At 38.1% G+C, this 57,671-nt stretch carries 56 protein-coding genes (1 of these 56 running past the window's edge); 20 read left to right on the top strand and 36 right to left on the bottom strand.

Annotation, left to right across the window (positions count from 1 at the left end):
- Window positions 1-20, bottom strand: partial view of a Cro/CI family transcriptional regulator gene (locus CBE70_RS01145; RefSeq protein ID WP_006537203.1) — the beginning only. The gene continues 187 nt to the left of window position 1, outside the view; the window shows 20 of its 207 coding nt (coding positions 1-20); its start codon is at window positions 18-20; its stop codon lies beyond the left edge, outside the window.
- A gap of 100 nt (window positions 21-120) precedes the next feature.
- Here CBE70_RS01145 and CBE70_RS01140 point away from each other — a divergent pair, with 100 nt between their 5' ends.
- The 4 genes from CBE70_RS01140 to CBE70_RS01125 all read left to right on the top strand — a co-directional run bounded on the left by CBE70_RS01140 (window position 121) and on the right by CBE70_RS01125 (window position 3,001).
- Window positions 121-753 carry a LexA family protein gene (locus CBE70_RS01140; protein WP_017628378.1) on the top strand — a complete coding sequence of 211 codons (633 nt, stop codon included), beginning with the start codon at window positions 121-123 and terminating at the stop codon, window positions 751-753.
- A gap of 278 nt (window positions 754-1,031) precedes the next feature.
- Entirely contained in the window at window positions 1,032-1,556 is a 525-nt protein-coding gene (locus tag CBE70_RS01135; protein ID WP_100157866.1) for a hypothetical protein, read from the top strand.
- A gap of 85 nt (window positions 1,557-1,641) precedes the next feature.
- The gene (locus CBE70_RS01130) at window positions 1,642-1,893 is read left to right on the top strand and encodes an excisionase (RefSeq protein WP_017628380.1); all 252 of its coding nucleotides are present in this window, start codon (window positions 1,642-1,644) and stop codon (window positions 1,891-1,893) included.
- A complete protein-coding gene (locus CBE70_RS01125; RefSeq protein ID WP_100157865.1) occupies window positions 1,868-3,001 on the top strand; it encodes a site-specific integrase in 1,134 nt (377 codons plus the stop codon). The genes CBE70_RS01130 and CBE70_RS01125 overlap by 26 nt, the downstream gene beginning before the upstream one ends.
- 109 nt (window positions 3,002-3,110) lie before the next feature.
- Here the strand turns inward: CBE70_RS01125 and icd are convergent, their stop codons facing one another.
- Window positions 3,111-4,364, bottom strand: a complete 1,254-nt coding sequence (gene icd, locus CBE70_RS01120; RefSeq protein ID WP_023582546.1) for an NADP-dependent isocitrate dehydrogenase — start codon at window positions 4,362-4,364, stop codon at window positions 3,111-3,113.
- A 138-nt stretch (window positions 4,365-4,502) separates the two neighbouring features.
- Between icd and rluE the strand changes: the two genes are divergently transcribed.
- From rluE to CBE70_RS01080, 8 genes are all read left to right on the top strand, one after another.
- Window positions 4,503-5,132, top strand: a complete 630-nt coding sequence (gene rluE, locus CBE70_RS01115; protein WP_100157864.1) for a 23S rRNA pseudouridine(2457) synthase RluE — start codon at window positions 4,503-4,505, stop codon at window positions 5,130-5,132.
- Complete coding sequence (locus CBE70_RS01110; RefSeq protein WP_100157863.1) at window positions 5,125-5,574, top strand: NUDIX hydrolase; 450 nt, start codon at window positions 5,125-5,127, stop codon at window positions 5,572-5,574. Before rluE ends, CBE70_RS01110 begins: the two co-directional genes overlap by 8 nt.
- Window positions 5,575-5,683: 109 nt before the next feature.
- Complete coding sequence (mnmA, locus tag CBE70_RS01105) at window positions 5,684-6,787, top strand: tRNA 2-thiouridine(34) synthase MnmA (protein WP_100157862.1); 1,104 nt, start codon at window positions 5,684-5,686, stop codon at window positions 6,785-6,787.
- Between the two features lie 2 nt (window positions 6,788-6,789).
- Window positions 6,790-7,419, top strand: a complete 630-nt coding sequence (hflD, locus tag CBE70_RS01100) for a high frequency lysogenization protein HflD (RefSeq protein ID WP_100157861.1) — start codon at window positions 6,790-6,792, stop codon at window positions 7,417-7,419.
- Window positions 7,420-7,450: 31 nt separating this feature from the next.
- Window positions 7,451-8,821, top strand: coding sequence for an adenylosuccinate lyase (gene purB / locus CBE70_RS01095; RefSeq protein WP_100157860.1), 1,371 nt, complete (start codon window positions 7,451-7,453; stop codon window positions 8,819-8,821).
- A gap of 213 nt (window positions 8,822-9,034) precedes the next feature.
- Window positions 9,035-9,709, top strand: a complete 675-nt coding sequence (phoP, locus tag CBE70_RS01090; RefSeq protein ID WP_100157859.1) for a two-component system response regulator PhoP — start codon at window positions 9,035-9,037, stop codon at window positions 9,707-9,709.
- Window position 9,710: 1 nt separating this feature from the next.
- Complete coding sequence (gene phoQ, locus CBE70_RS01085; RefSeq protein WP_100157858.1) at window positions 9,711-11,174, top strand: two-component system sensor histidine kinase PhoQ; 1,464 nt, start codon at window positions 9,711-9,713, stop codon at window positions 11,172-11,174.
- A gap of 179 nt (window positions 11,175-11,353) precedes the next feature.
- On the top strand, window positions 11,354-12,475 hold the full coding sequence (locus tag CBE70_RS01080; protein ID WP_100157857.1) for a ribosomal protein uL16 3-hydroxylase: 1,122 nt from the start codon (window positions 11,354-11,356) through the stop codon (window positions 12,473-12,475).
- A gap of 100 nt (window positions 12,476-12,575) precedes the next feature.
- On the opposite strand, the gene CBE70_RS01075 is transcribed toward CBE70_RS01080, so the two are convergent.
- Window positions 12,576-12,854 carry a hypothetical protein gene (locus CBE70_RS01075; RefSeq protein WP_100157856.1) on the bottom strand — a complete coding sequence of 93 codons (279 nt, stop codon included), beginning with the start codon at window positions 12,852-12,854 and terminating at the stop codon, window positions 12,576-12,578.
- 272 nt (window positions 12,855-13,126) lie between these two features.
- Here CBE70_RS01075 and CBE70_RS01070 point away from each other — a divergent pair, with 272 nt between their 5' ends.
- Window positions 13,127-13,849, top strand: a complete 723-nt coding sequence (locus CBE70_RS01070; protein ID WP_269800190.1) for a vWA domain-containing protein — start codon at window positions 13,127-13,129, stop codon at window positions 13,847-13,849.
- Between the two features lie 81 nt (window positions 13,850-13,930).
- Here CBE70_RS01070 and pepT read toward each other — a convergent pair whose 3' ends face one another.
- The 5 genes from pepT to lolC all read right to left on the bottom strand — a co-directional run bounded on the left by pepT (window position 13,931) and on the right by lolC (window position 19,371).
- Window positions 13,931-15,175, bottom strand: a complete 1,245-nt coding sequence (gene pepT / locus CBE70_RS01065; RefSeq protein ID WP_100157855.1) for a peptidase T — start codon at window positions 15,173-15,175, stop codon at window positions 13,931-13,933.
- A gap of 52 nt (window positions 15,176-15,227) precedes the next feature.
- The gene (gene cobB, locus CBE70_RS01060) at window positions 15,228-16,085 is read right to left on the bottom strand and encodes a Sir2 family NAD+-dependent deacetylase (RefSeq protein ID WP_100157854.1); all 858 of its coding nucleotides are present in this window, start codon (window positions 16,083-16,085) and stop codon (window positions 15,228-15,230) included.
- Between the two features lie 85 nt (window positions 16,086-16,170).
- Complete coding sequence (gene lolE, locus CBE70_RS01055) at window positions 16,171-17,418, bottom strand: lipoprotein-releasing ABC transporter permease subunit LolE (RefSeq protein ID WP_100157853.1); 1,248 nt, start codon at window positions 17,416-17,418, stop codon at window positions 16,171-16,173.
- The gene (gene lolD, locus CBE70_RS01050) at window positions 17,418-18,128 is read right to left on the bottom strand and encodes a lipoprotein-releasing ABC transporter ATP-binding protein LolD (RefSeq protein ID WP_408633989.1); all 711 of its coding nucleotides are present in this window, start codon (window positions 18,126-18,128) and stop codon (window positions 17,418-17,420) included. Before lolD ends, lolE begins: the two co-directional genes overlap by 1 nt.
- 40 nt (window positions 18,129-18,168) lie before the next feature.
- Entirely contained in the window at window positions 18,169-19,371 is a 1,203-nt protein-coding gene (gene lolC / locus CBE70_RS01045; RefSeq protein WP_100157852.1) for a lipoprotein-releasing ABC transporter permease subunit LolC, read from the bottom strand.
- 194 nt (window positions 19,372-19,565) lie between these two features.
- Between lolC and mfd the strand changes: the two genes are divergently transcribed.
- Window positions 19,566-23,009: a transcription-repair coupling factor gene (mfd, locus tag CBE70_RS01040; protein WP_100157851.1), complete on the top strand. Its 3,444-nt coding sequence runs from the start codon at window positions 19,566-19,568 to the stop codon at window positions 23,007-23,009.
- A gap of 101 nt (window positions 23,010-23,110) precedes the next feature.
- Here mfd and umoD read toward each other — a convergent pair whose 3' ends face one another.
- The 21 genes from umoD to yceD form a co-directional block, all read right to left on the bottom strand.
- Window positions 23,111-23,611: a flagellar biogenesis regulator UmoD gene (gene umoD, locus CBE70_RS01035; RefSeq protein WP_100157850.1), complete on the bottom strand. Its 501-nt coding sequence runs from the start codon at window positions 23,609-23,611 to the stop codon at window positions 23,111-23,113.
- Window positions 23,612-24,460: 849 nt separating this feature from the next.
- The gene (locus CBE70_RS01030; protein ID WP_100157849.1) at window positions 24,461-25,768 is read right to left on the bottom strand and encodes an NAD(P)/FAD-dependent oxidoreductase; all 1,308 of its coding nucleotides are present in this window, start codon (window positions 25,766-25,768) and stop codon (window positions 24,461-24,463) included.
- Between the two features lie 455 nt (window positions 25,769-26,223).
- A complete protein-coding gene (ycfP, locus tag CBE70_RS01025) occupies window positions 26,224-26,763 on the bottom strand; it encodes an alpha/beta hydrolase YcfP (RefSeq protein WP_100157848.1) in 540 nt (179 codons plus the stop codon).
- Complete coding sequence (gene nagZ / locus CBE70_RS01020) at window positions 26,760-27,779, bottom strand: beta-N-acetylhexosaminidase (protein ID WP_100157847.1); 1,020 nt, start codon at window positions 27,777-27,779, stop codon at window positions 26,760-26,762. The genes ycfP and nagZ overlap by 4 nt, the downstream gene beginning before the upstream one ends.
- 38 nt (window positions 27,780-27,817) lie before the next feature.
- Window positions 27,818-28,732: a phosphotransferase gene (locus CBE70_RS01015; protein WP_232797320.1), complete on the bottom strand. Its 915-nt coding sequence runs from the start codon at window positions 28,730-28,732 to the stop codon at window positions 27,818-27,820.
- On the bottom strand, window positions 28,695-29,285 hold the full coding sequence (locus tag CBE70_RS01010) for a penicillin-binding protein activator LpoB (RefSeq protein ID WP_100157845.1): 591 nt from the start codon (window positions 29,283-29,285) through the stop codon (window positions 28,695-28,697). Before CBE70_RS01010 ends, CBE70_RS01015 begins: the two co-directional genes overlap by 38 nt.
- 17 nt (window positions 29,286-29,302) lie before the next feature.
- On the bottom strand, window positions 29,303-29,704 hold the full coding sequence (locus tag CBE70_RS01005; RefSeq protein WP_100157844.1) for a YcfL family protein: 402 nt from the start codon (window positions 29,702-29,704) through the stop codon (window positions 29,303-29,305).
- A 39-nt stretch (window positions 29,705-29,743) separates the two neighbouring features.
- Complete coding sequence (gene hinT, locus CBE70_RS01000; protein ID WP_036913377.1) at window positions 29,744-30,094, bottom strand: purine nucleoside phosphoramidase; 351 nt, start codon at window positions 30,092-30,094, stop codon at window positions 29,744-29,746.
- 42 nt (window positions 30,095-30,136) lie between these two features.
- Window positions 30,137-30,922 (bottom strand): metal-dependent hydrolase, encoded by a 786-nt coding sequence (locus CBE70_RS00995; protein ID WP_088493184.1) that lies wholly within the window; start codon window positions 30,920-30,922, stop codon window positions 30,137-30,139.
- An 82-nt stretch (window positions 30,923-31,004) separates the two neighbouring features.
- Complete coding sequence (holB, locus tag CBE70_RS00990) at window positions 31,005-31,988, bottom strand: DNA polymerase III subunit delta' (protein ID WP_100157843.1); 984 nt, start codon at window positions 31,986-31,988, stop codon at window positions 31,005-31,007.
- Entirely contained in the window at window positions 31,985-32,632 is a 648-nt protein-coding gene (tmk, locus tag CBE70_RS00985) for a dTMP kinase (RefSeq protein ID WP_100157842.1), read from the bottom strand. The genes holB and tmk overlap by 4 nt, the downstream gene beginning before the upstream one ends.
- Window positions 32,633-32,634: 2 nt before the next feature.
- Window positions 32,635-33,657 (bottom strand): endolytic transglycosylase MltG, encoded by a 1,023-nt coding sequence (gene mltG / locus CBE70_RS00980; protein ID WP_100157841.1) that lies wholly within the window; start codon window positions 33,655-33,657, stop codon window positions 32,635-32,637.
- A gap of 17 nt (window positions 33,658-33,674) precedes the next feature.
- Complete coding sequence (gene pabC / locus CBE70_RS00975; protein WP_100157840.1) at window positions 33,675-34,502, bottom strand: aminodeoxychorismate lyase; 828 nt, start codon at window positions 34,500-34,502, stop codon at window positions 33,675-33,677.
- A gap of 134 nt (window positions 34,503-34,636) precedes the next feature.
- Window positions 34,637-35,878, bottom strand: coding sequence for a beta-ketoacyl-ACP synthase II (gene fabF / locus CBE70_RS00970; protein ID WP_100157839.1), 1,242 nt, complete (start codon window positions 35,876-35,878; stop codon window positions 34,637-34,639).
- Between the two features lie 74 nt (window positions 35,879-35,952).
- Window positions 35,953-36,189, bottom strand: a complete 237-nt coding sequence (acpP, locus tag CBE70_RS00965; protein ID WP_004247087.1) for an acyl carrier protein — start codon at window positions 36,187-36,189, stop codon at window positions 35,953-35,955.
- Window positions 36,190-36,346: 157 nt separating this feature from the next.
- The gene (gene fabG / locus CBE70_RS00960) at window positions 36,347-37,081 is read right to left on the bottom strand and encodes a 3-oxoacyl-ACP reductase FabG (protein WP_088493190.1); all 735 of its coding nucleotides are present in this window, start codon (window positions 37,079-37,081) and stop codon (window positions 36,347-36,349) included.
- An 8-nt stretch (window positions 37,082-37,089) separates the two neighbouring features.
- Window positions 37,090-38,022: an ACP S-malonyltransferase gene (gene fabD / locus CBE70_RS00955; RefSeq protein ID WP_100157838.1), complete on the bottom strand. Its 933-nt coding sequence runs from the start codon at window positions 38,020-38,022 to the stop codon at window positions 37,090-37,092.
- 19 nt (window positions 38,023-38,041) lie between these two features.
- On the bottom strand, window positions 38,042-38,995 hold the full coding sequence (locus CBE70_RS00950; protein WP_100157837.1) for a beta-ketoacyl-ACP synthase III: 954 nt from the start codon (window positions 38,993-38,995) through the stop codon (window positions 38,042-38,044).
- Window positions 38,996-38,999: 4 nt separating this feature from the next.
- Window positions 39,000-40,037, bottom strand: a complete 1,038-nt coding sequence (gene plsX, locus CBE70_RS00945; protein ID WP_099076190.1) for a phosphate acyltransferase PlsX — start codon at window positions 40,035-40,037, stop codon at window positions 39,000-39,002.
- Between the two features lie 24 nt (window positions 40,038-40,061).
- The gene (rpmF, locus tag CBE70_RS00940) at window positions 40,062-40,232 is read right to left on the bottom strand and encodes a 50S ribosomal protein L32 (RefSeq protein WP_006537252.1); all 171 of its coding nucleotides are present in this window, start codon (window positions 40,230-40,232) and stop codon (window positions 40,062-40,064) included.
- A gap of 5 nt (window positions 40,233-40,237) precedes the next feature.
- Window positions 40,238-40,771, bottom strand: coding sequence for a 23S rRNA accumulation protein YceD (gene yceD, locus CBE70_RS00935; protein WP_023582576.1), 534 nt, complete (start codon window positions 40,769-40,771; stop codon window positions 40,238-40,240).
- Window positions 40,772-40,912: 141 nt separating this feature from the next.
- Here yceD and CBE70_RS00930 point away from each other — a divergent pair, with 141 nt between their 5' ends.
- On the top strand, window positions 40,913-41,512 hold the full coding sequence (locus tag CBE70_RS00930) for a Maf family protein (protein ID WP_100157836.1): 600 nt from the start codon (window positions 40,913-40,915) through the stop codon (window positions 41,510-41,512).
- A 37-nt stretch (window positions 41,513-41,549) separates the two neighbouring features.
- Window positions 41,550-41,960, top strand: a complete 411-nt coding sequence (locus tag CBE70_RS00925; protein WP_232797319.1) for a hypothetical protein — start codon at window positions 41,550-41,552, stop codon at window positions 41,958-41,960.
- Window positions 41,961-42,063: 103 nt separating this feature from the next.
- Here the strand turns inward: CBE70_RS00925 and rluC are convergent, their stop codons facing one another.
- Window positions 42,064-43,017, bottom strand: coding sequence for a 23S rRNA pseudouridine(955/2504/2580) synthase RluC (gene rluC, locus CBE70_RS00920; RefSeq protein ID WP_100157835.1), 954 nt, complete (start codon window positions 43,015-43,017; stop codon window positions 42,064-42,066).
- A 531-nt stretch (window positions 43,018-43,548) separates the two neighbouring features.
- Between rluC and rne the strand changes: the two genes are divergently transcribed.
- Window positions 43,549-46,968: a ribonuclease E gene (gene rne, locus CBE70_RS00915; RefSeq protein WP_100157834.1), complete on the top strand. Its 3,420-nt coding sequence runs from the start codon at window positions 43,549-43,551 to the stop codon at window positions 46,966-46,968.
- Window positions 46,969-47,155: 187 nt separating this feature from the next.
- Here rne and tmaR read toward each other — a convergent pair whose 3' ends face one another.
- Both tmaR and CBE70_RS00905 read right to left on the bottom strand, forming a co-directional pair.
- Entirely contained in the window at window positions 47,156-47,494 is a 339-nt protein-coding gene (gene tmaR, locus CBE70_RS00910; protein WP_036937771.1) for a PTS system regulator TmaR, read from the bottom strand.
- A 256-nt stretch (window positions 47,495-47,750) separates the two neighbouring features.
- Complete coding sequence (locus CBE70_RS00905) at window positions 47,751-49,013, bottom strand: MFS transporter (protein ID WP_100157833.1); 1,263 nt, start codon at window positions 49,011-49,013, stop codon at window positions 47,751-47,753.
- Between the two features lie 254 nt (window positions 49,014-49,267).
- On the opposite strand from CBE70_RS00905, the gene CBE70_RS00900 reads away from it, so the two are divergent.
- Window positions 49,268-49,468, top strand: coding sequence for a VOC family protein (locus CBE70_RS00900; RefSeq protein WP_100157832.1), 201 nt, complete (start codon window positions 49,268-49,270; stop codon window positions 49,466-49,468).
- Between the two features lie 180 nt (window positions 49,469-49,648).
- Window positions 49,649-51,079: an exodeoxyribonuclease I gene (sbcB, locus tag CBE70_RS00895; RefSeq protein ID WP_100157831.1), complete on the top strand. Its 1,431-nt coding sequence runs from the start codon at window positions 49,649-49,651 to the stop codon at window positions 51,077-51,079.
- A 58-nt stretch (window positions 51,080-51,137) separates the two neighbouring features.
- Here sbcB and dld read toward each other — a convergent pair whose 3' ends face one another.
- Entirely contained in the window at window positions 51,138-52,907 is a 1,770-nt protein-coding gene (gene dld / locus CBE70_RS00890; protein ID WP_100157830.1) for a D-lactate dehydrogenase, read from the bottom strand.
- Window positions 52,908-53,140: 233 nt separating this feature from the next.
- Window positions 53,141-54,028: a LysR family transcriptional regulator gene (locus tag CBE70_RS00885; RefSeq protein ID WP_100157829.1), complete on the bottom strand. Its 888-nt coding sequence runs from the start codon at window positions 54,026-54,028 to the stop codon at window positions 53,141-53,143.
- 148 nt (window positions 54,029-54,176) lie between these two features.
- On the opposite strand from CBE70_RS00885, the gene CBE70_RS00880 reads away from it, so the two are divergent.
- On the top strand, window positions 54,177-55,826 hold the full coding sequence (locus CBE70_RS00880) for an alpha-keto acid decarboxylase family protein (RefSeq protein WP_100157828.1): 1,650 nt from the start codon (window positions 54,177-54,179) through the stop codon (window positions 55,824-55,826).
- A gap of 279 nt (window positions 55,827-56,105) precedes the next feature.
- On the opposite strand, the gene CBE70_RS00875 is transcribed toward CBE70_RS00880, so the two are convergent.
- Both CBE70_RS00875 and CBE70_RS00870 read right to left on the bottom strand, forming a co-directional pair.
- Complete coding sequence (locus CBE70_RS00875; RefSeq protein WP_100157827.1) at window positions 56,106-56,336, bottom strand: hypothetical protein; 231 nt, start codon at window positions 56,334-56,336, stop codon at window positions 56,106-56,108.
- A partial coding sequence (locus CBE70_RS00870; RefSeq protein ID WP_198585673.1) for a VENN motif pre-toxin domain-containing protein occupies window positions 56,333-57,671 on the bottom strand: 1,339 nt, incomplete at its 5' end. The genes CBE70_RS00870 and CBE70_RS00875, both read right to left, overlap by 4 nt.

Below are 57,671 nucleotides of genomic sequence, written 5' to 3'. Positions count from 1 at the left end.
TCAACTTCATTAGTTGTCATAAGCACCTCCAATATAAGTTTTATTAGATATTAAAATATAAGTTTTCTTTTATCAATAAAAACTAAGATAACTTAGTTAAAAACTAACCTTGGAATAAAAATGGATACTGTTGGAAGCAGAATAAAAAAGCTTCGTAAGACAACCAAGACGACACAAAATGAACTAGGGAAATACTGTGGCGTATCGGGCGTTGCGGTTGGCTATTGGGAAAAAGATCTTAATTTGCCAAATGGCGATGCCCTAATAAAGCTTGCTCAATTTTTTAATACAACTGAGTCTTACATCCTTTACGGCATATCATCGAAGGAAAATATTTCTGTGATTACAACAATGAGAAAACTTCCCGTTTTGTCATATGTACAAGCAGGTAAATTCACTGAATACCTAGCAACAGAGATTTATGATGAAACGTTGGAATATCTAGAAACTTCTTTAAAGGTATCACCTTCAAGCTTTGCCCTTACAGTAAGAGGTGATTCGATGACTAATCCTTCGGGTATGCCTTCTATTCCAGAAGGTGCGAAAGTTATTGTTGACCCAGCAGCAGAGGCAATTAGTGGCAAAATTGTAGTTGCTCGCCTTACAGGAAGTGACGAGGTAACAATAAAAAAATTAATTATTGATGGCCCTAATAAATACCTATCTCCACTCAATCCCCGCTATCCAAACATCCCGATCAATGGCAATTGTGAAATTGTTGGTGTTGTAAAGGGTGTTCAGTACGAATTGTAATCTCACTATCACACAAATCTAAATCTACTTAGATTTGTGTTGACATAAAATATAAGTTTTATTAGATTTAATTCTAACAAAACTTAGTATTAGATGAAGAGTCTTTCCCACTTCATAAAAAACAGTAGAAACCGCCACAACTTGAGGTAAGCAATAATCAAGTTCAATAATTGAAACATAAAAAATAAGTCTTTATTTACCATTAACCAACATCAGGGAAATTTAATCTCGATTAATTCGAGAGGGATCTTTATTACTTAAATTATGTGGAGAGAATAATGTCTTATATTGCAACTGCAACGAATAAGCACTTCTATTACCTCGATGTACGGATCGAGGATATAGATATTCAAGACATTGCGACGGGTTTAGCTAATGAATGTCGCTTTAATGGACAGATTGATAATTTCTACTCTGTTGCTCAACACTCAGTATATGTCAGCTATTTAGTTGCTCCAGAATATGCTTTAGAAGCCTTACTTCATGATGCCAGTGAGGCCTATGTAAAAGATCTGCCATCACCGCTTAAAAAGCTATTACCTGAATATAAGGAGATAGAAAAAAGAATTGATACTGTTATTCGTCAAAAATATAACTTGCCACCCGTTATGTCGGACGCTGTGCATTTAGCCGACTTAATGATGTTAGCAACTGAAAAACGAGATTTAGATATTGATGTGGGTAGCAATTGGCTAATGCTTGAAGGCATTCCTACAAGTGATTTTATTGTTAATCCATTAACCCCTCTACAAGCCAAAGTTTTATTTTTACGTAGATTTAATGAATTAAGTAAAAGGAGCTAAATAAACAGTTCTAAAAAGTTTAAATAAATACCACCAGCATAATTAACGTCTATTTAAACTGTATACGGCAGTATGGAGAGAAAATATGTCAAGAATGGTGACTCTTGAAGCGTGGGCAAGGTTGGAATTTGGAGATGCTTCTCCTTGCATGACGGTATTACAAAAATACGCAAAGAATAACCTTATTGCACCACCTGCAATGAAAGTTGGCCGCAAGTGGATGGTTGATAGAGAAGCTCGTTATGTGGGCTATCTGTCTCTCCCCCAAATTCCTACTAAATCAACGGAACGACTTAAGAGGATAATTACAGATGGCTGCCCGACCACGAACCCATAAAATTATCATTCCTAATCTATATCGAAAGCTAGATAAACGTAACGGCAAAATTTATTGGCAATATAAACATCCCATCACCGGTAAATTTCATAGCTTAGGCACCGACGAGCAGGAAGCGAGAGAAACTGCCATTCAGGCCAATACAATTATTGCAGAACAACATACTCGACAGTTATTAAGTATTAATGAACGGTTATCAAAAATTAAGACAAATAAGTCTGAAATATCTGTCGATATATGGATGGATAAATATTTAGATATTCAAAAAGAAAGATTAGATATCGGTGAATTAAAAATTAATTCTTATCGACAAAAAATGAAACCTATTAATTTATTCCGTCAGTATTGTGGTACGAAAATATTAAAAGAGATAACCGCTTTAGATATCGCTGAAATAATAGATTCCGTCAAAGTATTAGGACATTCAAGAATGGCTCAGGTCGTTCGCATGGTGCTTATTGATGTATTTAAAGAAGCTCAACATGCTGGCTATGTTCCTCCTGGTTACAATCCCGCGAAAGCAACTAAACAACCACGGAACAGAGTGAAAAGAGAACGCATGACATTGGAAGAATGGCGCACTATTTACCAGCAAGCTAAGAACCACCCTCCTTACTTGCAATGTGGCATGTTGCTGGCCTTAACCACAGGTCAGCGGATCGGTGATATCTGTAAAATGAAATTCTCTGATATTTGGGATGACATGTTACATATACAGCAAGAGAAGACGGGCAGTAAGTTAGCCATCCCTCTCTCGCTAAAATGTGAGGCTATCAATCTCTCCTTAAGGGAGGTTGTTGCTCAATGTCGTGATGCTGTTGTAAGTAAATATCTCGTGCATTATCGACATACCACCGCACAAGCGAAACGCGGTGAACAAGTCACGCCAAATACGTTAACCACAACATTTAAAAAAGCGCGAGATAAATGTGGGTTAACTTGGGAAAAAGGTACGGCACCTACTTTCCATGAACAACGATCTTTATCCGAGCGACTTTATCGTGAACAAGGAATTAATACACAAAAATTATTGGGTCATAAAACACAAAATATGACTGATAAATACCACGATGATAGAGGCAAAGAATGGCAAATTATTGCTGTTTAATTGAACAGTTTTGGGGAAGAGTTTTGGGGATATTTTGGGGAAGATTTTTATAGTACAAAAAATAAACGGGAACTAATAAGCTCCCGTTAACTATTTATCAAATCAACAATTACATATGTTTGATAATTGCGTCACCAAACTCGCTACATTTCAGTAGTTTAGCGCCTTCTAACTGACGTTCAAAATCATAAGTTACAGTCTTAGCGGCAATCGCGCCTTCCATACCTTTAATGATTAAGTCAGCGGCTTCTGTCCAACCCATGTGGCGTAGCATCATTTCTGCGGAAAGAATGATCGAACCTGGGTTAACTTTGTCTTGGCCTGCATATTTTGGTGCTGTGCCGTGTGTTGCTTCAAACAATGCACACTCATCACCAATATTTGCGCCTGGAGCGATACCAATACCACCCACTTGAGCAGCTAATGCATCAGAAATATAGTCACCATTTAGGTTCATACATGCGATAACATCGTACTCTGCTGGGCGTAACAGAATTTGTTGCAAGAAAGCATCGGCGATAACGTCTTTAACGATGATCTCTTTACCTGATTTTGGATTTTTGATTTTAACCCAAGGACCACCATCTAATAATTCACCACCGAACTCTTCACGAGCTAACTCATAACCCCAGTCTTTAAAGGCACCTTCGGTAAATTTCATAATATTACCTTTGTGTACCAATGTAACTGAATCACGGTCGTTATCGATAGCGTATTCAATTGCTGCACGAACTAAACGTTTAGTTCCTTCTTCTGAACAAGGTTTGATACCAATACCGCAATCTTGTGGGAAGCGGATTTTGGTAACACCCATTTCAGTTTGCAGGAATTTAATCACTTTATCTGCTTCTGCTGAGCCCGCTTTCCACTCAATACCTGCATAGATATCTTCGGAGTTTTCACGGAAGATAACCATATCAGTCAGTTCAGGTTGTTTAACTGGGCTTGGGGTGCCTTTGTAATAACGTACTGGACGTAGGCAAATATAGAGGTCAAGTTGTTGGCGTAATGCAACATTTAATGAACGGATACCACCACCAACTGGGGTAGTAAGAGGACCTTTAATAGAAACTCGATATTCACGGATAAGATCTAAGGTTTCTTCTGGTAACCAAACATCTTTACCATATACCTGCGTTGATTTTTCGCCGGTATAAACTTCCATCCACTCAATCTTACGTTCTTTGCCGTAAGCTTTCTCAACTGCTGCATCAACAACTTTTAACATTGCTGGCGTAACATCGATACCGATACCGTCCCCTTCGATATAAGGGATAACCGGATTATTTGGAACAACAAGCTTACCTTTAGCATCTAGTGTAATTTTAGCGCCATTAGCCGGAACAACTACTTTGCTTTCCATTTACCTCTCCTTTCATGTAAGCGCACGCTTTGTTAATTTTTTGTAAGAGACCTGTCAATACTACTTGATTATTCAGCTAACGCCAATCGCTTCTCTTTTAAGGTATAATCAATCTCCCATTTTTTACAAAAATTAACTATGGCAAATCAACTTAAAAATAGCGCTAAATCGAGAAAACATCACACTTCATTAGCACAAAGAAAACCCGTGCGCCCAAGAGGTGAGCGTAAAGTCGTTATCTTCAACAAGCCCTTCGATGTTCTTGTGCAATTTACTGACGAAAATGGCAGAAAAACACTAAAAGATTTTATTCCTATTCGTGATATTTATGCGGCAGGACGTTTAGATAGAGACAGTGAAGGACTGTTAGTCTTAACAAATGATGGGAAGCTACAAGCAAAATTAACACAGCCGGGTAAAAAAACAGGAAAAATCTACTATGCTCAGGTTGAAGGCATTCCAAGCGCTGTCTCATTACAACAATTTAGAGATGGATTAGAGCTTAAAGATGGCAAAACATTACCTGCACAAGTTGAAATAGTTGAACAACCCGAATGGCTATGGGAGAGAAATCCTCCTATTAGAGAACGTCAAACTATCCCGACAACGTGGTTAAAAATAACGTTATTTGAAGGTAAAAACCGTCAAGTGAGACGAATGACAGCCCATATTGGTTATCCAACATTGCGTTTAATCCGCTTTAGTATGGGAAATATTACATTGGATAATTTATTACCCGGTGAATGGAAGGAGATTGATTTTGTTTAAACCTAATGTGACTGTCGCGTGTATCGTTCATGCAAAAAATAAGTTTCTCGTTGTTGAAGAAACGGTCAATGGAAAAGCAACGTGGAATCAACCAGCTGGACACCTTGAAGCCAATGAAACACTTATTCAGGCTGTCCAACGTGAATTATGGGAAGAAACTGGATTAACGCTTCCCGTCCAACATTTTCTTAAATTACATCAATGGATTGCCCCAGATAAAACGCCTTTTTTACGTTTTCTTTTTCTTATTGAAGCGCAAGAACAATTTAAAACTCAACCTCAAGATAGTGATATTGATTGTTGTCACTGGGTTAGCGTCGATGAAATTATTCATAGCCAGCAATTACGCTCACCGTTGGTAAGAGAGAGTTTGTTATGTTATCAACAAGGCGAACGCTATCCCCTATCGATTTTAAGTAGCTTTGGAACACCTTTTAACTAAATAATAGAAAAGGGAAAAACAAAGCATCAAAAACAGAGTAAGACTTGATGCACCTGTGTCAGTGATATGGTAAAGTATGGCGCTTATTTTTCCGCAGTGAGATCCAGTCATGTCAGATAACAGCCAAAAAAAAGTCATCGTAGGAATGTCCGGTGGCGTAGATTCATCCGTCTCAGCCTATCTTCTTAAGGAACAGGGATATCAGGTCGTTGGTCTGTTTATGAAGAACTGGGAAGAAGACGACGATACAGAATATTGCTCAGCCTCTACCGATCTTGCCGATGCGCAAGCCGTGTGCGATAAACTTGGCATTGAGCTTTATACCATCAATTTTGCCGCTGAATACTGGGATAATGTTTTTGAACACTTTTTATCCGAATATAAAGCAGGCCGCACTCCAAACCCAGATATTCTGTGCAATAAAGAAATAAAATTTAAAGCATTTTTAGAATATGCAGCTGAAGATTTGGGTGCTGATTATATTGCAACAGGCCACTATGTTCGTCGTCGTGATATTGATGGCAAAAGCCAATTACTTCGCGGTGTTGATAATAACAAAGACCAAAGCTATTTCTTATATACGTTAAGTCACGAGCAAATTGCACAAAGCCTTTTCCCTGTAGGTGAAATGGAAAAACCTGAAGTGAGAAAAATTGCTGAAAAACTTGATTTAGCGACAGCAAAGAAAAAAGATTCAACAGGCATTTGTTTTATCGGTGAACGTAAATTTACCGATTTCTTATCGCGCTATTTACCTGCAAAACCCGGCGCTATCGTGACTGTTGATGGTGAAACTATCGGTGAACACCAAGGCCTGATGTATCACACATTAGGTCAGCGTAAAGGCTTAGGTATTGGTGGTACAAAAGATGGCGGAGACTCCCCTTGGTATGTGGTTGATAAAGATGTTGAGAACAACATTCTTGTTGTCGCTCAAGGCCATGAACATCCAAGATTAATGTCTGTTGGTCTAATTGCTCAGCAATTACATTGGGTATCAAGAGAACCTATTACTGAAGCTTTCCGCTGTACTGTTAAAACACGATATCGCCAACCTGATATTGCGTGTACAGTAACACCATTAGGTGAAGACAAAATTGAAGTCCGCTTTGATTATCCTGTTGCAGCAGTGACTCCGGGACAATCAGCCGTCTTTTATCAAGACGAAGTCTGTTTAGGTGGCGGTATCATTGAAACCCGTATTCAGGAGTAGATGTGGCTAAAGATTTTCGTGATATAACACTTGCATTGGCAGGCATCTGCCAAGCAAGTCGTCTTGTTCAACAAGTTGCTTACCAAGGTAATGCGAACGAGAATGATGTTGAAGTGATGGTTAACAGTGTTTTTAATCTCAATCCGACTTCAACACTTGATGTTTATGGTAATCAAATCAGTCATCTAAAATTAGGCTTTCAAACATTGAAAGCCATTCATCAGGCGGTAAGAAGAGAAAAATTAACGCTTGAATTAATGACTTACCAACAAGGTTTAATCAACCTAGAGCGTCTTATCAACAGAAATGATAATTACAGCTCACATTTATCACAAAAAATTTCTCAATTAGAGCGCCAAAAAAGTTATTTTGAACCAATGTCCGAAAGTGTATTTAATGCCCTTGCTGGCGTTTATGTTGATGCAGTTAGCCCGGTTGGCCCTCGCATTCAAGTTCATGGCTCGATTGATCTATTAAATACCCCTATTATTCAAGCTAAAGTTAGAGCGTTATTACTGACTGGCATTCGAAGTGCAGTGCTCTGGCGTCAAGTCGGTGGTCGTCGTTTTGATTTTTTACTACATCAAAAGACTATCCTGCGACAAGCTGATGATTTTCTCGCTCAATGTTAATACTTTAAATTCAACCTGGGAGTTGCCAACAATGGAATTATCTTCGCTGACAGCGATTTCACCGATTGACGGTCGTTACGGTAGTAAAACTTCGTCGTTACGTTCTATTTTTAGTGAATTCGGTCTTCTGAAATTCCGTGTACAGGTAGAAGTTCGCTGGCTACAAAAGCTGGCATCTTGCGCCGACATTAAAGAAGTTCCAGCCTTTGAAAAAAACGCAAACGATTACCTCGATGCGATTGTTGCTAACTTCAATGAAGAAGATGCAGCTCGTATTAAAACTATCGAACGCACCACTAACCATGATGTAAAAGCCGTAGAATATTTCTTAAAAGAAAAAGTGGCAAACATCCCTGCTTTACATCAGGTTTCTGAATTTATTCACTTTGCTTGTACTTCTGAAGATATTAATAACCTGTCTCATGCCATTATGCTGGAAACAGCACGTCAAGAGATCTTACTGCCTTCATGGCGTGAAATTATTGATACCATTAGCAAAATGGCTCAAGAATACCGTGATTTGCCATTACTTTCTCGTACTCACGGCCAACCTGCAACACCATCTACAATTGGCAAAGAGTTTGCTAACGTTGCCTACCGTATGGAGCGCCAATATCGTCAACTGACACAAGTTGAGATCTTAGGTAAAATCAATGGTGCAGTAGGTAACTACAATGCTCACTTAGCGGCATATCCTGAAGTAAACTGGCACCAATTTAGTGAAGAATTTGTAACTTCACTTGGTATTACATGGAACCCATACACAACCCAAATTGAACCACACGATTATATTGCGGAGCTTTTTGATTGTATTAGTCGCTTCAATACTATCTTGATCGATTTCGACCGTGATATTTGGGGTTACGTAGCCTTAAACCACTTTAAACAAAAAACTATTGCAGGTGAAATTGGCTCATCAACCATGCCTCATAAAGTCAATCCAATTGATTTTGAAAACTCTGAAGGAAACTTAGGGTTAGCAAATGCAGTTATGGGACATTTATCTAGCAAATTACCCGTTTCTCGCTGGCAACGTGACTTAACAGACTCAACTGTACTGCGTAATTTAGGTGTTGGAATGGGTTATGCGCTGATTGCTTATCAATCAACCATGAAAGGCCTTAATAAACTTGAAGTGAATGAAAAGCATCTTCGTGAAGAATTAGACTGCAACTGGGAAGTATTAGCAGAGCCAATTCAAACTGTAATGCGTCGTTATGGCATTGAAAAACCTTACGAAAAGCTAAAAGAACTTACTCGCGGTAAACGCATCACTGAACAAGATATGGCAGTTTTCATTGATGGTTTAGAACTACCAGAAGATGAAAAAATACGCTTAAAAGCAATGAAACCTGAAAGCTATATTGGTTTTGCCACTCAACTTGTTGATAAATTAAACTAATTTATCATTCTAAAAAGGCAGATAATCTCTGCCTTTTTTTATATCAAAAAATTAGAAAACTCTCTGTAACTTAAACACTTTACCCGCTACGGTATTTTTTAAGTGATAGATTGACTATGATAACGATATATTTTTTATCTTATGGAATGACACTCATTTCCTATATTTATTTTACAACAGTGGAATTTTGCTGATTGTACTCAAGGTGGAATAATGCGGATCTTAATTATTGAAGATAATATCCTACTTCGCCATCACTTATCTGTGCAATTTCGTGATGCTGGGCATCAGGTTGATGCAGCAGAAGATGCCAAAAAAGCAGATAATTTTATTGCAGAAGGTACACCTGATGTTGCCATTGTGGACTTAGGATTGCCGGATGAAGATGGCATTAGCCTTATTCGTAGATGGAGAGAGAATAATATTACCCTACCAATAATGGTCTTAACGGCACGAGAAAGTTGGCAAGAAAAAGTTTCAGCGTTAAATGCGGGTGCTGATGACTATGTGACAAAGCCCTTTCATTTTGAGGAAATTGTTGCACGTATTCAGGCATTAATGCGAAGAAACATGGGAATTGCATCGCAAACCCTCTCAATCGAACCTTTTGAATTGGATTTATCCCGTAAAGAGTTCATGATTTCAGGCGAACAAATCAAGTTAACAGCATTTGAATATACAATTTTAGAAACCTTAATGAGAAATCAAAATAAAGTTGTTAGCAAAGATGCATTAATGCGTCAGCTATACCCTGATGCTGAATTAAAAGAAAGTCACACTATTGATGTGCTAATGGGCCGACTACGTAAAAAAATCTTAGAAAAATATACTGATGACGTGGTGGTTACAGTACGCGGACAAGGCTACCGTTTTGATATGAAACCTTAATATGCAAAAAAAACAGCGCTCACCACTCTCATTACGAACACGCTTTTTACTTGCAACTAGTGCCATTATTTTGGCACTTACGCTCTCTTATGGGTTAGTTGCCATTGTCGGTTCGATTGTCAGTGTGGATAAAACCACTTTTATGCTGATGCGTAGTCAAAGCAATCTTTACTACAGCTTAGCACAGTGGGATAAGAGCAAGCTGAATATTGAGTTTCCAACAAATCTTAATAATAACAACACCTCGCTGGTGATCATTTTTGATGATAAAGGCGGTGTATTATGGACACCTCCCGATTTACCTAAAGCCATTGCGGATAGCATTAAGCATAAGTGGCGTCATGAGGAAGGCTTATTTGAGATCTCAGTCGATATCAAAACAACACGTTTAATGTTAAAGCAATTACCGCAATATCGTGTTTATCTCAAACGCCTTGAAGAATACACCAGTAATGAGTTTTTAACTCACTCCGTTGTGATTAATCATTATCCTGCCGCTGATAATATGCCTTCTATGGCGATCGCGGTTATCGATCCTATTCCTCAGCGTATGCAAAAAGCCAGTCAAGTTTGGGATTGGTTCTTATATATTATTCTCGCTAATTTATTCTTAGTTGTACCTTTAATTTGGTTAGCTGCACATTGGAGCTTACGACCTATAAAGCAAGTTATTGAACAAATTAGTGCATTAGAAAAAGGGACTCGAAATGATTTGGATGAAAATCCACCAACAGAGTTAAAAGGCTTAGTTCGAAACTTAAATGTGTTATTGCGTAATGAACGCAGTCGTTATAGTAAATATCGTACAAGTTTATCTGATCTTACCCACAGCTTAAAAACACCACTTGCTGTATTGCAATCAACATTACGCTCTTTACGCTCGGGCAAACAGATGACGATAGAGCAAGCTGAACCTATCATGCTCGATCAAATAGAACGCATTTCACAACAAGTCGGCTATTATCTTCACCGAGCATCAATCCATGGTGATCATGATATTACCACACGAAAACTCTATTCACTGTCAGGATTACTGGATAATCTTTGTAGTGCATTAAGTAAAGTTTATCAGTCAAAAGGTGTTGATTTAACACTCAATGTTTCACCTGAGATCATGTGGTTAGGTGAGAAAAATGATTTTATGGAAGTGATGGGTAATATTCTTGATAACGCCTGTAAATACTGCTTAGAATTTGTTGAAATCAATGTTAGCAATAATGAAAGCAGTGTAATGATTATTGTTGATGATGACGGTCCGGGCGTCAGCCCTGAAAAAAGAGAGGCTATTTTCCAACGAGGAACAAGAGCTGACACTCTGCGTCCTGGGCAAGGTTTAGGATTATCTATCGCGGTAGATATTATTGAACAATACAGTGGTGAAATTACGATTACTGATAGCCCTTTAGGTGGCGCTCGTATCACCGTAACCTTTGCGGAGCAACAACTGACTACTGAACGTGAATAATCATTATTGATAAGAAACTCTTTTTTTAATTACCGCTAAATATATGGCGTTATGCATGATATCTGTTCAGTTATTATCGTGTTACTCGCTATTACTCACATTGCTCAAAGGAATGTTTAGCAGGAAACTAGAATTCATTATACTATGACTTCAGGCTTCCCGAATTCAGGATATACACAATGGACTATAAACTTAATTTAGATTGGCAATCATTCCTCGAAAGCCATTGGCAAAAACGCCCTTTATTAATTAAAAACGGCTTCTCTCGTTTTGTTGATCCTTTATCTCCTGACGAACTTGCTGGTCTTGCAATGGAAGATGAAGTTGATAGCCGTCTTGTTAGCTGTCAAGACGGACAGTGGGGAGTCAAACACGGGCCTTTCGAGCACTTTGAAGGACTTGGTGATAAAGATTGGTCTTTACTTGTACAAGCCGTCGATCACTGGCACTTTCCTAGTGCGGCATTAATGAAGCCATTTCGTGTGTTACCCGATTGGCGTATTGATGATTTAATGATCTCTTATTCTGTTCCCGGTGGTGGTGTAGGCCCACATCTTGATCAATATGATGTCTTTATTATTCAGGGACAAGGTCGTCGTCGTTGGCGTGTGGGTGAAAAAATCCCAATGAAACAACACTGCCCTCACCCTGACTTGCTTCAAGTTGATCCTTTTGAAGCAATTATTGATGAAGAATTAGAACCGGGCGATATTCTTTATATCCCACCAGGATTTCCACATGAAGGCTATGCGATTGAAGAATCGCTAAACTACTCTGTTGGTTTCAGATCGCCTAATGCTCGTGAACTTTTCAGTGGTTTCGCTGACTATGTGTTAGCAAATGATTTAGGTAGCTATCGTTATAGCGATCCTGATCTAACTCCGCGTGAAAATCCTGCATTAATACAACATCAAGAGTTGAATAAGCTTCATGACATGATGGAAGATTTACTTGCTCAACCTGAAGTATTCCGTCACTGGTTTGGTGAATTTATTTCTCAATCTCGTCATGAACTTGATCTCGCTGTTCCAGAGCCTTTATATGAAAATGCAGAAATTCATGATTTGCTGCAACAAGGCGAGCAACTTCATCGTTTAAATGGTCTTCGTGCACTACGTGTTGGCGATAACTGTTTCGTAAATGGTGAATTGATGGATACTGATCATATAGAAGCTGTGGATGCACTTTGCCAATATGATTATATTGATAAACAACACTTAGGTGATGCGTTAACTGATCCGAAATTTGTACGTTTATTAACACATTTAGTTAACCAAGGTTATTGGTATTTTGAGGATTAATTATCACTAATTCTCGATATAGTTAACGTTAAAAGCCCTGCTATATTTATGGCAGGGCTTTTTATTATTAGGAAAATTAAAATATATATTATTTTAAAAACTAACGAATTAAATAATTTATTGATTCTTTTAAAAGCACTCTTGTATTATGAAAGAAAAAAGGAATAACAACAAAAAATGTACTTTGCAAGAAAAAAAGCAATAACGTATGTTTGCTATTTGTCGCATAAAGAGAAAATGAGATTAAATAAGTTATTAGAAAATAACTAAAAATAATAATAAATGATTGCTGTTCAGCTTTTTTAATCACTTCCTTTTTATGAGAGTCTAGTTTTTCTTCTATTACAGGCTTTAATAGTTTTCCTGTTATGGTTTCCATTCAATATCCTTATATTATATTTATTCATTCTCTTTAATTATAAGGGAATTTCAGGGTTCTCAATTTACTAAAGAGTTATTAATATTAAGCCTATATTAAAAGTTTAATAGTGAATAATATGTAAGCCCATTATTATAAAATCATTCTATTTTTAATTAAGTGGATTTTCTCATTAACATCTCGTTTATTTTTCAGCCATTTCTCCTATTTTATTTCATTAATTGCTCCTAAGATAAAATTAGATTTTTACTACTTTAATTCTTTTTTCGACAATGGAGTCGTCTATGAAAAAATTTATTGTTTTAATCGCTGCTTTTATTTTACCTACCATGGTATTTGCAAAAACAGTAGAAACAGCAAATATGAAGGCACCACCAGCACAAACGGATATCATTTTTGTGTTAGATAAAAGTGGTTCAATGCAAGGATATGAAAAAGATACTATTGGTGGATTTAATACTATTTTAGCGGAAAATAAAAATCGCCCAGAGAAAGTCTATATAACCACAATCTTATTTGATAGTCAGGCTAAGAAGTTACATAACCGCATTGATATTAATAAGATAACAAATTTAACTACTAACGATTATTTTGCATCAGGTAATACTGCACTGTTAGATGCTGTGGGAAATGCGATCACTGAAGGAAATAAGCCAAATTCCCCCTATAAAAATGTCATGATGGTGATCATCACCGATGGCGAAGAAAATAGTAGCCGTGAATATTCGCTAGAAAAAGTAAAATCATTAATTAACTCAGCAGAAAAAGAGAAAGGTTGGGAATTTATCTTTTTAGGTGCCAACATTGACGCAATAAGTGCAGCTGAAAGTATTGGCATTAAATCATCCAACTCAACTCAATATATCCAAGATGCTAAAGGCTACGAAAATGCTTATGAATCTGTGAATAAAGCCGTTCAATCTAAAATTGAAGGAAAAGAGCTAAATCAAGATTGGAAATCTTCTGTTGAACAAGATTACGAAAAGCGTAAATAAACAAATTTAAGATATTTTTTTACTAAAAAATAATAGCCGAAATATCGGCTATTATTTTTATTTTCGAAGCCCAATAAGTAATTAGTTAATTACTTTTGCCTTTTCTCTTTCAGCCGTTATTTCAGCAATGCGCATAATCACACTTACCGCCGCTTCCATGCCTTCTAAAGAGATAAATTCATGCTTACCATGGAAATTATAACCGCCTGTAAAAATATTAGGGCAAGGTAAACCACGGTAAGAAAGTTGAGCGCCGTCTGTACCACCACGAATAGGCTTAATATTTGGTTCAATATCACAATCAATCATGGCTTGTTTAGCAATTTCAATGATGTGAGGGAATTGAACAACTTTATCATGCATATTGTAATAGCTATCATCAATAGTTAGCTCGATATAGCAATCAGGATGCAGACCTTTACCCACTCTCTCTGCAATCGCAATCATATTCTGTTTGCGTTTTTCAAATAAGTTACGATTAAAATCACGGATAATATAATGCATTTCCGCTCTTTCTACCGAGCCTTTGATACTTTGCAAATGGTAAAAACCTTCATAACCGTCGGTATTTTCTGGTGTTTCATCAACAGGTAATTCTTGATGAATGCGTGTTGCTAATCCTAATGCGTTAACCATCACCCCTTTGGCACTACCTGGATGAACATTGTTACCTACAATTTTGATATTCACGGATGCGGCATTGAAGTTTTCATATTCCAGTTCGCCAACACCACCACCATCAACGGTATAAGCCCAGCTTGCGCCGAATGCTTTTAAATCTACATAATGCGCACCACGTCCAATTTCTTCATCAGGAGTGAAAGCAATACGAATATCCCCATGTGGTCGATTCGTTTCTTTTAAGCGCACCATCGCAGTAATAATTTCAGCAATACCAGCTTTGTCGTCCGCACCCAGTAATGTTTTGCCATCTGTAGTAATTAATGTTTTACCAATCATTGAATGTAAGATTGGAAACATAACCGGCGATAACACTTCATCACCAATACCTAAAGCAATATCACCACCACGATAATCTTCAAGCACTTGTGGTTTTACATGTTTTCCTGAAAAGTCAGGAGAAGTATCAAGATGCGAAATAAAGCCAATAACTGGCACTGGCCAAGATACATTGGATGGTAAACTTGCCATTACACATCCCTTATCACTGAGCATTACATCAGAAAAACCCAGTTTTTTTAATTCTTGAGCCAATGCCTTGGCAAGTTTTAATTGTCCATCACTGCTTGGTGACATTTTTGAAGATGGTTTTGATTGTGTATCAAAATTAATATATTCAAAAAAACGTTCTAATAATTTATCCATTTTGCCCCCTAAGATCTCTCTAAGAACAATAATAGGGAACTCTATAAAATAATTATTGCGTCAAATCAGCTTTAGGATCATTAATTAATTCAAACAATTTATGAACATATTCATCAACTACCTGACTTGCAGGGCCATAATGTTTCTCTTCAAACTGGCTTTCAACCAAACTTGGTTCAAGATTTAACTCAACGGTATGAGCGCCAGTTAATCGAGCTTCATGGACAAAACCGGCCGCTGGATAAACATTTCCAGATGTACCGATAGAGATAAAAATATCAGCCTCAGCCAGTGCGCGATAAATCTCTTCCATACCAATTGGCATTTCACCAAACCAGACAATATGCGGGCGCAACGGAGATGGGAATTGGCAACAATGACAACGATCGGTTGTTTCTAAGTCCCCTTTCCACTCAAATACTTGACGAGATTGAGGGCAACGCACTTTTAGCAATTCACCATGCATATGCAAAATATGTTTACTACCTGCTTTTTCATGCAAGTTATCAATATTTTGCGTAACGAGTAAAAAATTTTCTTTACCTAAACGTTGCTCTAGTTTTGCTAATGCATAATGCGCTTCATTAGGTTGAATAGAGGGTTGTTGCAATTGGCGGCGACGTTCATTATAAAACTGCTGAACTAATTCGGGATTGCGTTGATAACCTTCAGGTGTTGCAACATCTTCAACGCGATGTTCTTCCCACAATCCATCTTCTGATCGGAATGTTTTAATTCCTGATTCAGCCGAAATGCCAGCCCCTGTTAATACGACAACTTTGGGTAAATTCATTTCATGTTCCGTTTTATGGGTTAGATGAAAATAGCGACAACGTGAATGTTGTCTACGTAAATTTTTAATTTTACGAAACTTCCTAAGCCGACGATGACGAAGTTTAAGTTTCATCATTACAATCCTTGGTTTTCAAGTTTAAATATCGCGTTTCTTATCTTCACTAGTTTAAGCGTTTTTTCTTCTTTGTATGTCAATAAACTTATTGTCCACTTAAAATTCTTGCAGGATCTAGTTTAGTGGCTCGACGTGCAGGATACCAACTTGCAATCAGGCTTAAGATCACAGTGGTAATAAATACAGAGAAAACGTCAATTAAATGAACTTCTGAAGGTAGAAAATCAACGAAATAAACATCGCCAGACAACACACTGTGCCCCGTTAATGACTCAATAACAGACACTAATGGCGTTAAATTGTAAGCAACCAATACACCAAATATCACACCGGCGACACAACCAATCATGCCTGATAATAAGCCGTACCATAAAAAGATATTACGAATATGGCTATCTCGTGCACCTAACGTTCGTAAAATAGCAATATCACTGCTTTTATCTCTTACCGCCATAATCAGTGTTGAGACAATATTAAAACAAGCGACACCAATTACTAAGATCATCGATAAATACATAATGCTACGGATCATCTGAATATCGCTATACATATAGCCGTAGTCACTTATCCAACTTTTTGCATAAACATATTCTTTACTGTTTAAACCTGCATTATGAATAATTTCATTCGCAAAAAATGGATCTACCGTTTTCACTTCAATCCCTGTAATGCCTTGCCCGTAATCCATATATTGTTGAGCATCGGCTAAAGGAATTAAAGCTAATTGATGATCGAGCATTCCACTTAATTTAAAGATACCACTCACTTGTAAACGGATACGTTTAGGCTGTAAAAGCTTAGTAGGATCGTCATTATTAGGAATTAACACCGTCAGCCAATCACCTTGTTTTATTTTCAATGCATCGGCAACGCCTTGCCCTATAATAATTTGTTGTTTACCTGCCTTAAAATTTTGCCATGCATTGTTTTGTACATATCGAGGCAATAAGCTGATATCACCTTGTTTTTCAGGTGATACACCCATCACTTGCACTGCCTTTAACTCTGTTCCTTTTTCTAACAATCCAGTAAGTAAAATATAAGGAGCAGCAGCGACAACACCTTGGGTATTTTCAATACGAGGTAATGCTGATTGCCATTGTACAAATGGCTGTTCTACTGAATAAATTTGTCCGTGAGGCACAACTGATAAAATACGGTTTTTTAATTCACGTTCAAAGCCATTCATGGCGCTTAGGCCAATAATTAAGACAGCAACACCCAGCATAATGCCCAGTGTTGAAATAACTGAAATTAAAGAAACCATTCCCGCACGTTTTCGCCCTCTTGAAAAACGTAATGCGGTCACTAATGCAAGTGGCAATTGCGCCATTATTTCACTCCTGAAATTGCGTTTTGTGACTGTAGTTGACCATCTTTCATTTCAAGTTGGCGCTGAAAACGAGCAGCCAGTGACAAATCATGCGTTACGACCAAAAAAGCAGTTTGTTTTTCTTTGTTTAACTTAATCAACAATTCAAAAATCCCTTCTGCGTTTTTCTGGTCAAGATTACCAGTTGGTTCATCAGCAAGGACTAATGCAGGATCGTTCACTAATGCTCTCGCAATCGCAACGCGTTGTCTCTCACCACCAGAAAGCTCTGAAGGACGGTGATGAGCGCGATCTTTTAACCCAACAGCTTCAAGTAAAGACATCGCTTTTTCTTTCGCAACAGAAGCGCTCGTGCCACCAATCATCAGTGGCATAGCAACATTTTCAAGTGCAGTAAAATCAGGTAATAGATGATGAAATTGATAAATAAAACCTAATTGGCTATTACGTAGATCGGCCTTTTCCGAAGAGGATAATTTATTAAGTGATTGCCCTTTAAAAAAGACTTCACCTGATGTTGGAGAATCTAATCCACCCAGTAAATGTAATAAGGTACTTTTTCCTGAGCCAGAGCTTCCTACTATGGCAAGAAAATCGCCCTTATCCATTTTAAAAGAGACGGATTTCAGCACTTGTGTGGAAATAGAACCATCTTGGTATTGTTTACATAGGGCGTGGCAATCCAATAAACCATCTTTATTAATTTGCATTTGTTTTTCTGATGCCATTGGTTGTTTATTCAAAGAAGAATTACTCATAACGTAGCGCCTCTGCTGGCTGAATAGCCGCGGCCCGCCAAGACGGGTATAAAGTGGATAAAAGGGAAATGATAATAGCGGAGAAACCAATCATAAAGACGCGTCCCCAATCAAGTGTTGCGGGCAATTCCACACCTTGAGGGATAAGTCCTACCGCGGGCATAATGACGTTTAATTGGCTTGAGAGTAATGCACCTAGCAGACCACCCGCTACCGCGCCTAAAATACCTGCACCTGCACCTTGTAGCATAAAGATGGACATAATCTGAGCGCGTTTTAAGCCCATCGTTTGCAAAATAGCAACTTCACCTTGTTTTTCCATGACCAACAAAGAAAGTGAGGTAATAATATTAAAAGCTGCCACCGCTATAATTAAGCTTAATAATAATCCCATCATATTTTTTTCCATTTTAACCGCTTGGAAAAATTCACCTTTACGTTCGCGCCAATCTCTCCAACTTAGATTTTCATCTAAAGATTGTGCACTGTATTTTTCAATATTGAGAGGATCAGTAAAGAAAAGACGCCATCCTGTAATATTACCCGGCTGATAACGCATTAAACGTGCCGCATCTTGCTGGTTAACTAAGATTTGTGAGGCATCTGCATCGCCACCACTTTGAAAAATACCTTTAACCGTAAATAATCGTTGGCTAGGTAATCTTCCCATTGGCGTTAATTGGCTTACGCTTGGCACAATAAGGCGGATGTTATCCCCCTCTTTTGCTTTCAACTGTTTCGCGAGGCCACTTCCTAAAATCACACCATAATCACCCGCTTTTAGCATAGAAAAATCGCCATAGCGAATATGTTTCGTTAAAGGCTCATCTTGCTCTTTTTCTATACCCAGCATGACACCAACGCTGATATTGTCTTTACTTTGCAAAACAACATCGCCTTCTACTAAAGGGGTAACGTTTATGATACCTTCACGCGTCAGTAATCTTTCAGCTATATTTGAATCTCGGGATAATTGCCCGTTAGGTGATGTCACGATTGCTTGTGGAATGTAAGCAAGAATGCTTTCTTGCAATGAGCGTTCAAAGCCATTCATGACAGAAGTCACTGTGATCAGTGCCGCTACACCTAACATAATCCCTAAAGCGGATAGCCATGAGACGAAGCGACCGAATTTATCGACCGCACGACCCCGCATATAACGGAGCCCTATATAAAATGAGACAGAATTGTACATGAAATCTGTGCTGTTCCTGTTGCTAATGCGAAGTGTTCAGGGATAATAAAGGGTAGTCTTACTGAATGGAACCACTCTATTCCCAAACTGTGGTTTTTTCTTTTATCTTAACCTGCCCGCCAGTTTAAGCTTTAGCCATTAAGCTAAAGATGTGTTGGGAGTTAACTACAACAAAGAGTTCACATTACACGCTTATGTCCTCAGAATATCGTTATCAACTTCCTATAAAACAAGGGGATACTCGTCAGCTAGGTCAACTGACTGGTGCCGCTTGTGCTCTAGAATGTGCAGAGATCATCAAACGTCACTCTGGATTAGTTGTTCTTGTTACTCGTGATATGCAAAATGCATTGCGTTTACAAGATGAAATCCGTCAGTTTTGTGATTATCCAGTAGAGACATTATCGGATTGGGAAACGCTGCCATACGACAGTTTTTCACCTCACCAAGAAATCATCTCAAACCGCCTTTCTACGCTATACCGTATTCCATCACTTCTCAAGGGAATTTTAATCTTACCTGTCAATACGTTAATGCAGAAAGTCTGCCCTACGGATTATCTCGCAAGTCATGCGTTGGTAATGCAAAAAGGAGAGGTACTTTCTCGTGATAATTTGCGTAAAACATTAGATGAAGCGGGATATCGCCATGTCGAACAAGTATTAGAACATGGGGAATACGCAACGCGTGGTGCATTATTAGATTTATTTCCTATGGGAAGTGAATTTCCTTATCGTATTGATTTTTTCGATGACGAAATAGATAGCCTGCGTACTTTTGATGTCGATACACAGCGGACATTAGCTGAAGTTGATCAAATTAATTTACTGCCTGCACATGAATTCCCAACAGATGCAAATGCGATAGAGATTTTCCGTAGCCAATGGCGTGAACGATTTGATGTAAGACGCGATCCTGAACATATTTATCAGCAAGTAAGTAAACACATATTGCCAACAGGCATTGAATATTGGCAATCCCTGTTTTTTGAACAGCCTTTATCTAACTTATTTGCTTATTTCCCTAAAAACACATTGATAGTGACGCAAGATCTACAAGATTTTGCAGAAAAATTTTGGCAAGACATTAATCAACGTTTTGAAAGCCGTCGTGTTGATCCTATGCGACCCCTGTTACCACCTGATGATATTTGGCTGAATGTTGATAAATTTAATAAAGAGTTAAAACAGTGGCCTCGTATTCAACTTAAAACAGAAACGTTGCCTGAAAAAGCAGGACAGACCAATTTAGGCTATCAGCCTCTTCCTGATTTATCGATTAACGCTCAAAGCAAATCACCTTTAGATAACTTACGCCGATTCCAAGAACAATTTTCAGGTAGTGTTATTTTCTCTGTTGAAAGTGAAGGACGACGCGAAACCGTACAAGAGCTTTTATCGCGGATAAAAATAGCACCTAAGCAGATCATTGAACTATCTGATGCTCAAGAGAAAGGTTTTTACTTTATCATTGGTGCTGCTGAACATGGATTTATTGATAACCATCGTCAATTAGCCATGATCTGTGAAAGTGATATGTTAGGTGAGCGCGTTAATCGTCGTCGCCAAGACAATCGTCGCACTATCAATACAGATACTTTAATTCGCAACCTTGCTGAATTAAGCATAGGACAACCCGTTGTTCATCTTCAGCATGGTGTTGGTCGTTATCAAGGAATGACAACACTAGAAGCGGGTGGCGTTAAAGCTGAATACTTGATGTTAAGCTACGCGGGTAATGACAAACTTTATGTTCCTGTTTCATCACTGCACTTAATAAGTCGTTATTCTGGCGGTGCAGATGAAAATGCCCCACTACATAAATTGGGTGGCGATGCATGGGTAAGAGCGCGCCAAAAAGCCGCCGAAAAAGTGCGTGATGTCGCAGCAGAGTTATTAGATGTTTATGCTCAACGTGAAGTAAAAACAGGCTTTGCCTTTAAAATGGATAAAGAGCAGTACCAATCATTCCGCCAAAGTTTTCCTTTTGAAACAACACCTGATCAAGAAATGGCGATCAATGCTGTACTTAGCGATATGTGCCAAGCCATTTCAATGGATAGACTCGTCTGTGGCGATGTCGGATTTGGTAAAACAGAAGTGGCGATGCGTGCTGCATTTCTTGCCGTTAACAACAATAAACAAGTCGCTATTTTAGTACCAACCACCCTATTGGCTCAGCAACATTTTGATAATTTCCGTGATCGTTTTGCTAATTGGCCCGTTAACATTGAGATGATCTCGCGTTTTCGTAGCGCAAAAGAGCAACAACAAATCACAGAAAAACTGGCTGAAGGTACGGTTGATATTGTCATTGGTACACATAAATTGCTTCAACCGAATATTCAGTGGAAAGATTTAGGGCTATTAATTGTCGATGAAGAGCACCGCTTTGGTGTTCGCCATAAAGAGCGAATAAAAGCCATGCGTGCTAATGTTGATATTTTAACGCTAACAGCAACGCCTATTCCTCGTACATTGAATATGGCAATGAGTGGTATGCGTGATCTTTCCATTATTGCAACACCACCAGCACGTCGCTTATCAGTAAAAACCTTTGTGCGAGAATATGATGACTTAGTGGTGCGCGAAGCTATCTTGCGTGAAACGTTGCGTGGCGGACAAGTTTATTACTTGTATAACGATGTTGAAAATATCGAAAAAGCCCGTGAGAGACTGGCTACACTCGTTCCTGAAGCACGTATTGGTATTGGTCACGGACAAATGCGTGAACGCGAGCTTGAACGTGTGATGAATGATTTTCATCACCAACGTTTTAATGTGTTACTTTGCACCACAATTATTGAAACAGGTATTGATATACCAACCGCGAACACCATTATTATTGAACGAGCAGATCACTTTGGTTTAGCGCAATTGCATCAGTTACGTGGGCGTGTAGGTCGTTCTCATCATCAAGCTTATGCTTATTTGTTGACACCACATCCTAAAGCAATGACAAAGGATGCTCATAAACGTTTAGAGGCAATTGCTTCGCTGGAAGATTTGGGTGCAGGTTTTGCATTAGCGACTCATGATCTAGAAATTCGAGGCGCTGGTGAATTATTAGGTGAAGAACAAAGTGGTCAAATGAATACCGTTGGCTTCTCTCTTTATATGGAATTGCTAGAAAGTGCGGTAGAAGCACTTAAAGAAGGTAGAGAGCCATCACTTGAAGATCTCACCAATCAACAAACTGAAATTGAATTAAGAATGCCAGTCTTGTTACCTGATGATTACATTCCTGATGTAAATGTCAGACTTTCATTCTATAAACGAATTGCTAGTGCAATCGACTTAACAGAGCTTAATGATCTAAGAGCAGAGTTAATTGATAGATTTGGTAAGCTGCCTGATGCAGGGCGTTATCTACTGCGTAATGCCGCTATTCGCTTAAATGCCATGCGCTTGGGTATTACTCGAATTGAAGCCCATGATAAAGGCGGGTTTATTGAGTTTGGTGAAAAGAACAAGGTTGATCCGGGATATTTAATCAGTCTACTTCAAGAGCAACCTGCTATTTTCCGTTTAGATGGCCCATCAAAACTGAAATTTATTACAGATTTAACTGAGCGTGAGAAACGACTCACTTTTATTGATGATATGCTAAATGCATTTGATGAGCATAAAATTAAATAACCGCACTCTTGCGGTTATTTAATCAACAAAAAGGCGTAATTGAAGTAACTTTATTACGCCTTTCTTACACCTTCTTACGCCTTTCTTTTATATTGTTAGATTTACTCTTTACGGCAAGGTACTTTTTCATTCATAGAACAATAAGGTTCTTGTTCTAAAATCAGCCTACCATCAGAATCTAATGCGATAATTTCACCGGGTTTAAACGTGGTGCGTACTTTGCCCGGTGTTCCATCAATAGTATAAAGCACATCATAACCAACAATTCTACGCTCTTGACGATAAATCGGGATGCACTCTTTAAATTGAGGATAAGGGAAATTAGCAATATTGCTGTTATTGAGTGCTTCAATCATATAAAACACTCGGCACTCTTGCTCTGCGGGGTGAAATCGTGACAAATTCTCTGGTGTAAAAGGTGTAGGTAAGCCAATTCGATGACAATACTCTTCTGTCACAAAAACAGTCGATTTAATAGGTGTAGCCGAAACGACATGAGCGTATTGAGGCTGGGGAAATACCCACCTCCATGCAATAAATGAAAGAATAGCTAATACAATGATTAGTCCTATTAGTGTGTACTTTCTGACATTAACACCCACTTTTACCCCTTTTTATTTGTTTTATCCTTAATTGCTACAGATGCGTAATAAAAGCCATTATTTCACTCTAACTGGCTAATATATTTAGTATTCAATAAATGAATTCTCTAATCTGATAGCTTAATTCAACATCCATGCTGATTAACATAATAAGTAAACTACGTATTTATGACATGTTAAATACACCACTTATTTCTGTTTTAATTACTTAATTAAATACTAACTACATTCTTAAGACTTACACATTATATTAAGATAGATCTTAATTTATTAAGCTGAAAAAATAGAAATCGTTATGCTATTGCTAATATAGCATTATGATAACACCAAGTTAACAAATGTCGCCTAAAAATAGGAGATATTTTATATTTAACTCATATTATAAAATTTACTTTTAAGATTTGTAAGATTATTTTATCCACTTAAATACAAGTAAAAATAACAAGTTAAGCTTATTTCTAATAATTTTTACTTATTATCTTTCAAATACAAATCTACGAAACACCATAACATTTTATTTGATGAATTAATGAATTAAACATCATTTTTTATTTAAGAAAAGTCTTAAATAATTTAGTGTAATAAATAAAATAAACGCTATCTTTAATATTACAAGTTTAACCTTAATAATAAAATTATGTTTATCATTACTCTATTGAGTTTTAGAGTTATTGGTTATTTTTGATATGGGCAGACAAATCATCTAGTGTTTTATGCTGTGATTATTTATCTTATTTAGATATTCTCATTTAATTTTTTAATTTAAAAGAAAAAATAGATAAAAAACCCTCATATAATATAAGGGTTTAAAAAGGTAACTTTTGTCTTATCCGTAAAGCAAAAGATAAATTAATGAAGTTTTAGTTTAGGTCTAATCACTCGATTGATTGATCCGACTAACATCATAAGCCCAGTTTTGATATAACCATGCAAAGCTATTTGATGCATTCGATATAAAGAGATATAGACAATCCGCGCTATACGTCCTTCGATCATCATGTCCCCTTTCATCAAATTCCCCATCAAACTCCCTACGGTACTAAATTTAGAGAGTGAAACTAATGAGCCATGATCGGTAAACACATAATCTTTTAGCGGTTTGTCTTTTAACATTGCTAAAATATTGCTGTAACAACGACTTGCCATCTGATGTGCGGATTGTGCTCTTGGCGGAACAAAACCGCCTTCTTTTCTTGGACAAGAAGAACAATCACCAATCGCAAAAATAGATTCATCTAAGGTTGTTTGTAAGGTAGGTTTAACAACCAACTGATTAATACGGTTAGTTTCTAAACCAGCAATCTCTTTCATAAAATCAGGCGCTTTAATACCTGCCGCCCACACCATTAAGTCAGCATCAATATGCTCACCTTCTTTAGTGTTTAATCCACCTTCATCTGCGCTTGTGACCATGGTTTTAGTCATCACTCGCACACCTAATTTGGTTAATTCTTGATGTGCAGCACTAGAAATACGCACTGGTAATGCTGGTAAGATGCGTTCTCCAGCTTCAACCAAAGTGATATTTAATGCTGAAGGTGCTAATTTTTTTAATCCATAACTATTAAGCTGTCGTACTGCATTATGCAATTCAGCTGAAAGCTCAACACCCGTCGCACCACCACCTACAATCGCAATATTTACCTTACGATTTTCTTCTTGTGCATTGGTATCTGCTGAGTATTTTAAAAATAAATTTAACATTTCGTTATGGAAACGATGTGCTTGTTGAGGACTGTCCAAGAAAATACAGTTCTCTTTAATACCCGGTGTGCCAAAATCGTTTGATTTACTGCCTAACGCCATCACTAAAATATCGTAGTCTAATGTGCGTTCAGGTACGAGTAACTCTTGATCTTCATTATAAATAGCTGCCAGTGTGATATTTTTTTGCTCACGATCAAGCCCTGTTAATGAACCTAATTGGAAATTGAAATGATGGTTATAACCATGTGCTAGATAACTTAAAGCATCAACACCATCATCTAAAGAACCCGTTGCTACTTCATGTAAAAGGGGTTTCCATAGATGACTGTTGTTGCGATCCACTAAAGTGATCTCTGCTTTTTTGCTGCGTCCTAATTTATTGCCTAATTTGGTCGCCAGTTCTAAACCACCAGCGCCACCACCGACAATAACAATTTTTTTTAATGACATTTAACGTCACTCCATAAAGATATTTACTGTTGTTATTTAAATAGCCTTAGTGAAATCTACTTAAATAACGACAGTTAAATCGTTTCGGCTGTTATTTTTGTTCTTAAGCAAGTTAATTGGAAAGATGGTCATACCAAAGTTGATTTATATCAAAAATATTTGAACATTCATATCTATTTTTTGAAGAAAATAGTCGTTTTTTGCCTTTCAGTGATAAATAAATCACCATTTAAAACATAGGGATATTCGTTTTATCAATTAATACAATGAACTAGAAAAACAAGCATAAAGAGGACTGTTAAAATCAGTCGTGATCATTGAAGTGATAAAAATAAAGGATCGAAACAAATGTTGAAAAAGAGATAGGTAGAGAGGACGATATGAACGTTTTAGCTGCATTAGATAAAAAAATGGATGGAACCAACACCATCCATTTTAAACACCTTACTTTAGTCTTACTCTTTGCTATTAAACGCTTTAATTTTAAATAGATGCTCAGAGAGGCTCTTAAATTTATGCGTTTGCACTTCATCCCAAATTACAGAGTAATAAGGCGATAATTCATCAGCAGAACGCTGATTATCTAAAACCTCATCATTACGGGATAAAATCACTAAAGCGTTATCTTTATTTTTAGAACGAAAATCTTTAATACATTTCGTTGCAATATCTAAATATTCTTCAGGTCTGTCGATTTTGTCTGTCATGTTTTCGTAAGGAAAAAGATTAGGGTTAATCATTACCTGACGAATATTACATAAGAAACCAATACGCTCTGCCCAATATCCACCTAATCCTACGCCGCAAATTAATACTGGCTCTTTCGTGGATTTAATCACTTTATCCGTTTCTTTCAGTAAGTGTTGCATGTCATGACGAGGATGCAACGTACTGTAGCTTAAAAAGCGGACATCAGGATCAATAAACTGTAGCTGTAAAACTTTCTCATGATTTCCAGGACTTGTGGAATCAAAACCATGTAAATATATAATCATGCTCGCTCCTGCCATTGCTCCTGTAATTGGGTCAGCAACTGATTCGCTTTTTTCCAACGATCAGAGGTTTGTAGCTCACTCAATGTGTAACGACCTCGGTGATGGTACAATGTGGAAATGCGTTCTGCTTTGACAGAGGACAGGTTATCTAACACACTCACTGCCCCTTTTCGGTTATTACACACTAAAAGCATATCACAACCAGCATCTAGTGAACGTTGTGCTCTTTCTGCATAACTTCCCATAATAGCAGCACCTTCCATCGATAAATCATCAGAGAAAATAACGCCTTGGAAACCTAATTGTTCACGTAAAATAGATTTCAGCCAGTACGATGAGCCACTTGCTGGACGCTCATCAACCTGAGAATAAATAACATGAGCTGGCATAATGGCATCTAGTAACTGGCGTTGAATAAAATCTTTAAAAATAGACATATCGCGTTGGCGAATATCATTTAAAGAGCGATCATCACGAGGTGTTTCTTTATGAGAATCAGCCCTTACAGCGCCATGACCAGGGAAGTGTTTGCCTGTTGATTTCATACCCGCAGAGCGCATACCTTTAATAAAACTCTCTGCCATTGTCATAGCAATTTCAGGTGAATCATGGAAAGAACGCTCACCAATGGCAATACAGTTATGACCTAGGTCGAGCACAGGTGCAAAACTGATATCAATGTCCATGGCAATCATTTCTGATGCCATTAACCATCCAGCTTCTTGTGCTAAATGACTCGCTTGATAACCTTCATTTAATGCCGCATAAGATTGAGCAGCTGGTATGCGTGTAAAACCATCACGGAAGCGCTGCACTCGTCCCCCTTCTTGGTCTACTGCAATCACAAGACGCTCATGAGATGCATCACGAATTTGGCGAACTAATTCATTTAATTGTTCAGCATCGTGGAAGTTGCGGGTAAAAAGGATTAATCCACCGACAAGAGGATGCTTTAAAATTTCACGCTCTTCACTATCGAGTTCATATCCTTCAACATCAAGCATTACCGGACCCATAACATTCCTCTCTTTGTAATTGTGACAAGATAATGTCTTTAATTCGTCAGACTGAAATAGCGACGTAAAGGTTCAGACATTATTAAAAATGATCCATCTTTTGTTTGTTGCCAACGGACTTCATACCACATTAGCATCATATAAAAAATGAATGGCTCTCTTGATAAAATACGCTTTCTCAACTCCTTCACAGAATAAACATCCACCTTTTGGGATTGAGCATAATGACAATGATACGAATAATAATAATCCAAAAACGTATTTTGTTGCGCTTCATTGAGTTGATTTGTTGCAAAGAACGTCATCAATGAATCAGCTGTATCAATATCGGCTGCATATTCCCAATCAATAAATTTTATACCGGAATCACTAAGAAGAATATTCTCAACATGCAAATCCATGTGAGCAGGCGCGTATTTTATGAGATTGCATCGCGGTTGGCGTAAAAAATTTTGTTGTAAGCGTAACCATTTAGCGGATAAACGTTTTCTATCAATACCCTGCCAATAAATTAATAATTCATGATTTAAGTTAAGAGGAAAACCTAACGGTGTGTGTTGATGGAGTATTGCTATTTTTTCAGCCAACGGTTTTAAATAAGTACTAAAAAGTGATTGGTGAGTAAGATGTTCGCCCTGTAACCAATAAAGAAAAAACCACTCTTTATAACGTGTAGCGACTTTAGGTGATAAATTAGATCCTGATAGCTGTTTTAAAATGGCGTATTCTTTTCTTCCATGTACATAAAGCGCTTTTTTTTCATCGCCATAATAACGAGCAACCCAGTCAATATCTGTACATTGCACGCGAAAAACACCACCACCAGCGCCTTCTAATGCCGTAATTTTCCATTTACTTAATGCCGTTGCAGGAAAAAGCGCTTGCAAGGCATTAAGTAAACTTGAGTAATGCGGATCACTCAACCTTATGGCGTCCGTTCCAAAGAATTTCACCAGAAGAAACCGACATTAACTGCATACTGATCACACGGTTATCTTTTTTACCATCAACCGTTGAGAATAAAATATAATCAGCTTTCAAATAGCGAGCTAAACCAATTGCTGCACTACGAAGACCTAGGCTATCTTCACCAGATAAACCGAGGGCTTTTCGCGCTGACATCATTTGCGTATAAGGCACGGTTTGCAATGCACTAATACTATTAACCGATTCAATAATAGTATTAGTCGCATTTACTGCCTGGATATTCCCACCTGAATTATTTTTAACATTATCAACAACGATAAGCTTACCCGCGTCTAAATCACCAGTAACCGCCATTTCTCTAATTAAAGGAGTAACAGCAGCATTCCAATTAATACTCGTAATTTTAGGTGGTGTTGGCACAACTTCAATTGGTGGCTCTATCGGTTTAGGCGGCTCTACTGGCTCTGTAGGTGTAATTGGCCCAACAGGTTCAACAGGTGCTGGCGGTTGTTGTGGCAACATTGATGGACAACCTGCTAATAAAAACACAGACATCGCCACAAATAGAACTCTTTTCATGCTCGTGTTACCTTATCCTAAGTAAAGAGATAAACTCTGACATAACTAATGGTTTTATCTGGTATATCACCACTAATTGCGGCATCACCATCACCAAGAATAGTCACATCATTTACATTCCCAGCAGGGGAAACTTCAAGTCCTTGTTCGTTATACCAATAAAAACGATAGCGTATAGAGACAGGGTAAGATTGTGTATTTGATAACATGACTGTCGCTTTTGTGCCATTAGCATGGTGTTCAATGGTTGGCTGACCAGCAACAATGCCTACAACTAATACCGAAGGCTCCATAATAATAGCCTGCTGACGATTGAAATAGAGTTTATTATCTGAATGAGATGATAAACATCCTGAAAGCAATGTCGTCATAAACACAGCGATAAGTAATGAAAAAATGGCCTTACCTTGTCTTATCATGTATTACTTCCTGTTATCCTGCTGTTAGCATCACATCCATTACTGGCTTAATAATGGCCCTAATGGTTTTCCGCCAAGCAAATGCATATGAATATGGAAAACTTCTTGTCCACCATGTTTATTACAGTTCATCACTAAGCGATAACCGTCTTCAGCAATACCTTCCTGTTGTGCAATTTTTGCCGCAACTACAAAAAGGTGTCCTAATACTTGCTCATCCTCCGCAGTAACATCATTTACAGTAGGAATAAGTTTATTAGGAATAATTAAAATATGAGTGGGTGCTTGAGGTGAAATATCACGAAATGCAGTCACTGTATCATCTTGAAAAACGATATTGGCTGGAATTTCACCACGAATAATTTTACTGAAAATTGTTTCTTCTGCCATTTCCATCACCTTATTATTTATTTTAATTCCTGATTAATTCTATTAAGCAGGTAAGTTTTGAATATGAAAGAGCTTAGCAAAATTGCGTGTTGTTTGTTGCGCTAACTCTTCAACACTCACTCCTTTTAAGACAGCCATATACTCTGCAACATCACGGACATAAGCCGGTTGATTTTCTTTTCCTCGATGAGGAACTGGCGCTAAATAAGGGGAGTCTGTTTCAACTAAAATTCTATCAAGAGGAACAATACGAGCAGCTTCTCTAATTTGTTCAGCATTTCTAAATGTCACGATGCCAGAAAAAGAAATATACATTCCAAGATCAAGTAATGCTGTTGCAGTTTCTTTATCTTCAGTAAAACAATGCAGAACACCACCACAATCTTGAACTTTCTCTTCTTTTAAAATCGATAACGTATCTTCGCGAGCACTGCGTGTATGCACAATAACGGGTTTATTAACTTGGCGTCCAATACGAATATGCTCACGAAAAATTTCACGTTGCAGAGCAGCATTTTCTTGTTGGTAATAGTAATCTAGCCCTGTTTCACCTAAAGCCACAACATCAGGTGCAGCAGCTAAACGTGCTAATTCTTCAACATCATGGCCTTCATCTAAATTTAAAGGATGGATCCCACAAGAAAAGGCGATATTGTCACGTTTACCGATTAGCTCACGCATACTCTTAAAGCCCGGTAATGTGGTTGCCACTGCTAACATATATTGGACATCACGCTGCTGTGCTTTTTCGACAACATCATCAATATTTTCATGTAATTTTTCATAATCTAAACAGTCGAGATGGCAGTGTGAATCAACTAAAAACATAACTTACTCTCATTTATCTGGTATCTGGTACGACTTATAGGTGTTTTTTATTACAGCTAAATCATAATTAATATGTAGCTAATTAATTTTTTGTGGATAGCTGATTTTCCCAATCTAGTAGCTGTTCTACTAGTAATAACTCTCTATTTAATGCAGGAATGGTCATCAACTGATAACGACACTGTTTCCATCCATCAATAGTGGATAATAAAATATCCGAAGGCCATTGTGATAACGCCATAATCAATGCTTGCTGGTCTTGATTCACACAATACACTTGTGCATTAGTTTGATATTTTAATGCATCAAGCAGCAGTGATAATAACCAATACAAGCGGCGTTCTGCATTATCTTGATTTAATTGTGGTAAAAATGCATATAAATCACGTTGTTGTATGCTCGTATATAAAACTTGGCAAAAAGTCTCTCTTTCTTTCCACTCATCTTTCAATAATGAAAGCGCTAAAACCGGAGCGTTCTGAGATAAATTTAATGCCGTCACACTATTTGCATAAGGTATGTTTGGTAATTGTTGCTGTAACCAGTGCGTTGCGTGTTGAAGATCTGGCGTTGCTAAATGATAATAAAAACAACGACTACGCAAGGTCGCTAATAAAACCTCTGGTTGCTGACAATTCAGTAAAAAATAGGTATTTTTAGGCGGCTCTTCTAACGTTTTGAGCAATGCATTTGCTGCCGCTTCTGTTAACGCTTCAACGTCTTTTATCCAAACAACTCTAAAACCACTTTGCTGAGCATGATGCTCCAATTTTTCAGTGACTTTTCTTACAGCTTCAATACCAATCGAGGACTTTCCCTTTTCACTTTGCAAAACATGCCAATCAGGGTGTGTTTCAGCAAGCATCAAACGACAGCTATGGCATTCATTACAACTTTTTAATCCCTGTTTATTCTGGCACATTAACCAACGACTTAATCCATAAGAGAGAGCTTCTCCTCCCATGCCTTCTATCGCATGTAAAAGCAAGGCATGATGACCCCGCCCTTCTTGATACATGCTAATAAGTTGTCGATATGCCTGATTTAGCCAAGGATACCAATTCATAGTGATTTATTTTCCTGCTGAACTAGCCACGTTGTTAATGTGTGACGGATATCTGCTTGTACTTTTTCAATCGTTTGAGATGCATCTATCGTGATAATGGAGTCATCATCTTTAGCCAATGCTTGATAACGTTCACGAGTACGATAAAAGAAATCCATTGATTCTTTTTCAATCCGGTCTAATTCGCCTCGAGCACGCGCTCTGGCAAGACCAACAGCCGGATCTAAATCAAGATATAAGGTTAAATCAGGGCGAAAATCACCAAGAACAGTATTACGAAGTGACAACATAAGATCTTTATCTAAGCCGCGCCCACCGCCTTGGTAAGCTTGTGAAGAGAGATCATGTCTATCGCCAATCACCCATTTACCTTCCGCAAGCGCAGGTTTTATGACGTTCTCAACCAGCTGAACACGCGCTGCATATAGCATCAATAATTCGGCTTTATCCGTGACTTTTTCGCCGTCAATACCTTGTTTGATAAGCTCACGTAATTTTTCGGCAAGCGGTGTGCCACCCGGTTCACGAGTAAATGCCAGATTGGTGATACCTTTATCTTTAAGTGTATCGATAACTGTTTGGATCGCACTGGTTTTTCCAGCACCTTCAAGTCCTTCAATTACAATAAATTTGCTGTTGTTCATAATTATCTTTGTTGTAAGCGTCGATATTGTGCGACGGCTTTATTATGTTCATTGAGTGTGGTTGAAAATTTATGACCACCCGTTCCATCCGCAACAAAATAGAGATAACGCGTATCTGCTGGATGTGCAGCGGCTCTAATTGAAGCAACGCCCGGCATTGCTATTGGTGTTGGTGGTAAGCCATCAATTTGATACGTGTTATAAGGTGTATAGCCATTTAAATCACTACGATAAATTGTGCCTCTATATTTATCACCTAAACCATAGATGACCGTTGGATCAGTCTGTAATCGCATATTAGTTTTTAATCGATTGACAAAAACAGACGCAACCTTTGTTCTTTCAGCATCAATGCCTGTCTCTTTTTCAATAATTGATGCCATGATAAGCATTTCATAAGCCGATTTATACGGTAAGTCACTATCGCGTTTAATCCACTCTTCTTCTAATGTTTTTTCCATTTGCTGGTAGGCACGTTTTAAAATTGCGACGTCAGTCGTACCCGCCGTGTAATGGTATGTATCTGGTGCAAACCAACCTTCTAGATTAGTAATTTCAGGCTTTATTCCTATTTCTTGACGTAACTTATCGCTATCCATCGTGTGTGCGACAGCCGCCAGTTGAGGTGCTTGCTCAAAAATAGATTGCCAATCCTTTAAACGACTTCCTTCAATAAAACGGATAGAGAACTGAGCCTCTTTACCACTTTTGATTAGCAATAAAACATCATGCAATGTCATCCCTTTTGTTAAACGATAAGTACCAGCTTTAAATTGGCTTAGTTCTGGTTTGGCTTTTAATAAAACCTGAAAATAATCACCTTCTTTAAGCAGATTATTTTTTATTAATAGTTGCTCCATGGCAACACGCCCTGTTCCTGCTGGCACAGTCAGTAGCATTTCATCTTGTTTTACAACAATATTTTCTTCTAGGCCTCGAATATGTTGCATCATATACAATGCAACTGCGCCAAGGCTAATCAATAAGGCAAAAAAAACTATCCATACTATTTTTCTTATCTTCATTTATAACTCATTAAATTCTATTTAAGTGACAAACTGTGTTGTAAAACAACATGATAATAATCCCTATTAGGATATTGATAGTACTTATCATCTGAAAACGTGATTTGTGAAACGGGGATCACTGGCATCAACGCATTTGTTAACCATATTTCATCAGCTTGATAAAGTGTTTCAGGTTTTTCTCTCACAATATCAATTTCCCAATGATTTTTTTGAGCTAATTGAAAAATAGATTGACGCATAATGCCATTTACCCCTGAATTAGTCAGGTTTGGCGTAAAAAACCTATTTCCTTTACGCCAAAAAAGATTCGCCGCATTAGCTTCAACTAAATATCCTTCATTATCACACACTAAAACATCATCAAATTCTGTTTTTTCTAAATGATATTTGATAAGGACTTGTTCTAGACGATTGAGATGTTTGATCCCAGCCAACAAAGGGTTTTGCCCTAAGGTAACAGAACTTATACCAAGCGATACACCTTCACTTTGCTGGTGGAGATAATGGGTAGGATAAGATGACAGAGATATGATTACTGTCGGCGTTATAAATCCATGGGAGGAATATCCTCGTCCACCATAACCACGACTAATAATAATTTTAATCACACTTTTTGTTTTAGCCAGAGAAGCGGCTTCTATGATCTGCTCTTTAAGTTCAGACCAATTAGGATGAGGTAGAAAGAGAGCGTTACAGCCTTGTTTTAAGCGATTTATGTGTGCAGTTAATAAAATGGGATCACCCTGTTCAACAGCAAGTGTTGTGAAACAGCCATCCCCAAACTGTACCGCTCGATCACTGGCATCTACATTTTGTTGCTGTTGCCCATTTACCCAATACATCTAACACACCTTACATCTATGTTATTGATATCAATCTGCACATGATAAAACAACTGCCAGTAAAAGGACAAAATAAAAGACCCAGAATAATCCTGGGCCTTTAGGTATTTTTTCAACTTTCTACAAAAAACGGCTTATACGCGTTTAAAGAGAATTGAACCGTTAGTACCACCAAAGCCAAATGAGTTACACAGAGCATATTCCATGTTCTCAACTTTACGCGCTTTATGTGGAACAAAATCAAGATGACAATTTTCGTCTTGATTATCTAGGTTAATTGTTGGAGGTACGATTTGATCACGTAGTGAAAGGATAGTAAAGATAGACTCAATTGCACCCGCAGCACCTAATAAGTGACCTGTCATAGATTTTGTTGAGCTAACTAATACATCAGTACCTTTACCAAATACGTTTTCTACTGCCTGTGCTTCAGCAACGTCGCCTGCATTTGTTGATGTGCCGTGTGCATTGATATAACCCACGTCGGATGAGGCGATACCTGCATCCTTCAGTGCATTTGTCATTGCCAGCGCACCGCCTTCGCCATTTTCTGCCGGTGAAGTCATGTGATAAGCATCGCTGCTCATACCAAAACCAAACACTTCAGCATAAATTTTAGCGCCACGGTTTTTAGCGTGTTCATACTCTTCGAGAACAAGAACACCCGCACCATCACCTAATACAAAACCATCACGATCTTTATCCCATGGGCGGCTAGCCGCTTGAGGATTGTCGTTACGTGTTGATAATGCACGAACAGCACCAAAGCCACCCAAACCTAATGGTGTGGTTGCTTTTTCGGCACCGCCTGCCAGCATTGCGTCTGCATCACCATAAGCGATAATACGTGCAGCATGTCCAATATTATGAACACCTGAAGTACACGCTGTTGCGATAGAGATTGTAGGGCCACGAAGACCATACATAATGCTTAAATGCCCTGCAACCATGTTAATAATGGTTGAAGGTACAAAGAATGGGCTAATTTTACGAGGGCCACCACTCATCATAGATGTATGGTTTTCTTCGATAAGGCCTAAGCCACCAATACCAGAACCAATAGCAGCTCCGATACGACTTGCATTGGCTTCTGTTACTTCAAGACCTGAATCCGCAATGGCCTGCACACCTGCTGCAATACCATATTGAATGAAAAGATCCATCTTACGCGCGTCTTTACGCGAAAGATTATAATCTTCGTGATTGAAATCTTTTACCAATCCAGCGAATTTAGTCGCATGATGACTGGTGTCAAAATCTTCGATAAGGCCGATACCACTCTGTCCGGCACACACTGCTTCCCAAGAAGCTTCTGCGTTATTACCGACAGGAGATAACATGCCTAGTCCGGTCACAACTACACGACGCTTAGACACGCTTATCCTCCAAGGAGGGAAAAAGTTTAGGATTAAAAATATAGGCGGTCGAGTGACCGCCTAGATTAGCAAGCTTATTTACCTGCGTTTTCAACGTAATCAATAGCAGCTTGAACTGTAGTAATTTTTTCTGCTTCTTCGTCTGGGATTTCGATATCGAATTCTTCTTCCAGAGCCATTACCAGCTCAACTGTGTCAAGAGAATCAGCGCCTAAGTCATCAACAAATGAAGCTGAATTTACAACTTCTTCCTCTTTAACACCCAGTTGTTCAACAATGATTTTCTTAACGCGTTCGTCGATAGTGCTCATACTATTAAATTTCCTATCAAAACTCGCTTGCGCGATGATTTTCTTAGTTTATAAATACAGGAAAAGATCTAACCAATCCCGACTGTGTGGACTACTTTATTCGCTATATTTTGCATTATATTGTACGCAAAAAGCAAATATAAAGACGTCCCCATAATTAGATCATGTACATGCCACCATTGACATGCAATGTTTCACCCGTGATATAGCTTGCTTCATCAGAAGCTAAGAAAGCTACAGCACTGGCAATCTCTTTGGCATCACCTAAACGGTTAGCAGGGACTTGAGATAAAATACCTGCTCTTTGGTCGTCTGTTAATGCTCTAGTCATATCAGTTTCGATAAAGCCCGGAGCAACAACATTCACCGTAATGCCACGGGAAGCAACTTCGCGTGCTAATGATTTACTAAAACCAATCACACCCGCTTTTGCCGCCGCGTAGTTTGCCTGTCCTGCGTTACCCATGGTTCCAACAACAGAACCAATGGTAATTATACGACCATGACGTTTTTTCATCATAGCACGCATAACTGCTTTAGACAGACGGAAGACTGATGAAAGATTAGTGTCAATGATATCTTGCCACTCATCATCTTTCATGCGCATCAACAGGTTATCACGAGTAATACCTGCATTATTGACCAAAATATCAATTTCGCCAAATTCAGCACGCACATCTGCTAAAAATTTTTCGATAGAGTCGTTTTCTGTGACGTTTAACACAAAACCCTTACCCTTACCGTCTAAATATTCGCTGATAGCTTGCGCACCGTTTTCACTCGTTGCTGTACCAATTACTGTCGCACCGCGTGCAACTAAATCTTCTGCAATCGCACGGCCAATACCACGGCTTGCACCAGTAACTAGCGCTATTTTTCCGTCAAATCCCATGAGATCCCTCAGTCATTTCCTAATGCAACATCTAATGATGCAATATCATTAACTGCTGCAGCGTTCATTTCTTTAGAAATACGTTTTGTTAAGCCAGTTAATACTTTTCCTGGTCCGATTTCTAATAATTGTGTGATGCCTTTTTCAGCAATAAGTTCAACCGTTTCAGTCCAGCGAACCGGATTATAAAGCTGGCGAACTAACGCATCACGGATTGCATTTGCATCAGTTTGCGCTATCACATCAACGTTATTAATGACCTGAATTTCAGGTTGTTTAAATTCGATTTCTTGTAATGCAACCGCTAACTTATCAGCAGCAGGTTTCATTAAAGCACAGTGAGAAGGTACGCTTACCGCTAATGGTAAAGCACGTTTAGCACCCGCTTCTTTACATAACACACCAGCACGTTCTACGGCTTCTTTGTTACCCGCAATAACAACTTGACCCGGTGAGTTAAAGTTTACAGGTGAGACAACTTGTCCTTGCGCTGCTTCTTCACAGGCTTTTGCAATAGCGTCATTATCTAAACCGATAATCGCATACATTGCACCAGTACCCGCGGGTACGGCTTCTTGCATCAGTTGACCACGTAATTCTACTAACTTAATTGCCGCAGCGAAATCAATAACACCCGCACACACTAATGCAGAATACTCGCCAAGACTGTGACCTGCCATCATTTGTGGCATTTTGCCTTGTTTTTCTTGCCATACACGCCAAATAGCAACAGAAGCTGCTAATAATGCGGGTTGTGTTTTCCATGTTTTGTTTAGCTCTTCTTCTGGGCCATTTTGAACTAAGTCCCAAAGAGAGTAACCCAATACATCAGATGCTTGAGCAAATGTTTCAGTCACGATTGGATATTGCTCTGCAAGTTCTGCAAGCATTCCAACAGCTTGTGATCCCTGTCCGGGAAAAACCATTGCAAAATCAGTCATGTTTATTTTCCTGATAATATTAAAAACGGATAAGTGCAGAACCCCAAGTAAAACCGCCACCAAACGCTTCCAGTAAGATTAGCTGGCCACGTTGAATGCGATTATCTCTTACAGCTTCATCTAATGCTGTTGGGACTGATGCTGCTGATGTATTGCCGTGGCGATCTAATGTCACCACTACTTTATCCATTGTCATATCCAGCTTTTTCGCTGTCGCTGAAATAATTCTTAAATTTGCCTGATGAGGCACAAGCCAGTCCAGTTCAGATTTATCAATTTTGTTAGCTTCAAGTGTCTCATCCACAATGTGGGCAAGCTCACGAACTGCGACTTTAAAGACTTCATTTCCTGCCATAGTAACGTAAGCAGGTAAATCGTCGTTTTCTCTACTCTGATAAGGTAGTGCTAAGAGATCACCAAAACGTCCATCAGAATGTAAATGGGTAGAGATAATACCTTCTTCTTCTGATGCGCCAACAACCACAGCACCCGCCGCATCACCAAACAGGATAATCGTGCCACGATCTTCTGGATCTAAAGCGTGAGATAATCTGTCCGCACCAATAACCAGTGCTTTTTTAACAGAACCTGCTTTAATAAATTGATCCGCAATACTTAATGCATAAACAAAACCTGAACATGCCGCCGCAACATCAAAAGCAATACAGTCATTAATACCTAATGCATTTTGAATTTGGCAAGCCGCACTTGGGAATGCATGAGAGCCAGATGTAGTTGCAACAATAATCAATCCAATGTCTTGCTTATCAATACCTGACATTTCTAATGCTTTTTCGCCAGCACCCGCACCCATCACGGCAACAGTTTCTTCTTCTGCTGCAATTCGACGTTCATGAATACCCGTTCTGGTAACAATCCACTCGTCAGATGTTTCAACCATTCTTTCTAAATCGGCATTAGTTCGCACTTGTACAGGCAAGTAACTACCAGTACCTAAGATTTTTGTATACATTCTATCAATCGCTCTTGGGTAATACTGTTGTCAGTCGTGAAGCAATTCGCTCTGGAATTTTTCGCTCAACGGCATGAACAGCCTGTTCTATTGCTGCTGTAAACGCGCTTTCATTTGCGCCACCATGGCTTTTAATGACGATACCGCGTAATCCTAACAGAGAAGCACCGTTATACTGGTCGGGGTTCATATGTCCAAAACGCTTAATTAGCCGCTTTTGCAACCACTTCTTCAATATTTTCATCCACCACGACGTTTTTTTATTTTCGGTAGTAGAAGATTTAATCAATGAAAGGAAAACTCTGATAACCCCTTCCATCGTTTTAAGGGAGACATTACCTGCGAAGCCGTCACACACCAATACATCCGTTTTGCCTGTCAGTAACTCATTACCTTCAACATAACCAATATAATTAATATTCGGTGTCGATTTTAATACCGTAGCAGCTTCGCGGATATTATCTAATCCTTTACTCTCTTCTTCACCAATATTTAAAAGCGCCACTTTCGGTGAATCAATCTCTGCTATCTCTTCGGCCATAACTGCGCCCATTACCGCAAACTGCACCAGCATTTTGCTATCACAGTTAACGTTAGCGCCTAAATCCAGAACAACCGTCTTGCCTTTTTTCTGGTTAGGTAATACCGAAACCAGTGCAGGACGTTCAATTCCATCAATCGCATTAAGTCGAAGTTTTGCTAATCCCATCAATACGCCAGTATTCCCTGCACTTACACACGCCTGTGCATCCCCAGTTTTCACGAGATCAAGAGCCACTCGCATTGATGTACCCTTACTTGCTCTAATAGCTTGTGAAGGTTTGGCATCATTGGCGACAATATGTTCTGCGGGTATAACTTGTAAACGGGAGATTAGCTCAGCATTTTGATTTGCAAGCAGAGGAGAGATAGAGTCTGGTTGACCTACCAGCAATATTTTTAAATGAGGATTAGATGCCAGCGCCCGCAAACAAGCAGGCACTGTGATGCGAGGACCGAAGTCCCCGCCCATCGCATCTAACGCTATGGTTAGATTTGTCAAGGTATCAACGAGCTATAAAGCTAATTACTTGTTGATAACCTTGCGGCCACGGTAGTAACCGTCAGCAGTTACATGGTGACGCAGGTGAGTTTCACCAGAAGTTTTGTCAACAGAAACCTGAGTTACTGTCAGCGCGTCATGAGAGCGACGCATACCACGTTTAGAACGAGTTGGTTTGTTTTGTTGTACGGCCATTGACCTTACTCCTTAGTACTTTTCTTTAAACTGGCTAATACGGCAAATGGATTTGGTTTCTCTGATAATTCTTCAGGGAGTTCACCAAACACCATATCCGCGTCGGACACTTCACAGTGTTCAAAATCATGTACCGGAACTACCGGCAAGTTGAGGATTATTTCATCTTCAATCATCGCCAGCAAATCTATTTCACCAAATTCGTTTACATAAACTGGTTCATATTCTTCCGGTAATGTCTCGGCCCGTTCATCACTGACAACAGGGCTAAAACAATATGTTGCGTGAACATGATATGGAAAATGGCCACCACAACGTTGACATTCTAAAGTCACATCCACATCGGAATGCCCTTTAATCACGGCAAGACGTTGATGGTCAATATCAAATGATAAAGCCACATCAATATTACTGTCCACACTGACCACCGATTCAGCTAAGCGGCTTACTTGCTCTGGAGAATAATGACCGTCATAGTCTAAATTCTTTTGAGCTGCTCGCAGCGCATCAATGGTCAGGGGTAATTTTACCTTTTGCATAAGGCGCGCATATTATCTTTGTAATGGAATATAGTCAAAGAAAAAGGCGGGTTATCTACACCTTTCCACCAAAATTCGCTTTATCAGCGGCGCATAGTTTAGAATGTCAGGCATCATTTTGCTACGGATTTTAAAAAAAATATGTTGCCACTCGTTCTTGCGTCTACTTCACCCTTTCGGGCTCAGTTGCTGAAAAAGCTTGGAATGCCCTTTATACAGGCATCTCCAGAGATTGACGAAACCCCTATGCCCACAGAGTGCGCTCAAGATCTTGTCAGTCGCTTATCCTATGAAAAAGCCAGCGCTTTACAAGCAAAATTTCCACATCACCTTATAATTGGTTCTGATCAAGTTTGTGTGCTAAATAAAAAGATTACGGGGAAACCCCATAATTTTGATAATGCTTTTGCACAATTAAAACAAGCTTCTGGGCAATGTATCTCGTTCTATACCGGATTAACTGTATATAATAGCCTAACTTTAAAACATCAAACACATTGTGAATTATTCCAAGTTTACTTTCGCCATTTAACAGATGAAGAAATTATCAGTTATTTAAATAAAGAAATGCCTTTCAATTGTGCTGGAAGTTTTAAATCAGAAGGGTTAGGTATTACTCTGTTTGATAAACTTGTTGGCGACGATCCAAATTCTTTAATTGGTTTACCACTTATCCGATTGAATAAAATGTTACTCTCGCAAAGAATAAACCCATTATTTTTCTCTGATGATCAAAAATAAATCTGATCATCTTATTTTTTAATCTTATGTAGCGATAATGCGTATTATGAATAAATTAGCATCAGTCTTAACAGCTTTAGTGATGGCAACAACATTAGTGGGTTGTTCTGATGAAAAAGACACTGAAATTTCAACAACAAAAACAACTAATACTACAAATACTATCCAAGACAGTGTGATTTCAGACAAAAAAGATGACAACACATCCTTATTTAAAAAGAATTTTGTCAGTAGTTGCATATTAGGTTCTGGCATTACTGATGATGCGCTAATTCCTCAAATTGCCGAAGTGTGTGAATGCACTTACGACGGCATTATTAAAAATTACGGAATTACAGAGTTTATCCGTGTAGATATGGAAATGCGCAAAAACGGTTCAAAATCACTACCTAAAGAGTGGGATATTGATAAAATTGTTGAGCAATGCATGACAAAAGTGGAAGGTTAAATCCTGTTTTACATTCACTTTTTTAGTGGTTTAAAAAAGCAATACGCCCAGCTAACTGGGCGCATTGGGTATTCAGATTTTCTGTCGAAATAAAAATTTAGACTTAAGATTTTTGACTACGTAATACTTGCAAACAATGACGTAACTGGTTATCCATTGGCGCTTCAATTCGCATTTGTTCACCCGTTGAAGGATGAGTAAATGTCAAAGAACTTGCATGTAAAAATAAGCGATTAAGTTTTGTTCCTACCAATTGTGAATCAAAATCACGATCACCATAACGATCATCAAATGCAATAGGATGACCTGCATGTAATGTATGTACACGAATTTGGTGTGTTCTTCCTGTCACAGGGCTTGCTTTCACTAATGTGGCAAATTCAAAACGCTCTTCCACTTTAAAACGCGTTTCAGAAGGTTTTCCTTCATTGCTTACTTTAACTACTCGCTCACCACTTTGAAGAATATTTTTCAATAACGGTGCCTGAACAACTTTAGTGTGAGATTGCCATTGACCACGCACTAAGGCTAAATAATCTTTTTGCATCTGTTTTAAGCGTAATTGCTCATGCAAAGCACGTAATGCTGAACGTTTTTTTGCAATTAATAAAACACCCGATGTATCTCTATCAAGACGATGTACAAGCTCTAAAAAGCGAGCTTCTGGGCGCAATGCACGCAAGCCTTCAATCACACCAAAACTTAACCCACTTCCTCCATGTACTGCCGTACCAGAAGGTTTATTGATGAGCATTAAGTGGTCGTCTTCATATAAAATACAATTTGACAATACAGCGACTTTATCAAGCTTTGGTGATACCGCGACTTCTTCTTTTTCCGAGACTCGCACAGGAGGTATACGGATGCTGTCACCCGCATTGAGTTTGTATTCAGGTTTAATTCGCCCTTTGTTAACTCGAACTTCCCCTTTACGGATAATTCGGTAAATCATACTTTTTGGTACACCTTTCAAGCGTGCCAGTAAAAAATTATCGATACGCTGGCCTGCTTCATCGCCATCAATGGTGACGAACTGAACTTGATTAAATGATTTCATAGTGGCGATTCTTTGGCTCTCTTAAAATAAAAATAACAAACAACTTTGTGGTGTACAAAATAACATCAAATCTGTCGTCTATTTTAACCTGAATAATGGGAAAAAGACGAAACATTAGCTAATCTCTCATATTTATACAGAAAAAGTCACCAAAGCAGAAAAGTCATCTTGCTATAACCCTAACACCAATGGAATAATGCAGACTCTCCTGATTATGTTTATCAGGTATATTTATGAAAATTTTGTTTGTTTGATTTTCAAAATGCAGCAATGGCGTAAGACATAGTCGAAAATCAAACAATTTAGTATGCCATAAATACATCGCTTATTGAGTTGAAACATTGTGTTCAATTAAAGAGTGCTGAATTTTTAAACTAAAAATCAGACTCACCGACATATTGCACCTCTATACAATCGACAACCGTGAGGTTGACGCATTTGTAAAAGACACGAGGTCATCGGTTATCAATAGTGTAATTACGTATGTTAGTGGCACATTATAAAACGTGAAAATAACGAGTAAGTCACAATATGAAAAGAATGTTAATTAACGCAACTCAACAGGAAGAGTTGCGTGTTGCCCTTGTCGATGGGCAACGCTTGTACGATCTGGATATCGAAAGCCCCGGTCATGAACAGAAAAAAGCGAATATCTATAAAGGTAAAATTACTCGAATTGAACCCAGCTTAGAAGCCGCTTTTGTTGATTATGGTGCGGAACGCCACGGTTTCCTTCCTATCAAAGAAATAGCCCGCGAATACTTTCCTAGTAATTATCACTCCCATGGTCGTCCTAACATCAAAGATGTCTTAAAAGAAGGCCAGGAAGTTATTGTTCAAGTTGATAAAGAAGAGCGTGGTAATAAAGGTGCAGCATTAACCACTTTTATCAGCCTTGCAGGAAGTTATTTGGTATTAATGCCAAATAATCCTCGTGCAGGTGGTATTTCTCGCCGTATTGAAGGTGAAGACCGTACTGAACTCAAAGAAGCTTTATCAAGCCTTGAAATCCCAGATGGTATGGGTCTGATTGTACGTACAGCAGGTGTTGGTAAATCTGCCGAAGCGCTACAACAAGACTTAAGCTATCGTCTAAGACACTGGGATGCTATTAAGAAAGCGGCTGAGAATCGCCCCGCTCCATTCTTAATCCATCAGGAAAGTAACGTAATCGTTCGCGCATTCCGCGACTATTTACGTCCTGATATTGGCGAAATTTTAATTGATAACGCAAAAGTCGTTGAAATGGCGCGTAGCCATATTGAAGCGATTGGTCGTGGTGATTTTGCTAGCAAAATTCGCCATTACACAGGTGCAGTGCCTCTGTTTAGCCATTACCAGATTGAATCACAGATTGAATCAGCCTTTCAGCGTGAAGTTCGCCTTCCTTCTGGTGGCGCTTTAGTTATTGATACAACTGAAGCATTAACAGCGATTGATATCAACTCCTCACGCTCAACCCGTGGTGGTGATATCGAAGAAACTGCATTCAATACTAACTTAGAAGCGGCTGACGAAATTGCACGCCAATTACGTTTACGCGACTTGGGTGGTTTAATTGTTATCGACTTTATCGATATGACGCCTGTGCGCCATCAGCGTGAAGTTGAAAACAGAATGCGCGAAGCTGTTCGCCAAGATCGTGCTCGCATTCAAATTGGACGCATCTCTCGCTTTGGCTTATTAGAGATGTCTCGTCAACGTTTAAGCCCTTCATTAGGTGAGTCTAGCCATCATGTTTGTCCGCGTTGCTTAGGCACCGGTACTATTCGTGATAACGAATCACTGTCACTTTCTGTATTACGTCTTATCGAAGAAGAAGCACTTAAAGAAAATACACATGAAGTGCATGCGATTGTACCTGTTCAAATCGCCTCTTATTTGCTTAATGAAAAACGTAAAGCAGTCACTGACATTGAATTACGTCAATCTAATGTCAAAGTGGTTATTGTTCCTAATGACCAAATGCAAACTCCTCATTTCTCTGTTATTCGTGTGCGTAAAGGCGAAGAAATTACCTCTCTGAGCTACAACTTAGCGCAATTCCACGAGAGTCAGTTAAATGAAGCTGAAGACGATGTTGTTACTGAGCGTAAAACGCCTGAACAACCGGCTATTTCAGCCTTTGGGTTGCAAGAAGAAGAGCCGATTGAAGCCACGAAAAGCAAAAAAGCACATCAGCCTCAAGCTAAACCTGTTAAATCAGAACAAGCTCAAGGTACTGGTTTCTTTGCCTCTATCGCAAAATTCTTCTCTAACTTATTTAGTAGTGAACCAGAGCCTGTGGTAACACCAGAAAAACCACAGGAAAATAAGAAAGAGAATAACGATAATCGTCGTGATCGTCGTAATAACAATAATCGACGTAACAACAATAATCGCCGTGACCGTGATAATGATCGTAATCGCGATAACGCAAATAGCGAAGACAATCGCAAAAATCGCAATCAAAAACCACAAACAACTCCAACGACTGAAGTTAGTAGTGAACAAGAGATTGCAGAACGCGAAGCGCGTCGCCAGCAGCGTCGTGAACAACGTGCGGAACAACGTCGTCGTCAAGAAGAAAAACGCCAACAGCAACAAGAAGCTGCTAAAGCACAAGCCGCTCTTGCTGAAAATGATACCGTTGCAAAAGATAGTGCTGATGAGAAGAAAGAAGAACCTCGTCGCCCTGCTATGCAACGCCGTAATCGTCGTCAATTAACACAATCTGTACGTGTAACTGACAATGATAATGCATTAGCTGTTGTGCCAGTTGCGACTGAAAAAGCGGTTTCTGAACCTCCTGTTGCAACAACACAAACTAAAGCTGCACCAACTGAGAAATCAGCCCCTAAAGCAGTCGCTGTTGCGAAAGTCGAAGCAAATGAAGCACAAGCTGTAAAAGCATTACCTGATACAACTAAATCACAAGATGACAATAAAAACGAAGATAATAACGGGCAAGATAATGTTATGCCACGTCGTTCTCGCCGTTCACCTCGTCATTTACGTGTAAGTGGTCAACGTCGTCGTCGTTATCGTGATGAGCGTACCTTAACAGTATCACCAATGCCGCTGGCAATGGCGGTAGCTTCTCCTGAACTAGCTTCAGGTAAAGTCTTCATTCGCTACCCAATCACACCAGTAAGTGATGCACCATTAATTGAGAATAATGTTGAAAACAACAATGACGTTGCTGTTGGAAACCACATTATTACTCATCAAGATCCACAAATGGTCACTATCGCACCAGCGGTTTCAGAAGCCATTGTTGCTGATATTGCACAGGAAGGATCTACTGAATCAACTTATTCTGTCACGGTTAGCACTGAATCGACCACAGAGGCTGTTGCTGAAATTATTGCAGTAGAGCCACAAACTGTGCCTGTTGAAACTAACGACATCATTGAAAACAACGTTATCAGTGATGTAATTAATGAAGTGAACACAGAAGAGCATGTTACTCGTAAAGAGAATATTTCAGCGGTATTAAATACTACTGAAGCTTATATGCATGAAACTTCACAACAAGCTGAAGCAAACATCGCGCCAGAAGAAGTTGCACAAGATACGGTAGCACCAGTAGAAAGTGCAACATCAACGCCTGAACCTCAGCCTGTTGAAGCTGTAATAACAACTGAAGAAACTGTTGAAACTGTCGTTGAAGCTGTTATTGAAAACCAGCCAGAAGAAAACGCAACCCCTATTGTGGAAGTTGAAGCGATAACAGAAAGCAAACCAACTGAAGTTGTTATTCGTCAAGAGCCTGTTGCAGTTGCACGCCAACTACATGCAAGTTCACCAATGACAAAAGCACCAGCTGCTGATGAAGCGCCTGTGGCAATTGAAATCAAAGCATGGGAAGCACGTCCAACTTTTGATAAGAAAGGTCGCACAGGTGCAGGTGGACACTGTTCTACCAATCACGCTTCTTCAGAAATGACTAAAGCTGAAAGTCAAAACTGATAATAAGGTGTTATTAAGAATATCTTGATAATACTTCTAAATTGAGAGCCCACTTTTTAGTGGGTTCTTTTTTTGGGGATAACTATTAACAAATTAACTTAGTATTTATTAAGCCAAAAATAAAAGAAAAAAAAGCCCCTGAATATTCAATTCAGAGGCCTTTGATTTCTTATTCTTAATAAAGCAATCAGTCTTTTAGATCAGGAAGATTTTTAATTTCACCCATCGCTTTTAACTGCTTAGATAATTCACGGCGCTCTTTAGATAGATCGGCATTTTTAATAATGTAATCGTCAACACGATCGTCATAGTCACTACGCATATTAGCAATAATACCCAGTACATCTTCAATCGACATACCCGGTTTAATGTATTCACTTAAGTTGTCTAACAAAAGAACACGTTTTTGGTTATCACGGATCTTTTTCTCATTGTCAGTGATCTCACGACGGATTTTGTTTTTACGACGATACATACGCACAAACTCCAGTACGTTTTGGAAAGACGGCTTGTTTGCGTTATCCATTTCCTACACCTTTACAATTGATATTTAAGATAAATAGTTCTGTTTAAGATTATCGCTTAATCGTGTCAATAAACAAGCAAAGTTTACAAATTTAATTGATTTTACTTAATTAACAATTAATTAGGATGATATGCATTATTAAATATAGTCAACATTCTTTAACTCGTAAATGTTCACTTAATTAATGATAAAAAAATGGCTACACATTTGTACTGGTAGCCTAAATCGACACTACAAAGGATAAATTAATGAGCGATTAAATAGGTTGTGCTTTATTTTTATCTTCATGTTGTAAGCCATCAAGTGGCAGTAACGCTTTCGCGTCTGAACGTAAAAACACAGCTGAGAGAAGAGTTGTCCCTATCACAATACATCCCATCACCATATAAGTTGGTGCAAAACCATAATGATCATAACCATAACCAGCTAATGGAGATAATAATGTAGCGACAATAGAGCTGACACATTGAAAACCGACTAAATAAAGTGTTGAAGATAAACGTTTATCAAAGTGTTGACTGTTATATTTAAAAATTGAAATTAATAAAATTGGTAGCTCAACAGCATGTAATAATTTCATACAAGAGATCAAGACAGGCCCTTCAACGAGTCCTGAACCAATAATACGTGTAGCCATAACACTACTCGCCAATAATAAGCCGTTTTTAGCGCCTATTCTATTGACAAGGAAAGGTGCGATAAACATACCACCAGCTTCTAAGAATACCTGCAATGAATTCAGATATCCGTACATCTCATTCCCCTGCTGTAAGGTCGCAAATTGCGATGAAAAAAAGACGGGAAATTGTTGGTCATAAACGCCATAAACACAGGTACCAATAACAAACAGAATAAGCGCCCAAAAACGAGGCAATGAAAGTAAATTCAGTGCATCTTTTATGGTAATAGCCGATGTTTTCCCATGTTCTAATTGATTAAATGCATCTGATTTATCTGTTTTTAACAGCGCTAAAAGAATTAAGAACACGACACCAGAAATAGAAGCCATTACAAAATTGTAATTAGGATCGATATTTATATTGTGTCCGGCAATAAATGTTGCTGATGCCCAACCTAACGATCCCCACATTCTCGCCCTACCGTATTCAAAACCACGAATACGACTAACACGCTCTGTATATGACTCTAATACACCAATACCCGCATTAAATGTCATACCTACATATAAGCCCCCTAGAATGGAGCCAACAAAAATATTCCAACGTAGTATTGATGCGAAACCTAGAAAAAATGGTCCAGAAAGAATAAGTAATACTGCAATTACCAATAATAAATTCTTTCTTAGCCCTAATTTATCTTGAATAAAGCCATATAAAGGTTGAGCACATAACGCAATTAGAGAAATTGCAGAGAATATTAATCCAGTATCAGTCGCTTTTAATCCTACATATTGATTTAACCAAATAGAAACTAATGAAAATGATGAGGACCAGGTAAAAAAGAAGAAAAATAACAGCGCACTTAAGATCGCATAGTATTTTTTAGAGTCTTTGTTCATTGGTTGAGCGCCTTATAAAGTCATTCCACCCTCAAATGTTAACGTTAACTTTCAGGTTCACAAACAATTATATTGCTTTAATGTGATATAAAGCACAAAAGTTAACGTTAACAATATGAATTGTGTGTACTAGATCTTCTTTTATTTTGCATTCCCATTACTTACAGTAAAACGCACAAATAGGCATCATATAATCCTTTTCTTTTAATCCTCTTTGCTAAAATAGCGCTATCCTCCATTATTCGCTTAAATTTATGCTAACTGATTTAAACCACCTAACACTCGCCGTCAATAGTGTGAACAAGAGCTTTGCCTTTTATACTAAAATATTAGGTTTTAAGCCCCTTGCTTTATGGAATAACGGTGCGTATCTACAACTGGGTTCCTTATGGTTATGTTTTATTATCATCAAAAAAGATCAATATTGTTACTATGAAAAAAGTAATCAATATTAGCGGTGGTAAGCTCTTACTTATCCTCACAGCAACACCTTATATTAAACACTACATAAGCGCACTTTGATCTGGCATTTCACGTTTACCCCATTATGGTTTACCATGGTCTTCATGAAGCCCAATACAACTCATTGAGTAATGATTTAAAAAAAATCATCAATAAATTTATGGTAGGAAACCTTGTCTAATTCAGCAAAAATGCCCACATTTTACATCCATGACTACGAAACCTTTGGTACTCACCCAGCGCTAGATCGCCCTGCTCAGTTTGCAGGTGTAAGAACTGATATGGATTTCAATATTATTGAAGATCCTCTCGTGATTTATTGCAAGCCTAATGATGATTATCTGCCTCACCCAGAAGCCGTGATGATCACAGGAATAACGCCACAAATTGCGGCAAAAAATGGGGTGATTGAAGCAGAATTTACTCGTCAAATTCATCAAGCTTTTAGCCAACCTAATAGTTGTATTATGGGCTATAACAACCTTCGATTTGACGATGAAGTCACACGAAATATCCTTTATCGTAATTTTTATGATCCTTATGCTTATAGTTGGCAAAAAGGGAATTCACGTTGGGATTTACTTGATGTTTTACGTGCCTGTTATGCACTGCGCCCTGAAGGTATTGTTTGGCCTGAAAATGAAGACGGTTTTCCAAGCTTCCGTTTAGAGTTATTAACCAAAGCAAATAGCATTTCACATGAAAATGCGCATGATGCAATGTCTGATGTTTATGCCACCATTGCAATGGCAAAAAAATTAAAGCAAGCTCAACCACGAATGTTTGATTATTTCTTTAATTTACGCGATAAACGAAAAGTACAGGCGCTAATTGATATTCCGGCAATGACACCAATTGTGCATGTTTCAGGTATGTTTGGTGCTGCGCGTTCTAATTTAAGCCTTGTTGCCCCATTAGCGTGGCATCCTGATAATCGCAATGCAGTTATTGTTTGCGATTTAGCCGCAGATATATCCCCTTTATTAACACTCGATTCAAACCAATTGCGTGAGCGTTTATATACACCACGTAGTGAATTATCAGTTGATGAACCACCGGTTCCAATTAAATTACTGCATATTAATAAGTGCCCTATTGTGGCACCGCAAAATACATTAAGACAGCAAGATGCAGATAGAATTGGTTTAGATGTTGATACTTGTTTAAAAAACCAGGCGCTCTTATTTTCTCATCCTGAAATACGCAATAAAGTTGTGGAAATATTTGCGCAACAAACCCCTTTTGTTGTATCTGATAATGTTGATTCGCAAATTTATAATGGTTTTTTCAGTGAAAATGATCGTAGTGCGATGGAGATTATTCGTTCAACACAACCACAGAATTTACCTGCGTTAGACTTAACGTTTGAAGATGCGAGAATGGAACCTCTGTTTTTCCGTTATCGCGCAAGAAATTACCCTTCAACGCTTAATTATGACGAACAACAACGTTGGTTGGCGCATAGAAAAGAGATGTTAACACCAGAAAAACTAACAGAATATATTAATACTATTCAGTTATTAGCTGAAGAACATGCCGATAACGAGGAAAAATTAAAACAGCTACAAGAGCTTTATTTATATGCTCAAGAAATTGCGAGTTAATTGATAAAATAAAAGGCAGGTTTTATCCTGCCTTTGTTTTTAATTTAATAAACACAATCTACAACAATTCTTCTTTATTCTCTGTATTCGTATCATTATGAGCACGTCCACAACCACACTCTTCACCCCAATATTTTAGTTTTGAGGTTTTACCAATACCCGGGTTCATACTATTGGTTGGATCGTTATGTTTATAGAATGCTTTTAATTGAGGCTTAGCATAATACATATGACCTACATTATGCTCTGCGGGATATTCCGCTCCACGTTGATCTAATAACGCCAGCATTTCTGCTTTTAATGCTTTAGCATCAACACCTTTTTTAATAATATAATCTTGGTGCATAACATGACACATAAAATGCCCACAATAGAGTTTATAAAGTAATTTACTCTCTATTTCAGGTGGTAACTTTTCAAACCAATCTTTGTCATTACGGCGCAACGCAATATCTAATGGCAACACATCTTCTACGTCATTAACATGAACGGCATGATAACGCACAGCAGCACCTGCGGCAGCAAAACGATGCAAAAAGGCTTTATTACCTTCTTCTTCGGTACATTCAAAATAATCGCCTGATGCTAGCTTAAAGTATTCTTTTAAATAAGTTGCGGCTTCTTCAATTCCATCGTCTGCCATTCTTAACATAAGATGATGTTCATATTTGTCACGAAAATCAGTCATACGCTCTGGTAAATGAGCAGGCCATAGTTTGCTCATAAACTGCATGGTTCTATCCACCATGTTTTTAGGTAAAAAAGGCACTTTATTTAATACCGCATCTACTCGCCCTTTTACGGCAAATAATATTGGCATTTTATCTGTACCTAATTTATCAATCACCAAAAATGTATCTTTTCCATACACTTCAGCCATTTTGTAATAGCTTCTATGCATATATTCCCCAGCAACAGGCAGCTTTTTAAAATGGCTTAAAATATGACGGCGAATATCTTCAAGTTCGTCCGGATTATTAGTACCAATATAAAAAACCTGAGTGCGATGATCTGCGGGGAAAGTATCTAATCTCACAGCAAATACAGATAATTTTCCTGCACTCCCGGCTGCTTCATATAAACGTCGTTCATCATTATTAAAACGAGATGGTGTATCAGCATCAACATCACGTATACGCTCATGATATTCATGATCAGAGGCTAGTTTTTCTGTCGTTTGTATCTGTTTCTCATGATAATGACGGTTATCTAAATTAGTTAATATTTCTTCGGGAGTTTCACCTAAATCAATACCTAAATGGTTAACTAATTCAGCTTCACCTTTTTCATTAACACGAGCATAAAGTGATAATTCAGTATAAGCAGGCCCACGGCGAACTAAAGCTCCCCCCGAATTATTACAAATTCCCCCTATTACTGACGCACCAATACAAGAAGATCCAATAACAGAATGAGGCTCACGCCCTAATGGTTTTAATACTTTTTCTAAATGCCATAACGTACTACCGGGGAAAGCAATAACTTGATTATGCTCTGAAAGAACCTGTATTTTATCTTGACGTAATGTACTAATAATCACGATATCTCTATCATAATCATCACCATTAGGTGTCGAGCCTTCTGTTAACCCAGTATTCGCCGCTTGCATAATAATAATTTTATCGGCTTCAACACAGGTTTTAAAAACTCGCCACTGTTCTAATAGATTAGCGGGAAACACAACGGCCAGCGCCTTACCTTGCCCTGAACGAAAACCTTTACGATAACGTTCTGTTTTATGTGCTTGTGTTAATACTTGTTTTTTACCAACGATACTTTCAAGTTTGCGAATAAAATGTTGATTTACAGAACTATTACTCTCATTCATTTTCCCTATCCTATTCCTGTCTTGTCTGATTAATCTTTTATTTGCCCATTTTTATTATTACTCATAAAGCTATGCGCAAAATATAAACTTATCATTTATATAACTGCTTTTATACTGCTATCCACATTTCTTAAAAAATAACATTTGTTTATTTTCTAATTATTTTTATTATTTAAAGATAATTTCGATATTTATTTCTTAAATAGAATATAAATAAGCACCATTTTAATATTTTATTCTATTATTAGCTTTTCTCTTGCTAACTGCTCCCATGCTTGGCAGCTTCGGCTTTTATAGCTATTTTTATTATTAGCTAGTGCTATTTGATATGACAAAGTAGGTTCCACCACAGGAAGAATGACCAAATCATCAATAGGATTTTTATTACACATACTATTTGGTAAAAGTGTTACCCCTACACCTGCTTTCACCATTGCAATAATTAAATCTAAATGGTTACTACGCCCCGCAATAATAGGCGCTGTATTGTAAATACCACAAGCACTATAAATTAAATCATTAATACGGAAATCTTCAGAAAAAAAGATAAAAGGTTCATTAATCAACTCTTTAAAATTAATTTCCGTTTTTATAGCTAAAGGATGGGATGGCGACATTAATAGCATTAAGTGATCTTCTGAAAAAGGCATTAATTCAAAAATATCTTCGTTAAAAGGCAATACAACTGCGGCAGTTTCAACTCTTCCTTCTCTCATTGCATCAGCCATTTGCTTAGTGCCCAATTCAAATATTTTTAGTTCAACCAGAGGATGACGAGAGCTAAATGCCATAATAATATCAGCAAAATACGTCGAAGCTATTACAGGAGGTAATCCAACATTTAATGTTCCTGTTAATGGCCCTGACTTGTCCTGTAATGCTTTATTCATATTATTAAATTGTGCAAGTATCTGTTTTGCATGTTCAAACAGTATTGCCCCATCATCCGTTAATCTAACGCCATCAATTTCTCTTACTAATAAAATAACACCCAATTCATCTTCTAATTTTTTAATACTACGACTAATTGCAGGTTGAGTGATAAATAGCGCATCAGCAGCTCGGCTAAAGCCATTTAATTGAACAACCTCAACAAAATAGCGCAATGTACGAATATCCATTAGCAACGCTTACCTTATTACATTTAGTTATACCCTCAATGATAATAAACCATTTCATATCAAATAATATCCGCGATAAAACATTAAGCATAATGTAAAAGCATTCCTTTACTTTTACAGACTATTATTCGGATTTTTTGGAGATAATATGAGTAAGACTGTCGTTGAATATATGTTAACCCGCTTATATGACTTAGGAATAAGTGATGTTTTTGGTGTTGCGGGCGATTATGCTTTTCCCATAGAAGATACTATTTGTAATAGCAAACATATGCGTTGGATTGGTAACTGCAATGAACTAAATGCAGCTTACGCGGCTGATGGTTATGCCCGAATTAAAGGCATGGCAGCGTTATCGACGACATTTGGTGTTGGTGAATTAAGTGCAATTAATGCGATTGCTGGCTCTTATGCAGAAAACCTACCTATTTTCCATTTAGTCGGTATGCCAGCAAGTGGTGTACAAAAAAGTAAGCGTCTTGTTCATCACACTTTAGGTAATGGTGATTTTGATATTTTTTATCAATTAGGCCAACGTCTTGCTTGTGCTCACGCAATATTAACACCTGAAAATTGTATTACAGAAATGGAGCGTTTAATTGCTACTGCATTAAAAGAGCGTCGCCCTGTTTATATTGGTCTACCTTCTGATTATGCCACTATGCAAGTGATAGAACATTCACCTGTTACCACACCGCAAAAGCCAATAAGTGATAAAAAAACATTAGAAAAAGTGGTATCACTCATTATTGAAAAGCTTACACACAGCAATAATACTTGTGTATTACCCGGTATTTTATCAGCACGTTTTGGGCTATCAGATAATGTCCAAGCTTTTATCGATAAGACTGGCTTACCTTATGCCACTATGTTTATGGATAAAAGTATTTTAAGTGAATCTCATCCCAAATATATTGGTATGTATGATGGCAAATTAATGACACCTGAAGTCAGAGAATTTGTAGAGAATAGTGAGTACGCATTAGGAATTGGTGCAATGATGACCGACTTCAATACAGGAAGTTTCACTGCCAATATTAAACCAAAACAATTTATCAACATCATGCCCGAATATGTTGAGATTGATTCTGTTATCTACACATCTATTTATATGGAAGACGTGCTTTCAGCACTGACTGAAAGATTACCGAATAGAACTTATCATCAAATAAAAGCCAAAGGATTAGGCGAAGCTGTGTTATCTGATAATGGTAAAATTACTGCTCAGTATTTATATCCTCATTTAGAAAAGTTCTTTAAACCTAATGATATTATTATTGCAGAGACAGGCACATCATCAATGGGATTAGGTTTTGCCCTATTACCAGAAGGTGCACAATTCCATAACCAAACATTATGGGGTTCCATTGGCTGGGCTACACCCGCAGCATTTGGTGCCGCACTTGCAGCACCTAACAAGCGAGTTATTTTAATTACAGGTGAAGGCTCACATCAATTAACCGTACAAGAGATTAGCCAATTTGTTCGCTTCGGATTAAAGCCGATCATCTTTGTTTTAAATAATGATGGTTACTTAATTGAACGATTATTATGTGATTACCCTGAAGCTTATTATAACGATCTTGCTCAATGGAGTTATCATCAATTGCCTAAAGCTTTTGGTGCAAGAGATTGGCATTGTGAGAAAGTTACAACAATAGATGAATTAAATAAAGCTCTTGAAGTGGCTGAATTAACAGAAAGTGCCTCTTATATCGAAATAATAACCGAACGATATGAAGCTTCTGAATTAGCACAAAAATTAAAAGAGTCTAAAGATTCGCTTTATTCATTTTAAGTTCTAGTATGATTTAAATAACAAAACCTAGCTAATACTGACTTAGCTTAGGCTAGGTTTTGTTGATAGCATTCTTTTAACCGTGCCAAAGATTGTTTAGAAAAGACTTTAGTATCAGTTCCTATACTATTATCAACAACTGACTGAATAGTATTAGGTGGTTGGTATTTAAGGTTATTATCTCACTCATCAAGCAGGAAAATTAATAATCCAGTTGGCTGAGAAGTGAGGTAGTCATACAAGATTCGGTGTAGCGCTAATTTTTTCTTTGTAAGAATATTAGTATCTTTTATGTTCAAGATAACTGACTAAACAAATCACTGCTCCTAAAAACAATCCCATTACTCCTCCTATTTTTAATGCCTCAATAAAATCATTTAATTCCCAAATAAACGATTTTTTTTCAAAATATAAATTTAGTTTAACTAGAAGTTTAATTAATATTATTGTCAAAAAAATAGTTACACACATACTCAAAGACCAAAGTAAAAAATATATAAATATTTTCATTTCTCATCCTCTGATTTTAGCTCTTCTGTAATTATTTTATTTGCTGATTCAGAACCAATAGCTCCAATTGTACTTCCAACAATATTTGGTGCTACAGATATACTCGGCGGAGCTGTAATTGATGGTATTACAACTAATGGGCGCTCTTTTAGTCCGCTAGACCAAGGATTATATTTATTATCCAGACGATAAGTTAGCCATTTTGCACCTCCATAGCCGACTGTTGAACCAGCTAATGCGCCTCCCATTGAGACCCAAGGTGATTCGCCATCAATTAAACTTGAAATACCTGCACCAGTTGTATTGGTTGTGAGCGTTCCCCAATACCCCATTCCGGGTGTTATTCCTCCTGTTAACAAAGAAGAACCAAAGCTTGCATAACTAAAGCTCGCTTTTGGGTCTGTGTAAATATTATACCCCTGCATACCTAAATTTGCTGTGCCCGTAGTTGTTACACCTATCACACGGCTAGCGGCAGTTGTGCCACCTAACCAACTCGATACATAAGGGCTAATAGCCTTACTCATTATTGGTAAACCTAATGTTGTCGTTGCAACAACGGCTCGTGGAATATTATTACCACGCTGTAACTCACTATAATGTTCAATGATAGGATCCAGTTTTTTGATACTATATTCAGCTATTGATTTACAATGAGCATTACAATCTGCTGATTGAATAAGTAAAATTAATTCATCTTGCTGTTGAACCAAATGTTCTTTAGTGATCCTCGTTTCCATCGCTTTTTGCTGTTGCTCCGCATCAACTTTATTTCCTAAATCAACTAAATGTTTCTTTTCTTCATCCGTCGAAGCAAGATAATACTTTTCAAGCCATGACATTATTTGTTTGGCTGTTAAATAATTATTCTCAACCACCACTTTCCCAGCTTGGGCGGCATTGGCGACACCTGCGCTATTATCACTAATTAAACCGCCAGCAATGCCTGAAGCTAACGTTGCCCATGCACTTATATTTTGCTTTTCAGTCTCAGTCAGTTCTTCGAGGGTTTTGCCATAAAGAGATTGCGATAAAATACCCACCGTTTCGCCTGTCATTGCACCCGTGGCTTGTGCTGCCGCATTTTCACCTTTTGCCAGTGCAAGACCCGCATTCACTAAACCGTGAGCAAGGGTGCGCTGAATATCACTTTCAACACTGTTGCCTTGGATTTGTTTTTTTACTTCATTGGCAAGATAAGGTGCTGAGCCATTGGCAATCGCCGTGACAATATTGCTACCCATTATGCCTTGCGTAAATGCGGTAACCGCTTGAATAGCTCGGGTATATTTACCGCCAGTGCCAAAGTCAGATTGGTTGGTGTAATCTTGTAAA

The sequence above is a fragment of the Proteus columbae genome, assembly GCF_002777965.1.
Taxonomy (GTDB): domain Bacteria; phylum Pseudomonadota; class Gammaproteobacteria; order Enterobacterales; family Enterobacteriaceae; genus Proteus; species Proteus columbae.
The sequence above is the reverse complement of the archived record's forward strand: the minus strand, read 5'-3'. Positions and strand labels throughout refer to the sequence as shown.

Coding starts and splice junctions, on each gene's coding strand:
- CBE70_RS01140 (WP_017628378.1), top strand. CDS start 121: ATGGATACTGTTGGAAGCAGAATAAAAAAGCTTCGTAAGACAACCAAG.
- CBE70_RS01135 (WP_100157866.1), top strand. CDS start 1,032: ATGTCTTATATTGCAACTGCAACGAATAAGCACTTCTATTACCTCGAT.
- CBE70_RS01130 (WP_017628380.1), top strand. CDS start 1,642: ATGTCAAGAATGGTGACTCTTGAAGCGTGGGCAAGGTTGGAATTTGGA.
- CBE70_RS01125 (WP_100157865.1), top strand. CDS start 1,868: ATGGCTGCCCGACCACGAACCCATAAAATTATCATTCCTAATCTATAT.
- icd (WP_023582546.1), bottom strand. CDS start 4,364: ATGGAAAGCAAAGTAGTTGTTCCGGCTAATGGCGCTAAAATTACACTA.
- rluE (WP_100157864.1), top strand. CDS start 4,503: ATGGCAAATCAACTTAAAAATAGCGCTAAATCGAGAAAACATCACACT.
- mnmA (WP_100157862.1), top strand. CDS start 5,684: ATGTCAGATAACAGCCAAAAAAAAGTCATCGTAGGAATGTCCGGTGGC.
- purB (WP_100157860.1), top strand. CDS start 7,451: ATGGAATTATCTTCGCTGACAGCGATTTCACCGATTGACGGTCGTTAC.
- phoP (WP_100157859.1), top strand. CDS start 9,035: ATGCGGATCTTAATTATTGAAGATAATATCCTACTTCGCCATCACTTA.
- phoQ (WP_100157858.1), top strand. CDS start 9,711: ATGCAAAAAAAACAGCGCTCACCACTCTCATTACGAACACGCTTTTTA.
- CBE70_RS01080 (WP_100157857.1), top strand. CDS start 11,354: ATGGACTATAAACTTAATTTAGATTGGCAATCATTCCTCGAAAGCCAT.
- CBE70_RS01075 (WP_100157856.1), bottom strand. CDS start 12,854: ATGGAAACCATAACAGGAAAACTATTAAAGCCTGTAATAGAAGAAAAA.
- CBE70_RS01070 (WP_269800190.1), top strand. CDS start 13,127: ATGGAGTCGTCTATGAAAAAATTTATTGTTTTAATCGCTGCTTTTATT.
- pepT (WP_100157855.1), bottom strand. CDS start 15,175: ATGGATAAATTATTAGAACGTTTTTTTGAATATATTAATTTTGATACA.
- cobB (WP_100157854.1), bottom strand. CDS start 16,085: ATGATGAAACTTAAACTTCGTCATCGTCGGCTTAGGAAGTTTCGTAAA.
- lolE (WP_100157853.1), bottom strand. CDS start 17,418: ATGGCGCAATTGCCACTTGCATTAGTGACCGCATTACGTTTTTCAAGA.
- lolD (WP_408633989.1), bottom strand. CDS start 18,128: ATGCAAATTAATAAAGATGGTTTATTGGATTGCCACGCCCTATGTAAA.
- lolC (WP_100157852.1), bottom strand. CDS start 19,371: ATGTACAATTCTGTCTCATTTTATATAGGGCTCCGTTATATGCGGGGT.
- mfd (WP_100157851.1), top strand. CDS start 19,566: ATGTCCTCAGAATATCGTTATCAACTTCCTATAAAACAAGGGGATACT.
- CBE70_RS01030 (WP_100157849.1), bottom strand. CDS start 25,768: ATGTCATTAAAAAAAATTGTTATTGTCGGTGGTGGCGCTGGTGGTTTA.
- ycfP (WP_100157848.1), bottom strand. CDS start 26,763: ATGATTATATATTTACATGGTTTTGATTCCACAAGTCCTGGAAATCAT.
- nagZ (WP_100157847.1), bottom strand. CDS start 27,779: ATGGGTCCGGTAATGCTTGATGTTGAAGGATATGAACTCGATAGTGAA.
- CBE70_RS01010 (WP_100157845.1), bottom strand. CDS start 29,285: ATGAAAAGAGTTCTATTTGTGGCGATGTCTGTGTTTTTATTAGCAGGT.
- CBE70_RS01005 (WP_100157844.1), bottom strand. CDS start 29,704: ATGATAAGACAAGGTAAGGCCATTTTTTCATTACTTATCGCTGTGTTT.
- hinT (WP_036913377.1), bottom strand. CDS start 30,094: ATGGCAGAAGAAACAATTTTCAGTAAAATTATTCGTGGTGAAATTCCA.
- CBE70_RS00995 (WP_088493184.1), bottom strand. CDS start 30,922: ATGTTTTTAGTTGATTCACACTGCCATCTCGACTGTTTAGATTATGAA.
- holB (WP_100157843.1), bottom strand. CDS start 31,988: ATGAATTGGTATCCTTGGCTAAATCAGGCATATCGACAACTTATTAGC.
- tmk (WP_100157842.1), bottom strand. CDS start 32,632: ATGAACAACAGCAAATTTATTGTAATTGAAGGACTTGAAGGTGCTGGA.
- mltG (WP_100157841.1), bottom strand. CDS start 33,657: ATGAAGATAAGAAAAATAGTATGGATAGTTTTTTTTGCCTTATTGATT.
- pabC (WP_100157840.1), bottom strand. CDS start 34,502: ATGTATTGGGTAAATGGGCAACAGCAACAAAATGTAGATGCCAGTGAT.
- acpP (WP_004247087.1), bottom strand. CDS start 36,189: ATGAGCACTATCGACGAACGCGTTAAGAAAATCATTGTTGAACAACTG.
- fabG (WP_088493190.1), bottom strand. CDS start 37,081: ATGGGATTTGACGGAAAAATAGCGCTAGTTACTGGTGCAAGCCGTGGT.
- fabD (WP_100157838.1), bottom strand. CDS start 38,022: ATGACTGATTTTGCAATGGTTTTTCCCGGACAGGGATCACAAGCTGTT.
- CBE70_RS00950 (WP_100157837.1), bottom strand. CDS start 38,995: ATGTATACAAAAATCTTAGGTACTGGTAGTTACTTGCCTGTACAAGTG.
- rpmF (WP_006537252.1), bottom strand. CDS start 40,232: ATGGCCGTACAACAAAACAAACCAACTCGTTCTAAACGTGGTATGCGT.
- yceD (WP_023582576.1), bottom strand. CDS start 40,771: ATGCAAAAGGTAAAATTACCCCTGACCATTGATGCGCTGCGAGCAGCT.
- CBE70_RS00930 (WP_100157836.1), top strand. CDS start 40,913: ATGTTGCCACTCGTTCTTGCGTCTACTTCACCCTTTCGGGCTCAGTTG.
- CBE70_RS00925 (WP_232797319.1), top strand. CDS start 41,550: ATGCGTATTATGAATAAATTAGCATCAGTCTTAACAGCTTTAGTGATG.
- rluC (WP_100157835.1), bottom strand. CDS start 43,017: ATGAAATCATTTAATCAAGTTCAGTTCGTCACCATTGATGGCGATGAA.
- rne (WP_100157834.1), top strand. CDS start 43,549: ATGAAAAGAATGTTAATTAACGCAACTCAACAGGAAGAGTTGCGTGTT.
- tmaR (WP_036937771.1), bottom strand. CDS start 47,494: ATGGATAACGCAAACAAGCCGTCTTTCCAAAACGTACTGGAGTTTGTG.
- CBE70_RS00905 (WP_100157833.1), bottom strand. CDS start 49,013: ATGAACAAAGACTCTAAAAAATACTATGCGATCTTAAGTGCGCTGTTA.
- CBE70_RS00900 (WP_100157832.1), top strand. CDS start 49,268: ATGCTAACTGATTTAAACCACCTAACACTCGCCGTCAATAGTGTGAAC.
- dld (WP_100157830.1), bottom strand. CDS start 52,907: ATGAATGAGAGTAATAGTTCTGTAAATCAACATTTTATTCGCAAACTT.
- CBE70_RS00885 (WP_100157829.1), bottom strand. CDS start 54,028: ATGGATATTCGTACATTGCGCTATTTTGTTGAGGTTGTTCAATTAAAT.
- CBE70_RS00880 (WP_100157828.1), top strand. CDS start 54,177: ATGAGTAAGACTGTCGTTGAATATATGTTAACCCGCTTATATGACTTA.
- CBE70_RS00875 (WP_100157827.1), bottom strand. CDS start 56,336: ATGAAAATATTTATATATTTTTTACTTTGGTCTTTGAGTATGTGTGTA.